This window comes from Candidatus Arsenophonus nilaparvatae (assembly GCF_045346035.1).
Classification (GTDB): domain Bacteria; phylum Pseudomonadota; class Gammaproteobacteria; order Enterobacterales; family Enterobacteriaceae; genus Arsenophonus; species Arsenophonus nilaparvatae.
In genome coordinates this window covers 173,014-230,684 of sequence record NZ_CP158508.1, presented here as the reverse complement: position 1 = coordinate 230,684, position 57,671 = coordinate 173,014, and the positions used below count along the sequence as shown (strand labels likewise).

Genomic DNA, 57,671 nt, shown 5'->3' with positions numbered 1-57,671 from the left:
AATATGTTTATAAACATTTAATAAAATTAAAATAAGCATATATTTAATATTTATTCTTTATTAACAATTAGTTAAATAAATATTCTTATAATCATTTTAAAATATGTTTATTAGCATTTGTTTTTTGTGATTAAAAAATATTCATATTAAATATAACTAACTGAAATTAAATATAAAATTATGCAAAATTAATTTTGCAAGTGATGTGTGTGTGTGTGTGTGTGTGTGTGTGTGTGTGTGTAAGTTAGTAGTAGAAAAAGTGAATTTGGTGAGGTAATATTGATAGTCTTTATTGGAATTTCTTTAAAAAACTTTTTGCTTTATAGGGGCGACAATATGCCGAATTGTTCTTGATTTTGAATAAAGAGCTACGTGATGAAAATTAAAAATTTAATGTGGCTATTTTTTCTTTTTATCTCAAAGTTATCGCTTGCCGATTGCTTTGATAAAGCCGGAAGTTATTATCAAATAGACCCCGATTATTTAAGAGCGATTGCCAGACAAGAATCAAACTTTAATCCACATGCAAAAAACAAAAATAAAGATGGCTCGTTTGATTTAGGCGTGATGCAAATTAATAGCAAAACCTTTAACGCCATAAAAAAGAATATCCTAAATTATCTGAAAATGACTTAATCAATCATCCTTGTTTAAATATTCATATCGGGGCAATGATTTTAAGTCGTAACTTTGCTCTCTACGGCAAAAATTGGTTAGCAGTTGGTATGTATAACGCAGGAATGCGAAATACCAATACATCAATTAAAAATCGTTTCCACTATGCAAATAAAATTTACCAATACTATAATCAGATTAAAGAAGGAGAAATGATCAGTAAACACCTACAATAAAAAATATATTCTCCTATAACATTTTCTTAAATCAAAAAAATAAACTATCAATACAACAACTATCATGAGCAGGAAGAGAACGAAGAAATTTTTTAAGTCTCTTGATAGAATCAATTTTTTAATTTCCTTATCTACATTACTCGTCTCGATTTTAATCTCTTCGATATATTCACTCATTTTTTCTTTGATTTTCTTTTTACTCGATGCAGAAAAATTTTTCCAAACATAACTCTTGACACCTTGCCGGTTAAAAATGTCCTGATGCGTTAAATTTAATTCCCGTAAACGCATTTCTAGAAGATGACTAATATGCAAAAGGGTCTCACTATCAAACTCATACGCTTCATCACTCACGTATTGACTATACATACTAATGAGGGTAACAACGTCACCTTTCTTTTTAGCAATGGAAAGTGATTGCATAATCTGATGTTTTTCTGCCTTTTTAGCTAAATCTGTTTCTTTATCGGGATGAATAACATTAGCAATCTTTTTGTAAATTTTATTTAGCTCACTCCCTCTAAAAATCTCAGTGATTTTAGTGCCTTGTTCTTCGCCTTCCTGATAATAATTAAACTCAAAATCTGCCCAATCCCGCTCTGAATTTTCCCAATCTTCTTTCTCTTCAGGATGTTTTTCTAAATAAGCATCCTTAATGCCTTCAATCAAATTGACTAAATCATTTTCATTTCCCGATCTGAAGGTATCTCTAATTTCATTATGGGGTAATTCAATATCATTACCAAGCGTGGCTTTTAACATTTTTTAAAATCATTACAGGCTTTATCCAAAATTTTTTGATTCTCTTTGGCAAAATATTTTTCAGCATAATTGTCGAGATCTTCGGCAAGTGAACTGAGGGTCTCAGGATTACAGAAAAACGGGAAATCATATAAGAAATATAACTGACTTTCTAAGTACTCAAAAAGACTCTCACGATCTTTCGAATTCAGATCGCACTTATTACTCAAAAAAGACATAAAATGCTTGACACGTAAACAGCGAATATCTGCGAGTGTTTTTTCATGAGGCAAAACAATCTGTTCATATTCTTGATATAAACTATCGACTTTCAATTCCGCTTTTTGATTACGTTGCTCGTATTGTTTTATTTTATTCCATAAAAAACGGATAGTATCAGCCTGAGACTCGGTATGTTCTTTATGCGAAAAATTTCTTTTTAAGAGAATTTGATTCATATGAAATATTAGTGTTATTTAAGTAAAATAAAAGCATAACATGAAGACATTATTGATAATAATTCTTTATCATCTTTCCAGTGTTCGTTTCAAATTAAGATAAAGCACCTCTGCCATGTCGTGCAAATCTTCGCACTCATCTGCACAATCATCCAGATTAAGCTGATTGAGCTTATCTAAGAGGATTAAGATTTGGCTTTTGATAAAACCTGCCATATTCAGGGCGGTTAGTTCTTGTTTTGTCATTGATTGTTAAAAACGTTCAGTAAAATTAAAAAGGAAATAGATATTAGGTTATTCTACCCGATGATAAGGATTTTTCTTTTCCGGCGCTGTCTGTCAATGGCATGGAGCTGTGAAACTCCGGTAAGTAAATCAGAAACGATTTTCATATTTTGCCCATTAAGTCGATTACCCAATCCGCCCCAACGCTGAATAAGCAATAAATCACCAAATAAATCATAACAGAGTTCCGCTTCATACCAGCGAGAATCATTTTCCCAACGCCAAATCATAGGTTGATGGGATGACTTATTTCGTCGTGCCAAACGTTGCAAATTATCTTCAACATCCGCTTGGGTGACCTCTCCGGCTATCTGACCTTCTTTGTCATAACGAAACGCGCCTAACTGGATAAGGGCTCAATAATCAGCGTGATGACCAATACTCCCTAAACAGGCTCTCAAACGCTTTCTAGCTATCGGTAATGATTTTTCCTTCACCTCCTGCCACATATCCTGCTGGATACCAATTTTCATTGGGCGCAACTTGCCATCAGGGAAAAGATAAGGCCAAAAAGTGGTTATCTGGGAAATAGCTTCCTCTAACGGCAGTCTCTTTTTGGGCGGAGTAGGTGGTTTTGGAATTTTAACCTTCACTGCCTGTTTAGATTTAACGACTGATTTCTTGGGCTGCTGTTTTGCTACTTTGGGAGGATGAGGCTTTTTTGCCTGTTTTTTGGGCGTAGCGTTTACCCAGACCTTTTTACCGTAAACGGGGTTACTTGAGGTCTGTTCTTCCTGTGAAGCTTTTCTTGGGCGATTGAGGCTTAATTTTTGTCGTTCCGTCATCATTTAATCTTTAAACAGGGTGCTCATTTCAGTATCAGTCAAGCCGGTAAATTTCATCACAGATTGTCTGTCCATGCCACTTTCAAGCATTTGGCGCGCTATCTTTATGGATGCCTGTTTTTCGCCCTCTTGAATTCCTTCAAGTTTGCCCTTTTGCATCCCATTTTGTTCACCAATTTGAATACCTTTTTGAATACCTTCTTGAACACCATCATTTTTACCTAGCTGATAGCCTTCTTGTTTTAATGTTTGAGCAATAGTCATAAGTGCCCCTTCGTTTTTCTCTGATTGTTTAGCTATCTCGGTGATAAATTCCATTGGCTTTTGTGAATTCCCTTCTTGGATGAGATAATTAAACAGGGTAATGACTTGATTATCAGTATAATAATTATACGATAACAGTTTAACAATACTATCCAGTAATTCTGTCATATCCCTTCTGCGGATGTGTTTCTGTATCAATTCCAGTAAAGCCATTCGCTTATGCTTCATAATCTCACCATCGTCAAGCGTGGTGACATCGACTAGCTTAAATGGTTTTGTGTATATTTTTTCAGCAATATCACGCCCACTAAAACAGTCTAGCCAATCTGTACTATACGGATGAGGACTCTTTTCACCGCAATAAAACAGGATGGGAAAAACGAGTGGTAGCTCCTTGTGCACTGCTTCCAGATGCTTTTGCATCGTAGCCATACAATAACGCATGAGTCGCCATGCCATCAGTTTATCCGGTGTGGATTGGTGCTCAATCAGCAGATAAATATAACCTTGCTCTTGTTGGGTATTAACAGAATAGAGAATATCGCTCTGGTAGTTTCTCATTTCACTATCAACGAATGAGCCAGATTCCACTTTAATACTATCCAATTCACACAGCGCTTTAATCTCATCTGGTAGCCAGATAGCAAAGAAATCTTTAGCCGTCTCTTTTTCACTTAAAAACTGCTTGAATATCGCGTCATGTGGCGTTGGGGTAAATTTTTTACTCATCCGATATCTTCAATAATTGCTCGCTTCAGATTGAATTATGGCAAACAAACCCGCTATATTAAATACGCTATTTATTCATTACATATTAGATATCATAATCCAGCCACACAAAAACGCACCCTATCTTCTCAGGTGCGTTTATTTTTTGCTATTGGCAACTTTTCATGACTAATCACAGGAAAACGGCTCAAAATCGATTACAGGCTGTTTTACAGGTATTCCTGAGTTAAGTTTGTGCCGTTTTTTCATTCTCAGCAACGTTGGCCAGAATATTTACCAACAATTTGTTGATGATAAGTGTCTTCTTCGCTCGGGTCGCTGAGACATACAGCAAATTGATTTCATCTCTAAAGGCTGCTTTGTCCATATTAGGGTCAAAGAGATTATTCGGAAAGTCATTATTGATTTCGACAATGTCCCATTCCAATCCCTTTGCTCGGTGGGCAGTGGTAACGGTAATACTGGCTTCATCTTCAGTATCTACCGTTCGTTTCCGTAAAACATCCACTTTTTTTGGTAATGGCGTGAATTTTTCGATGATTTTGATAGATTGCAACATTTCCTGGTCGCCACTGGCATGCGCTATGCGCTTATAATTGGAATAATTGCGATATTCGGTGTAAAGCCGCTGGTTGCTCATCTTCTTTCGCTTACCGAGTGAAAACCAGTGAAGGTTAATTAATTCATCGATACGATAAGCATGTATCCCGTTGACCCAATAGATAGTTGCTTTTTTGCTACTGGCTTCGAGCGCTGAACCAATTACGCCTGCTACCGTTCGACTGAGGATGGCGCGGTGAGGAAAACCTTGCTTAGGCATATCAATGAGAATGTCATCTTTTTCCCTCTGCCAACCACTTGATGCGTTTCACCGTTCATGGCCAGTAATGCATTAGCCATATCTGCGATACAAGTACCAAAGCGAAAGCTATGCGTTAACCAGAGACGGTCAGCATCACTAAGCAAAGGCGCCTTTAATGCATCGACCGCCCCTCGAAAACGATAAATCTGTTGATGAGCATCACCCACCATCGCTAATTTCGTCGTTTGACGAAAAACAATATCGTGAGTAACCGGATTAGCGTCTTGCGCTTCATCAAACAAAATAACGTCAAAACGAGGGGAAAGGTTAGGTTGAGAGAGTTGGTACAGCTTCAAATACATATCATGAATAACGGGGAAATTATCAGCAAGGTCAATCATTCGACGCCAGAGTCGTTCACTCTGGATGACAACCTCATTAGCCGTAAACGATTTTTTGACTTCCCCCATCAATATTGAGGGACAGTGGCGTAACATAATCTGATTATCGACACTGCACATAAAGTTCTTTAAGGTGTCCTGAATGGCTTTTACGTATAGCCAGTCATCGCTCTGAGTAGCATTGGCAATATCAAAAAGACGCAGAGAATGGGTTAATCGATTAGCGTAATTTCTACCAAAGCCAGGCCATGCTAGTTGATGGGATGTTTTACAAAGCACATTAGCCGGAAATTTCTCATCCGCCTCTTCCCTCACTGAGCGATTAAACGCAATGTAGAGCATCCGGAGTTCCGGATGCTTTTCGGCATATTTCACTAACGTTGAGGTTTTCCCTGTTCCGGCAAAAGCATTAACCACAAGCTTCTCGCCCTGCCAGTCAATGACAGCTTGTTGTTCTGGCGTTGGATTTATCAAAATTTTTTCCTGCATAACTTAATGCTATAAGTTTACCAGAGAATCCAATAAATAGTTTTGTAGATAAAACGTCTACATTTGCCGAAACGCATAGCCTGTAAAATTAGTTGGCAAAATATAACAATTTGGATGGGTTTGATTGTGAAATACGGAGTTGAAAATCTTTGTTGAAAGTTTATGATTGAGTTGCCATGAGTCGATATTTGATTATTAGAAATAAAAAATTTCCATCAACATAATTAGCCAACTTCAAAAGTTGGCTTTTTCTTTCTTTGAAATCCGAAAATGAAAAATTCGCTAAACGCATTTTGAGACCCAATGAATTTTTTGCTGTACAGAATTTACGTTTTTATCGAGAAAATAGCTCAGAATGGATTACAGGCGGTTTTAGGGGTGGTTATGACGGGTATTTCTGTTTTAATTTTCAAAAATGATTAGATTTAACGATTTTTAGTTTCTGATAGGTGATTCTTGCTGTTCAAAATCGTTCGGTTTCGGACTCTATACAAAACACCTGTACAAAAATAGTCAAATTGTGTTTTGTACAGGCGTTTTAATTCGTACATCGTTTTCGGTCATGTTATTTGACCGCTTCTTTCAAACTTTTACCCGCTTTAAAACTCGGTACGTTTGCAGCAGCAATTTTAAGTGTCTCACCCGTTTTGGGGTTGCGTCCATCTCTGGCTGCGCGTTGCTTAACCTGAAAACTACCAAAGCCAACTAGCTGTACGTCATCTCCCGCCTTTAGTGCTTCTGTCACCGTTTCGATGAATGCGTTAAGTGTTTTCTCTGAATCTTTTTTGGTTAAGTCAGCTTTTTCAGCGATTTGATTGATGAGTTCTGTTTTGTTCATGTTGTGCCTGAATGAGTGGATACTTTAATTCTAGTGATGCTAGCTGTAGCAACTGAATAGTGCAATGTTTCAGTGTAATTAACCAAAAAAAAACAAAAAAATCTTTTTAATTAAAACTCCTCCGCTCGCCGCAAGTCTGTGACCGAGCGGAGCGAGTGAGCAGACGAGGAAGCGGAATATCACAATTGCAAAAAAGAAATACGGTCACTCAGTAGTAATATATTTTTCGGTTAGAGTTTTATTGGATGAAAAGTTATCCACAGAAAAACCTCGCGTGCGCGAAGTTATATTTAGTTATGTATAAGTTAAAAGAGTTAAAAGACAAAAAAAGAGTAGTAAGGTTATGTTTTTACTATATAAAAAAATATAATATTTTCCTAAATTACGATACTTTTTTCCTAAATTACGATACTTTTTTCCTAAATTACGATACTTTTTTCCTAAATTACGAATGACTTGAGAGTTTGTCCACAGTTTTTTTTGCAGTTTTTGATTAATTAACGCTCTGATTTTATCATTAGTTCCTAAATTACGATATGTATGCTATAATTTTCTTAAATTACGATGAATTTCGCAATTCCTAAATTACGAAAAGATCATTTAAAAAAATAAACAAGCTCATTCGGTGCTATCAACACTGAATGAGCTCTAACCAACAATCCTAATCAATCTAGGAGAGAGGCTGTGGTTGATCATACAAAGAAAACAGGAAAACGCAATTTGAAGACGTTACGCCCACGTAAACATAAGCAATTAGAGTTTTTCATTGCCGACGAGGTTGATGTTTCAACTTTTCGCGATGAAATTGCCAGTATGGAGCATCCTTTTTTTGCCTTGAAAGGCGGTGATACAAAAATTAGACAATATAAAAATGGTAGTGTAATCGTTACTGTTAGGCCAGCGGTTGAAATTGGATTAGCAACAATTTTTGATAAGGATATTTGGATTTATGCTATATCTAAATTACAAGAAGCCATTAATAACGGGCGCCCAATTAGTCGTATTATAACTTTTACCCCATATGACTTTTTTGTTACGACTAATCGTAGTTCAAGTGGTGTCGGTTATCGAGAATTAAAAAAAGCACTATCTCGATTAAAAGGTACTACCATTGAAACGAATATCGTATATTCGGAAGATAAGGAAGAAACCGCCATTTTTGGTTTAATTGATAAAGCTAGAATTTTGGAAGATAAAAAGGGTCAACTTGAAATTGGTATGGTTGAACTTACATTACCTGAATGGCTTTATCAGGCAATCACAAAAACTAAGGTATTACAAATTAGTCCTGATTATTTTCGTATCAGGAAAGCAATCGATAGACGATTATATGAAATAGCGCGTAAACACTGTGGCAATCAGCATGAATTTATTATTTCACTCGATAAATTATATGCTAAAACAGGTAGTACAGCAGCTTTATCTAAGTTCAAATTTAATATTAAGCAATTAGCTAAAACGAATGATCTTCCTGATTATGAAATTCTTTTAATTCCACCACTGATAAAATAATTTTTAAAAATCGCAATCAAAATACTCCTCAGGCAGAAGCTTCACGTAAGAGAGAAAAAGGTAAACGTGAAGTTTATAAGATAAAAAAACACTTATTGAATAAGTGAAATTTATATAAATTAGATAGCAGCTACCTTTTTTATATCTTATAGCTAGCTAAAAAAAAGGTAGCTGAAAGCTTGCAAAATAAACCTCATTTATTATTATCTAATGTATATTAACAAGCTATCTGAAAGATAGCTAATATATATCAGATAGCTTGCGGATAGATATATTTTATCTAAAAATGGTGATAACATGACATGTATAATTGCGTTTGTATCACAGAAAGGTGGGGTAGGAAAAAGTACTTTAAGCAGAGCATTAGCTAGAGAAGCAACAATAGAGGGCTTAAGAACTAAAATTGCTGATCTCGATATACAACAATCCACTACGGTTGATTGGCATAGACGTCGATTGCAATTCAATATACAACCCTTAATTTCAACGTCTAAGAATTTCAAAAATAATTTAACAAAAAGTTAACATACATTATTAAGCAGAATAACGGGGATAAAACGTAATTTTTTCTTTTTTGAGGTGAGAGAAAGATTTATCAATAAGCGGGTAGTTTGCGGAAAAGTGCAGGGAACTACGTTAAGGTTTTATGGGTCTGTAAAATTTTTTGTGTAAATGGCTCCTCCGTTAGCAGGTGATCCGATCACCGTACATCAACATAAATTGACTCATGGCGGGTTTCCAATCTTTGATAGGCATCGTCCATTTTATTGAAATATCTTGCAAGCCTCGATTCTTGAGTTCTGTTATCACCGATAGCCAGAATTTAGCTTCTTCGCTTTTTGCTATCCACAAGCCCAACAATTCCTTCTCTCCATGGATATTTATGCCCAAAGCGAGGTAAACGGATTTGTTGATGACTACGCCGGAATCCTGACTTTTAACAACAATACAATCAAGATAAACGATAGGATACAGCCCCTCCAGCGGTCTCTTCTGCCAGCCTTTAACTCTTCCATCACCTCATTGGTTACCTGAGAAATGAAGGTTCCGGACACACTTCAACTCCATAGACTTCTTGAAAATGTGCCTGAATATCTCGAACCGTTAACCCTCTCGAATACAAAGAAATTATACGTTATATTTAATGTGGTTAATTTTTATTTAAACCAGAAATTTAATCCCCATACTCTTTTTCTTTAATTTTTTGTTTTTCTTCGTGATGTAAAATATTCACTTCATCGTTATCTAATCGTTTAGATTCTTTATCGGAGTCTGCCTCGTCTATCGATAGATTGTTTTCGGTTGGTAATGACAACTCCTCGTCATTCATCAATTTTTCGCTATCCTCACTCTCAAGGAGTTTACTCTCCACATCTTTTAACAATGTCTCACTGATGTCAAGGTTTAACGCTTTATCTATATCGATGGAAAGACTTTCTTCTACTGTAGTTGCTAATTCGTTGAGCTTCTCTTTTTCCTGCGTAATTTCTATCACGATGGTAGTATCCGTTTCTATTTGTTTTAGTGCGCCTGGTAACTGGTCAGTCTGATAGGTTTTGGGTTCCACACTTTCATCGCCCTTCTGAAGAATGATGTACTTACCTTCTTTCGCACCCTGATAACTGGCGCTTTCAAAATCAATATTGCCCGTATAAATCCCTACTGGCAAATGGTAGTTGCCACGGTGGATACCGTTTTCATTGACAACGGGCAATAAGATTTCAGGGGATTTATTTAGGGAACTTAATCTTCCTGCCTCGGCGATGACTGGGTCTACTTTTTTCGCTAATGCGGTTTGGGTGATAACTTTGCTTTGCTCCCACAAAGTTTTTTCACTCACTGCCAATTGGTCATCCTGACGTTTGATAAAATCATGGGCTGAAAAACGCTCACCGCTATGGGTTTCAATGTGCTTTATCCATTTCTCGGTATCGTCGAGGTAGACCTGAACATGGGTTTTACTGCGTGAGAATTCGACATAAGTATTATCCAGCGCGGCCAGTTTCGCTTTGTTGTCACTCGCACCATCATAAACAATCACATAAGGCACGGATGCACCCTGTGAAGCATAAGCGGTAACGGCATAGGTATAATCAAGATGCCGGTCGCTCATTTCCTGATTGGGTTGATAGGTTAATGTCTTACCATTAAAATCAATTAACAAGGTATCCCCTTCAATTTTTTCACTATCCCTATCTCATTATTTGCCGCCATACGTTCTTTATCGGTGACGGTCAGCCTAATTTTTTCGCCTGGACTGACGGTTATCTTATGCGCCTGATACAATGTGACGGCATCGGGATTTAGCGTCATTACTGAAAGATAACGCTCTTGGTGATTGTCAGACTGATGCAGTGAGAGGGTGCCATCTGCTGACGTTTCATTAATGTGATAATAGGTATATTTTGTTTAATCAGGGGTAACTGGGTGTTTTTGCCTTTGAACGAATCAGCCTACGGCTGCAAATCGATAACCAGTAAGTACAGACATAAAAAAAACCGCCTGTAATTGATTTTAAGGCTATCAAATAAAAAACCTATCATTCCCTATTACCCATCGTATATCTCTTCATAAAAAGTGATACAGGACGTTTTATAGCGTGTTTTGTCGGTTAGTTAAATAAGATTTGGTTAAATAATCCTGCAACGTTAAAATTGATTATTTTTTCACCCTAAAACATGACAGTTATTAATCGTTAAATGGCTAATTTCGTTTCTTTTTTCCGTGAGTTAACTTCCCGATGAGAGCTGATTTTCAACCCAAACCGTTAAAATTGCTTTTTGAGCGGAATAATGCATGGGCGGCGATCATGGAAACTACCCAACTGAGAGATATTGAAATCGAGGTGGTAACAAAAATGTTAGCCTGTGGCACAACGATGATGGGGTTCCGTCAATACTGTTGTGAAAATGAAGATTGTGCTCATCAGAAGTTAGTTTGTTTTACCTGCAAGGGACGAGGTTGTCCATCCTGTGGAACAAAAGCCACGGATACTTGGATAGACACAAATATAATGCGTTTACCGGATGTCGAATGGCAACATGGTACGTTTACGATGCCGGATAGTCTTTGGCTTCTCTTTGAATTGAATCGATGGTTACTAGGGAAACTGTTCCCGTTTGCTGCGGACAATTTACTTTATGCAGCAAAAAAACGGGGATTAACAATGGGTATTTTTGGTGCGCTACATACCTATGGGAGAAAACTAAACTGGAACACGCATATTCATCTCTCATGGACAATGGGCGGCATCAATCAAAATGAAAAATGGAAGTCGATGCAATTTGACCTCGCTAAAGTCAGAAAACGTTGGATGTGGAATATTCGACAATATCTTCTTTCTGTCTGGGGGAAAATTTACCTACCTGAAAGTTTACAGCACATAAGAGATTATGATGAGTGGAAGCGGTTTATTCTGAATGCAGGGAAAAATGCTGAAGGTAAAGATTATTGGCATGTTTATTTTGCCGACCCGACATCCAATGCCCAAAAAACAGCAAAGTATATTGGGCGTTACCTGAAGAAACCGCCAGTCTCTGGCGCAAGGCTAGCGCATTATGATGGAGGAAGTCGCATTACGTTGCGGTTTTTCGACCATAATACCGGTCATTATAAAAATTTAGATTTAACCCAGAAAGAATTAATTTTACGGCTTATCAAACAGATCCCCGAGAAACATTTTCGGATGATCCGTTATTTTGGTTTTTTGGCAAATCGAGTGGTGGGAAAATTACTCGATATTGTTAGAAAAGCAGTGGGACAATCGGCATTCAAAAGAAAACGTTCGATGACTTTTACCCTGCTAAGCCAGCGGTTTTTAGGAGTCGATCCGTTTAGTTGCATTCTTTGTGGTGGCAGGATGAAATTTTCTCGTTTTATCGAAGGATTGAGGATAGCTCAATTAGTCGATCATGCTTTAGAGATTGCTCGAATGCGTTACGTCCCCTTTTTGGGGTAAGGGGAGATCTACTTAAAATCCACTCAATTGTACAAAGTTAACTCATATTGTTCATAAAAACATCATTACCGCTTATTGACAAATCTTTCTCTCGCCTCAAAAAGAAAAAAATCACGTTTGATACCCGTTATGCTGCTTAATAATTAATGTTAATTTTTCGTTAAATTATTTTTGAAATTCTTATACATTTATTTTGAACGAATATAAGTTATTGTATTTATTTATTTTTTATTTTTATAACTGCTTTTAGTTAAAGCTATTTACATGTCAATTTTTTTTAGTAATTGTTCCACCCTACCTGCTATCCCGTGCCACCCTACCTGCTATCCCGTGCTTTATTGGGAAATATATATCTGAAAAAATGTTGACAGGAATTATTGGTCACTATATAAGTGTAAGTGTAAGTGTAAGTTTTGCATTATGGGGGAAAATTGAAAAGAATAAAATATGCAGATTATGAAAACGATATAGTTAGGTTGAGAAATGAAGGAGTTAGCTATGCAAACATTGCTCTTTGGCTTGCAGAAAACAAAAAAGAAATGGCCTCTGTTAATGGTGTCAGAAATTTTTTGCTGAAATTGGAGATAAAAGAAAAATCAAGTAAATAAGTGTTGCCCTTATCCAGACAAGAACGCAGGGCAACACTAGGCATCTACATCAATAGAGGAATATTGATATGTCTGCAAAGAACATGATAAGTGTTTATAAAAGGTTATGTAAAGAAGTTACTCTGCGTTTTTTTACAATGCGTGGGGATGCGTTTGCATTATTGTTGTACATACTGACGACATTACGAGCGGAGGTTATGTGAGCAAAAACGTGAAATCTCGTTGGGATGACATTGGTAAACGCATTATGGAGAGAAAAAATAAGTCTCCTGATAGGGTTGCTGATAAAATTAATGCGATCCTTAACCGTGAAGATGAGTTATCAGCATCACCAATACCAAATACAACAATGAATTCTCAATCTCTTAATACTATTTCTAAGGAAGAAAATAAAAAAAAATACTTACCCATTAGTAAAAAAACACAGATACCTGCACCGAATGTGGTATTACGCAGTGCTTTGTTTGGTGTTGTAAAAAGAGGTTCTAGGAAATATGAAAAAAATGTTCTGAAAACTACACTAAATGGCTACACCGTAAAATTTACAGGTGAACAATTAGATCAGTCGGATTTGGATGTATGGCTAGAATGTTTACAACGTTGTCAGGATTCTCCTCTAGGGTATACGGTTCGGTTTGCAGCTCATAATTTTTTGCTTTCAATACAGCGGAATACAGGTAAATCAGATCATGAATGGCTGAAGAATAGCCTCCTACGTTTAAAAGCCAATGCGGTTGAAATTTCTGACGGTAAATATACTTATATCGGTAGTATTATTGATTTAATCTACCGAGATGAGAAAACAGGGGAAAATTGCTTGGCGCTAAATCCTAAAATATCAGCCTGTTTTGGTGATGCAGGTTGGACAGGAATAACTAAAGAAATAAGACTCAAACTTAAAGGTAAACCTTTGACTCAGTGGTTATATGGTTTTTACAGCAGTCATGCTAAGCCGTTTCCCGTAAAAGTAGCGACACTGAAAGAATTGTGTAGTAGCGAAATAAAAGAATTATATAAATTTAGGCAGATATTACAAAAATCTTTGAACGAATTATCTGCTGTTACTTGTTGGTTATATGAAATTGATAACACAGATAAGGTAATACTTAAGAAACATTGAAATAAAAATAACGCTCTTTATACGTGTAACTAGCACGCACAAAGAGCTAACCCAAACCCTAATAACGCTAGGAGTCGGACTATGCGAAATAGTACGCATATTGCACGCATAATGAAAGCGTGCGGCATATCAATCGAGCAGCTTTTGAGCTTTGCTCTCACATCGAAATACCTTACAACCCGTCAGTGTAATGGTCAACAAATTCTGTAGAAGATCTAAGCGGCATTCTTTAGTTCATGATATTTTTGATGTGGCGTTAAATAACCAATCGTTGAATGGCGTCGATAATAATTATAAAACTGAATGTAATTTTCAACTTCATAGACAACAGATTGATGATTCATAAACGATAAATGGTTAAGCTTTTCTGTCTTTAAACTCCTAAAAAATCTTTCCATCACGGCATTATCGAGGCAATTACCTCGCCGACTCATGCTTTGAGTTATTTTCCGTTCAAAGAGGTGCGCCCTAAACTCCTCCGATGAATATTGGCAACCTTGATCTGAATGGAACATCAAACTTGTCGTATCCGGTAATTGCCGTTCAATGGCGTTATCTAAGGCTTCTTTCACTAATTTCGTATCCGGTTTTGTTGATAAGGCATAACCAATAACTTCTTTGGTGGCTAAATCTAACACGCAAGCTAAATAGCTCCACCCATAGTGATATCTAATATACGTGATATCACCGACATAATAGTGATTATGCTGTTGAGGGGAAAATTGTCGTTTAAGCAAATTAGGGGCATATCGATGTTCGTTACCCGATGAGGGATAGTAATGCTTTTTCGTTGGTCTAATTGCAACTAATTGATTTAATTTCATGATGTTTGATATTTTATAAGTGCCAATCTGGCACCTAAACCCTTTAACTCAGCTTGGATACGTCTTTTGCCATAAGTTTGGCCCGATGTATAAAAAATACGTTTGATTTCGCCACACAGCCTTTCATTTTCAACTGTCGGTATTTTCGTTTCATAATAAAAACTACTACTGCTTACTTCAAAAAGATGGCATAACTCAGTGACCGTAAAATTGGGGTACATAATTTTCATTTGCTTCACGATTTTGAGTTTTGATTGTCGAGGATGAAGTAAGCCGCGGCTTTTTTAATATGTCATTATCCCTCTGAGCACGCTTAAGTTTTGCTTCTAATTCTTGTATGCGCTGTTGCTCGGGCGTTAACGCTTTTGATTTTACAGGCGTATTCCCATTCAACTCGGCAAGATATTGTTGCTTCCAGCGCGATACGGCAGATTTACCCGCACCGGATATTTTTTCAACTTGGATATTGCTATATCCACCTTCAACCATGAGTTTTGCATATTCCAGTTTTTGCTTTGCGCTAAAGGTCACTTTTACTTTTCGTGGCATGTTTATACCTATAAGATTTTGCTTAATTATAAGCTATAAATCTCTACAGTTTTATTAGACCACTACAGGTGTGAACAAGTCGAATTTGACAGAGGATATTCCGATTCTGCGGCAGGGTTGTTCGGTGCTCGCTCCGCTTCAGCCCTGCAAGAGAAACGTTGCCATAAAAAATGGGAGTCAAACTTAACAATCCTATCACAACAACACCTTGTTAATTATTAGCATGATTCATCAAGTAGCCGGAATCGCTGTCCACTTTCACCGGAATACGCAAGAGAAAGATATATTTATTCAACAACAAACTAACATCTAAATTATTATATTATCGAGCATTTTTAATTTCGTCACAAAAACAAGGAGGAAGTTGCCCTGGCGCTTTATTGATAACTTCATCATTATCCAGCCCTTCATTTTTCATGGAAACAATTTTTGCAAATTCAGAAATAATTACGTAAGGATAAGCAGGACCTTCGTCACGGAATCGGAGCATGTCATCAATAAATTCATTTTGATAACAGATAGTTTTTTCAGGATGTTGCCCTTCACCAGCAATCCATTGAGGGAAAAATATTGTTCCGTGTACTAATTCCCGCTTTAAATCAAACAAAAGGCTTACGGATGTACCAGTAGGTTCATGCCAGTCGACTTTATAAACATGTGATGCAAATTTAATCGCATGCATCTTTTGGTGTGTGACCCAACGCCCTCCAACAAGACCATAATAGATTCGGTAATCACATGTAGTATGATTACGAGCATACCATTCATATTTCCATCCATTGTCGTACGCATATAGAAAATCGGTGCCTATAAATCCAGATAGATCCTCTGTTTGTTTTTTTAATGACTCATGCTTCATTGAAGTTGACCTCTATTTTTATCAAAACGTGATTAATGCTTTAAGATGAAGTTTAAACTGTAAAAAGTGGCAACCAGTAAAGGTGTGGTGCGGATATTTAACATCGATTACTCAGATTGTGCTCATTACTAAGGAGTAGGGGCAATCCTATAGCAAATAATGGACTAAGTATAATTCTATTTCACTTAGTGAAATAGAATCCAGACTTCATTCATTACACAAATGTTCTTCAAATATCGCAAAGCGCATCAAAATACCCGAACGGGTCAAAGCGACCGCGACGAAAAATAACAATGTAATTGGTTCTGTCGCATTAAGAATATCTATTTGATAAAATGAAAAGTTAGCTATTTTTATACCGATATGAGATGCCACTATGAATATAGTTAAACAAACTTTTAAACGTCTCCACTATCCCGTCGAAGTTATTTTAGTTTGTCTACATTGGTATTTAGCTTATTCATTAAGTCTGCGTAATCTCGAAGAGATGATGCAAGAAAGGGGTATATTTGTTGATCACTCTACGATCCATCGTTGGATATTACGATTAACACCAAAGCTGGCCAGTGTTGCCCGAAAGAAACGAAAAATCTATGGTGGCAGCTGGTATCTGGATGAGACCTATATAAAAATAAAAGGGAAATGGCATTATCTTTATCGAGCGGTAAATGGTCATGGCGAAACCATTGATTTCATGTTAAGTAAAAAGCGCAATAAGAAATCCGCCTATCGGTTTTTAAGAAAAGCTATTGTTCAAAATACTTATCCAACGGTGATTAATATCGATAGAAGCAAAGCAAACAGAGCAGCCATTCAATTAGTTAATAAACCCGATCTCATGATAAAAAGCCGGCAGTGCCGTTATCAAAATAACATCGTGGAGCAAGATCACCGTTTTATTAAAAAACGCTATCGATCGAGGTTAGGATTTAAAACGTATCAAACGGCAAAAGTGTTATTGGAAGGAATAGAAATACTGCATATGCTTCATAAACAACAAATCCCTATCAATGGACAAACGCTCTCTCCGGTAGATGCCTTTTATGCTTTAGCTGCCTAACAATTCCTTTAAATACCACAAATCAAACTTTTCACATTAATGCGACAGAGCCTTCTTTTTTCAACCCCGTTGAAAAATTACCGGCGTAATAGCAACTAAGTGCTCTTTTCAAAGTGCCACCGCGCTGATAGCAATCGGTCATGATTTTTTCAAAAATGGCAAGATTGGTGCAGGGTTCGAAGAGTTGTTCATCATTAACATTGTAGGTTTTAAAATTGGTACTGGTGATTTGCATCAGGCCCAGCGAGTAACGTTTTCCTTGTGTTTTTAATTGATTAATATGTGAAAGTGCCTGGTTTTTGCTCTCAGGAAACAGTCCTTTTTTTACGCCTACAATGCCGATGGCATAAGGATTAAAACCGGACTCCACTCTGGCAACCGCCAAGGCCGTATCAGGATGGACAGAAGGCGCACACTGCATGGCTAAGGCAAGAAACGCCGTGGTGGATAACATGAATTTACCTCCTTTTTTTATCAGGCTGTGTTCTTTCCTCCTCGGTGCCTAAAATGCGCTTTAAATTATCCCTTGCTTCATCGCCATGTCGTTCAACCACATAGTTAATAAATTCAGAGATAGTGACGGGACGCCCAATATAATGACCGATATCGAGCACGATTTTATCGAGGCGGTCACGTAATGCCGCGCCAACATAAATATTTTTCCCCGGACGCGAAAGTTGTTTAAACATTATCTTTTTCCTTGATAAAGAGGACTAGCGGCGGCGGCGATTTACCGCATAGAGGCAAGTTCTGGGTAAACAGCAGTTAGTAAAACTGGCTTCTTCTTTTTTATTCCTCATCTGTAATCCTGTTTTTAACGTATAAAGAAAATCGGCCAGCATATCGGTATTATCTCGTTTTTTATTTAATATTTTTCTCCATATTGAATCAATAATCTCTTCGGTTGAACGGGACATTTTTTCATATCCCCTAATAATACTGAGTCTTAATAGCCGTATTTCATCGTTTTCTTTGCACTGTTCACGATAGCGCATTTGACGACGCTCACGGCAGCGTTGACGAGCGTTCATTCATTTATCCCCCTAAAAGAAGATTTATGGTAAGTACACCAGAAAATACTTACTACAAATCCACCTATTGGTGATTTGTGTACACCTGTGTCGGCATACATCCAGCCAGAAAGCGTTATAAGCTCCGCCTTGAGCGTAAAAATCAAGGCTACCGGCGATCAACCCGTTATTCCGTCGCTAATTTTTTAGCAGCGAAATAACGAGCCATGCAGCATGACTACATCGTTTTCCGCCATACTGCGGATCGCCGATACCGATTTGTTAAAGAGCAGGCGCAACTATTCAGATAACAGGCACCTCTACCAACACTGGATGTTTTCAGAATCAGGTCACCCGGAAAACGTGGGCGAGGGAAGATGATGCATTAAAAAATCAGGTCGGGGTATGGAGGGAACCTCCGTTTTCCATAAAAATAAAAACATAAAAATCAATAACTTAAAAACAAAAATAAATAAAATGCATATTTATCAATGAGATAAAACAAATGTTATTTAAAATAACACTCCACAAATTTTGTGGATAAATTGCAGAGTGTTTTCTCATTAAAGTCACGTAGAGGCGATTAATTTAATAAAGGCATCTTGAATAATAAAATTAAATAACGCCTTTAATTCAGAAGAGGAATTAAGTTCGTACTTATGCATTGCGCTGTTCAAATGATTATCTATCGTACTTACACTAATATTAATTTTTAAAGCGATTTCACTCCTCGTTAATCCAACCCTAAAAAGTGATAAAATTTCGATTTCTCTTTTAGAGAGTTTTGGAAAAAGTTCTGAGTAAGGCGTAAAATCTTCAATCCGAAAATACTTCATTATCCCCCCTGTTCAGTTAGCGTAACCGTCAGAGCACATCACTCTGACGACGAGTCTTAAACGCTAATGACTTGACTACCAGAAGGTAGAAATTCAGGAGGAAGGTATTGATTTATACCGTTAGTGCGGCAATAGCTTCTAAATTGCCTACAGTTATGCACACCCGATTTCTGATAAATCGATTGCAAGTTGTTTTCTATCGTCCGATGGGACAAATTAAGTTTTCTGCCAACTTCTTTGCTACTTAATCGCTGTAGTGTAAAAAATACAATTTGGCGCTCTCGCTGACTAAATCTGCAATCTGACTGAATCAGATTAATGGTATAAGGTGACTCACCTTCGATATATTCAAGCAGCGATAAAAACAAGAAGGGTTGAGCATAAAAAAATGCTCCTTGATAAACGTTCTTTTCATCGAAGCGCGGAAAAAAATCAAACCGCAACGGTTGAGGCGGTTTTTTGTAACCAGCGGGTAACGTACTCAGCAGCGATAACGGCAATCTTTTATTACGCGTGATCTCTTCGCGTGCATGAAAAACATCCAATACTTGAGAAGATTCTACCGTCATCCCCAGAATATCGGTCATCGCGGCATTGGTATAAACCTCTGATTCAGCGTCAGTAAAGCCGCAGGGGATCGTGAGACTTTGGCAAAATTGCTTGATGGGGCTGTTCATGCGGCACCCCCTATCTTCAGAAGGGATGCACGTTGGCGCGGCGTCAAATGACGTGAAATACGCGCAAATTCAGCGAGTATGGCGGGTCTGGCGTTATAGACACGCTGGCAAAAAATGGAATGCAGACTTTTAGGGCGAGTTTTAAGTAGGATAGTAGCCATAATAGCAACCTCAGTAAGTAGCTGGTTTTCGCTACCACTGGAGTTCCTACACTCATGGGTGGTAGCCCAGACGGGGGTAGGAATACCGGCCTTACTGATACCGGCCACCACAAAGGATGCCCCACCTGAGCCACCATAATTTACAGGTATGCCTAGGCGTTTTTGCGACGTAAAAAAAGACGCATGGCGCGTCTGGTGTCGCCAGTAAGATACACAGGTTCCTACACCCGGTTAACCATTGAGAGTTAACGTCTAAATTATAGCGCCTGAGAGGAAAATCGGCAAGGATATCTTAATAGAAGTAGGTGTATATTGAGGGTCACTCTTAACCGTGTTTACATTGACTTAAAACGCCATAATTTGTCAGTGCCAACTTTTATGCCGATTCTTGGTGTGGCAATGTATTCTGGTCTGGCTGTGGTATCGTAAACACAAAAATTATGCGATTGTGTTAAATCAATCTGGTTATTATTTTTCGTGATAGTTAATTTTTTGCACAGTTTACCCGGCCCATCCAAAGCAATAACTGTGGGTTTGTATAAATCGATTCCCCGAATTAAAACTGCCGCTGGAAATCCTTCACGTTCGGTCACAATATTCAGGCAATGGTACATGCCGTAAATAAGATAAACATAGGAAAACCCGGCAGCACCAAACATGACGGCTGTTCGTGGCGTACAGCCTCGCGCGGCATGACAGGCCGGATCATCCTGCCCGATGTAGGCTTCTACTTCGTTGATAACACCATAATAATCAGCAAACTTTAAAATTTTTCCCAACAAATCCTTTGCCACACAAAGCGTATCACGCTCATAAAATGAGCGAGGTAAATAGTATTACTCGACATCGATTAATCCATCAGTGCATTAATCTCAGCATCAGAAAGCCCCGTCGACATTTTGACAATTGCCCGATCAATACCATTGGCTAAAAGCTGGCGCGCTATGGTTCTGGCAGATTCTTGCCTACCTTTTTCTATGCCTTTTTCAATGCCTTTTTCTATGCCACGCTGCTCACCCAGATGAATGCCTTTTTCTATGCCACGCTGTTCACCAAGTTTCTCGCCTTCTTGCCGTAGCTGCTCTGCAATAGTCATCACCACCTCCCGATAATCAGTTGCTCTTTCCGCAATCTGGTGCAAAAATTGCTTTGCATCAGAAGTATTTCCTCGTTCTACAATATAACAGATTAATCCTCGAAATAGCTCAGGCTGCAATACCCACTGATTGAGCAAGGATGCTATATCCTGACTTAATTCTAGCATATCGCGGGTGCGAATATGCTTCATCACCAGCTCCATCAGGGCAACATGTCGATGTGTGACAATCTCCTCATCCGGGATGGCCGTCACGTCAACCAGAGGAAACGCCTGCATATAGACAGACTTTGCCAGTTCCGGATCAGCAAAACAATCCAGACAATGGGTACTGTAGGGATACGGCGAAGTGTTACCTTGATAAAACAGCAGCGGGATCACCACTGGCAACTGATCGTTGCCCTGCTCAAGATGCCGTTGCATCGCCGCCACCGCATAGCGCATCAAACGAAATGCCATCAGCTTTTCTGGGCTGCTCTGGTGCTCGATAAGGCAATAGACGTAACTATCATGACCCGCTGTGGTCTTCATCGAATAGAGCATATCCGAACACTGGCTACGCAGGTCTGGCTCAATAAAGCTTCCGGACTCCATCGCCAGCGTACTAAAATCACACAATTGACGAAGTTTTTCCGGTAAATGAATTTGCAGAAAATCCCTTGCGATGGTGATATCACCAAGGAATTTCTTAAACAGACTGTCATGGTGGGAAAGTGTCTTTTTCATTAATGCATTATACCTATGAGGGATAACCCTCGCCATTCTTTCACATTAAAATTTGAATATCCCGACGCGAATACCCAGCTTTTGTTTCTCCTGAAGTTTAACTGTTGCTTCCTGATTTTGTTTAAACAGCGAAAAACCGCGCTGTTGCTTCAACAACTGCTCTGAGGTATCCAATGGTTTCAATTTATCAAACGGCGCGGGCTTGATGCCCATTGCACCCTGATTTTCGATGCGCCAGTTATTGCGCTTGTGATTTGCCCATCCCTGCTGATTGCCCTTCCCATCAGTCAGCGGCACTTTTACTGTGGTTTCTCCCTCCTTGCGCATTTTTATCACACTGCCAACTTTTACCCCTTCACGCTTGATTTCATCAGCAATATTGCTACCCCATCGTGTCATCTCTGTTTTGTTTTTCAGGGTGCGCAGCGTGATATAGTTTTGCTGCTTGTTTTTTGGATCAAACAGGTAATTTGTCCGACCGAACTCAACCACTTCAAACAGATTTCGTAGGCGATCAGGCTCACGTTTAAGCTGCTCTTTCTTCCCGAACTCATATTTATGGGTACATTTGACGTTATAGCCCATTTTTTGCAGGTTTCCGGCAAACTTCTCGCGTAACTCGCGCAGGTCTTTTTTACGAATATTAATCCGCTTACCGCCATTATCAGGAATGCGAAGCAATGCATGAACATGTGGATGATGTTCTTTATCAGTATGGTATGCCATCAGAACGCGGTTTTCAGGATATTTTTCTTTTAGTGTCTCCTCTGCCGCTTTAAGCATATCTTTTTCCGATACCTCCGCTATCTTCGGTGATGAAAACACCATATTATGCACCAGATTAGGTGAGCGGTCATGGGTGTACTGCTTTTTATCTTCATCATCGATAAGCGATTCATACGCTTCTTTTCGTTGTTCCCGGTCAGCAATGTGATATTCCACGCCATTGTTATCACGTAAAGTTATTTCCCCTTCTCGTGCAATATAGTTTATTTCATTTTTAACCCCGCGAGGCCGGTTAGCGCTGCCGGTGATTTTTACCATTACTTCACGACTCGCTCCTTTCTGTAACATCCGGCTTTGAATGTTCTTTTCATATTTTGCGCCACCGTTACGCATTTTAAAGTTATACGGTGTCCTTCTGGCCTGCTCCTGTTGCCCCCGTAATTTACGGGATTTATATTCATCATCCGAATTTTTACCTATTCTTTTTGACATAAAATTCCCTTATCATTTTGGCGCATTACGGATTTTTACACTACGCACATTCACAGCAGCATTAGTCAATTGCCGCACGGATTTTTTCACGTCCTCAACGTCCTTATTGAGTTTTTTCACCGCTTCCCACAATTCTGTTTGTTTTACATCATGATACTGACGTTGACGAATAATCGTAGCCAGATTACGCCCCACGGTATTGACGGCATTTCTTGCCCGGCGTAACTCTTCTACTTCCTCATCCAGAAGAACAGGCTCCGTCGTCATGGCAAGGTTTAACAAAATGTATAAGAATTTCACAAAATGTATAAGAATTTCAAAAATAATTTAACGAAAAATTAACATTAATTATTAAGCAGCATAACGGGTATCAAACGTGATTTTTTTCTTTTTGAGGCGAGAGAAAGATTTGTCAATAAGCGGTAATGATGTTTTTATGAACAATATGAGTTAACTTTGTACAATTGAGTGGATTTTAAGTAGATCTCCCCTTACCCCAAAAAGGGGACGTAACGCATTCGAGCAATCTCTAAAGCATGATCGACTAATTGAGCTATCCTCAATCCTTCGATAAAACGAGAAAATTTCATCCTGCCACCACAAAGAATGCAACTAAACGGATCGACTCCTAAAAACCGCTGGCTTAGCAGGGTAAAAGTCATCGAACGTTTTCTTTTGAATGCCGATTGTCCCACTGCTTTTCTAACAATATCGAGTAATTTTCCCACCACTCGATTTGCCAAAAACCAAAATAACGGATCATCCGAAAATGTTTCTCGGGGATCTGTTTGATAAGCCGTAAAATTAATTCTTTCTGGGTTAAATCTAAATTTTTATAATGACCGGTATTATGGTCGAAAAACCGCAACGTAATGCGACTTCCTCCATCATAATGCGCTAGCCTTGCGCCAGAGACTGGCGGTTTCTTCAGGTAACGCCCAATATACTTTGCTGTTTTTTGGGCATTGGATGTCGGGTCGGCAAAATAAACATGCCAATAATCTTTACCTTCAGCATTTTTCCCTGCATTCAGAATAAACCGCTTCCACTCATCATAATCTCTTATGTGCTGTAAACTTTCAGGTAGGTAAATTTTCCCCAGACAGAAAGAAGATATTGTCGAATATTCCACATCCAACGTTTTCTGACTTTAGCGAGGTCAAATTGCATCGACTTCCATTTTTCATTTTGATTGATGCCGCCCATTGTCCATGAGAGATGAATATGCGTGTTCCAGTTTAGTTTTCTCCCATAGGTATGTAGCGCACCAAAAATACCCATTGTTAATCCCCGTTTTTTGCTGCATAAAGTAAATTGTCCGCAGCAAACGGGAACAGTTTCCCTAGTAACCATCGATTCAATTCAAAGAGAAGCCAAAGACTATCCGGCATCGTAAACGTACCATGTTGCCATTCGACATCCGGTAAACGCATTATATTTGTGTCTATCCAAGTATCCGTGGCTTTTGTTCCACAGGATGGACAACCTCGTCCCTTGCAGGTAAAACAAACTAACTTCTGATGAGCACAATCTTCATTTTCACAACAGTATTGACGGAACCCCATCATCGTTGTGCCACAGGCTAACATTTTTGTTACCACCTCGATTTCAATATCTCTCAGTTGGGTAGTTTCCATGATCGCCGCCCATGCATTATTCCGCTCAAAAAGCAATTTTAACGGTTTGGGTTGAAAATCAGCTCTCATCGGGAAGTTAACTCACGGAAAAAAGAAACGAAATTAGCCATTTAACGATTAATAACTGTCATGTTTTAGGGTGAAAAAATAATCAATTTTAACGTTGCAGGATTATTTAACCAAATCTTATTTAACTAACCGACAAAACACGCTATAAAACGTCCTGTATCACTTTTTATGAAGAGATATACGATGGGTAATAGGGAATGATAGGTTTTTTTATTTGATAGCCTTAAAATCAATTACAGGCGGTTTTTTTTATGTCTGTACTTACTGGTTATCGATTTGCAGCCGTAGGCTGATTCGTTCAAAGGCAAAAACACCCAGTTACCCCTGATTAAACAAAATATACCTATTATCACATTAATGAAACGTCAGCAGATGGCACCCTCTCACTGCATCAGTCTGACAATCACCAAGAGCGTTATCTTTCAGTAATGACGCTAAATCCCGATGCCGTCACATTGTATCAGGCGCATAAGATAACCGTCAGTCCAGGCGAAAAAATTAGGCTGACCGTCACCGATAAAGAACGTATGGCGGCAAATAATGAGATAGGGATAGTGAAAAAAATTGAAGGGGATACCTTGTTAATTGATTTTAATGGTAAGACATTAACCTATCAACCCAATCAGGAAATGAGCGACCGGCATCTTGATTATACCTATGCCGTTACCGCTTATGCTTCACAGGGTGCATCCGTGCCTTATGTGATTGTTTATGATGGTGCGAGTGACAACAAAGCGAAACTGGCCGCGCTGGATAATACTTATGTCGAATTCTCACGCAGTAAAACCCATGTTCAGGTCTACCTCGACGATACCGAGAAATGGATAAAGCACATTGAAACCCATAGCGGTGAGCGTTTTTCAGCCCATGATTTTATCAAACGTCAGGATGACCAATTGGCAGTGAGTGAAAAAACTTTGTGGGAGCAAAGCAAAGTTATCACCCAAACCGCATTAGCGAAAAAAGTAGACCCAGTCATCGCCGAGGCAGGAAGATTAAGTTCCCTAAATAAATCCCCTGAAATCTTATTGCCCGTTGTCAATGAAAACGGTATCCACCGTGGCAACTACCATTTGCCAGTAGGGATTTATACGGGCAATATTGATTTTGAAAGCGCCAGTTATCAGGGTGCGAAAGAAGGTAAGTACATCATTCTTCAGAAGGGCGATGAAAGTGTGGAACCCAAAACCTATCAGACTGACCAGTTACCAGGCGCACTAAAACAAATAGAAACGGATACTACCATCGTGATAGAAATTACGCAGGAAAAAGAGAAGCTCAACGAATTAGCAACTACAGTAGAAGAAAGTCTTTCCATCGATATAGATAAAGCGTTAAACCTTGACATCAGTGAGACATTGTTAAAAGATGTGGAGAGTAAACTCCTTGAGAGTGAGGATAGCGAAAAATTGATGAATGACGAGGAGTTGTCATTACCAACCGAAAACAATCTATCGATAGACGAGGCAGACTCCGATAAAGAATCTAAACGATTAGATAACGATGAAGTGAATATTTTACATCACGAAGAAAAACAAAAAATTAAAGAAAAAGAGTATGGGGATTAAATTTCTGGTTTAAATAAAAATTAACCACATTAAATATAACGTATAATTTCTTTGTATTCGAGAGGGTTAACGGTTCGAGATATTCAGGCACATTTTCAAGAAGTCTATGGAGTTGAAGTGTGTCCGGAACCTTCATTTCTCAGGTAACCAATGAGGTGATGGAAGAGTTAAAGGCTGGCAGAAGAGACCGCTGGAGGGGCTGTATCCTATCGTTTATCTTGATTGTATTGTTGTTAAAAGTCAGGATTCCGGCGTAGTCATCAACAAATCCGTTTACCTCGCTTTGGGCATAAATATCCATGGAGAGAAGGAATTGTTGGGCTTGTGGATAGCAAAAAGCGAAGAAGCTAAATTCTGGCTATCGGTGATAACAGAACTCAAGAATCGAGGCTTGCAAGATATTTCAATAAAATGGACGATGCCTATCAAAGATTGGAAACCCGCCATGAGTCAATTTATGTTGATGTACGGTGATCGGATCACCTGCTAACGGAGGAGCCATTTACACAAAAAATTTTACAGACCCATAAAACCTTAACGTAGTTCCCTGCACTTTTCCGCAAACTACCCGCTTATTGATAAATCTTTCTCTCACCTCAAAAAAGAAAAAATTACGTTTTATCCCCGTTATTCTGCTTAATAATGTATGTTAACTTTTTGTTAAATTATTTTTGAAATTCTTAGACGTTGAAATTAAGGGTTGTATATTGAATTGCAATCGACGTCTATGCCAATCAACCGTAGTGGATTGTTGTATATCGAGATCAGCAATTTTAGTTCTTAAGCCCTCTATTGTTGCTTCTCTAGCTAATGCTCTGCTTAAAGTACTTTTTCCTACCCCACCTTTCTGTGATACAAACGCAATTATACATGTCATGTTATCACCATTTTTAGATAAAATATATCTATCCGCAAGCTATCTGATATATATTAGCTATCTTTCAGATAGCTTGTTAATATACATTAGATAATAATAAATGAGGTTTATTTTGCAAGCTTTCAGCTACCTTTTTTTTAGCTAGCTATAAGATATAAAAAAGGTAGCTGCTATCTAATTTATATAAATTTCACTTATTCAATAAGTGTTTTTTTATCTTATAAACTTCACGTTTACCTTTTTCTCTCTTACGTGAAGCTTCTGCCTGAGGAGTATTTTGATTGCGATTTTTAAAAATTATTTTATCAGTGGTGGAATTAAAAAGAATTTCATAATCAGGAAGATCATTCGTTTTAGCTAATTGCTTAATATTAAATTTGAACTTAGATAAAGCTGCTGTACTACCTGTTTTAGCATATAATTTATCGAGTGAAATAATAAATTCATGCTGATTGCCACAGTGTTTACGCGCTATTTCATATAATCGTCTATCGATTGCTTTCCTGATACGAAAATAATCAGGACTAATTTGTAATACCTTAGTTTTTGTGATTGCCTGATAAAGCCATTCAGGTAATGTAAGTTCAACCATACCAATTTCAAGTTGACCCTTTTTATCTTCCAAAATTCTAGCTTTATCAATTAAACCAAAAATGGCGGTTTCTTCCTTATCTTCCGAATATACGATATTCGTTTCAATGGTAGTACCTTTTAATCGAGATAGTGCTTTTTTTAATTCTCGATAACCGACACCACTTGAACTACGATTAGTCGTAACAAAAAAGTCATATGGGGTAAAAGTTATAATACGACTAATTGGGCGCCCGTTATTAATGGCTTCTTGTAATTTAGATATAGCATAAATCCAAATATCCTTATCAAAAATTGTTGCTAATCCAATTTCAACCGCTGGCCTAACAGTAACGATTACACTACCATTTTTATATTGTCTAATTTTTGTATCACCGCCTTTCAAGGCAAAAAAAGGATGCTCCATACTGGCAATTTCATCGCGAAAAGTTGAAACATCAACCTCGTCGGCAATGAAAAACTCTAATTGCTTATGTTTACGTGGGCGTAACGTCTTCAAATTGCGTTTTCCTGTTTTCTTTGTATGATCAACCACAGCCTCTCTCCTAGATTGATTAGGATTGTTGGTTAGAGCTCATTCAGTGTTGATAGCACCGAATGAGCTTGTTTATTTTTTTAAATGATCTTTTCGTAATTTAGGAATTGCGAAATTCATCGTAATTTAAGAAAATTATAGCATACATATCGTAATTTAGGAACTAATGATAAAATCAGAGCGTTAATTAATCAAAAACTGCAAAAAAAACTGTGGACAAACTCTCAAGTCATTCGTAATTTAGGAAAAAAGTATCGTAATTTAGGAAAAAAGTATCGTAATTTAGGAAAAAAGTATCGTAATTTAGGAAAATATTATATTTTTTTATATAGTAAAAACATAACCTTACTACTCTTTTTTTGTCTTTTAACTCTTTTAACTTATACATAACTAAATATAACTTCGCGCACGCGAGGTTTTTCTGTGGATAACTTTTCATCCAATAAAACTCTAACCGAAAAATATATTACTACTGAGTGACCGTATTTCTTTTTTGCAATTGTGATATTCCGCTTCCTCGTCTGCTCACTCGCTCCGCTCGGTCACAGACTTGCGGCGAGCGGAGGAGTTTTAATTAAAAAGATTTTTTTGTTTTTTTTTGGTTAATTACACTGAAACATTGCACTATTCAGTTGCTACAGCTAGCATCACTAGAATTAAAGTATCCACTCATTCAGGCACAACATGAACAAAACAGAACTCATCAATCAAATCGCTGAAAAAGCTGACTTAACCAAAAAAGATTCAGAGAAAACACTTAACGCATTCATCGAAACGGTGACAGAAGCACTAAAGGCGGGAGATGACGTACAGCTAGTTGGCTTTGGTAGTTTTCAGGTTAAGCAACGCGCAGCCAGAGATGGACGCAACCCCAAAACGGGTGAGACACTTAAAATTGCTGCTGCAAACGTACCGAGTTTTAAAGCGGGTAAAAGTTTGAAAGAAGCGGTCAAATAACATGACCGAAAACGATGTACGAATTAAAACGCCTGTACAAAACACAATTTGACTATTTTTGTACAGGTGTTTTGTATAGAGTCCGAAACCGAACGATTTTGAACAGCAAGAATCACCTATCAGAAACTAAAAATCGTTAAATCTAATCATTTTTGAAAATTAAAACAGAAATACCCGTCATAACCACCCCTAAAACCGCCTGTAATCCATTCTGAGCTATTTTCTCGATAAAAACGTAAATTCTGTACAGCAAAAAATTCATTGGGTCTCAAAATGCGTTTAGCGAATTTTTCATTTTCGGATTTCAAAGAAAGAAAAAGCCAACTTTTGAAGTTGGCTAATTATGTTGATGGAAATTTTTTATTTCTAATAATCAAATATCGACTCATGGCAACTCAATCATAAACTTTCAACAAAGATTTTCAACTCCGTATTTCACAATCAAACCCATCCAAATTGTTATATTTTGCCAACTAATTTTACAGGCTATGCGTTTCGGCAAATGTAGACGTTTTATCTACAAAACTATTTATTGGATTCTCTGGTAAACTTATAGCATTAAGTTATGCAGGAAAAAATTTTGATAAATCCAACGCCAGAACAACAAGCTGTCATTGACTGGCAGGGCGAGAAGCTTGTGGTTAATGCTTTTGCCGGAACAGGGAAAACCTCAACGTTAGTGAAATATGCCGAAAAGCATCCGGAACTCCGGATGCTCTACATTGCGTTTAATCGCTCAGTGAGGGAAGAGGCGGATGAGAAATTTCCGGCTAATGTGCTTTGTAAAACATCCCATCAACTAGCATGGCCTGGCTTTGGTAGAAATTACGCTAATCGATTAACCCATTCTCTGCGTCTTTTTGATATTGCCAATGCTACTCAGAGCGATGACTGGCTATACGTAAAAGCCATTCAGGACACCTTAAAGAACTTTATGTGCAGTGTCGATAATCAGATTATGTTACGCCACTGTCCCTCAATATTGATGGGGGAAGTCAAAAAATCGTTTACGGCTAATGAGGTTGTCATCCAGAGTGAACGACTCTGGCGTCGAATGATTGACCTTGCTGATAATTTCCCCGTTATTCATGATATGTATTTGAAGCTGTACCAACTCTCTCAACCTAACCTTTCCCCTCGTTTTGACGTTATTTTGTTTGATGAAGCGCAAGACGCTAATCCGGTTACTCACGATATTGTTTTTCGTCAAACGACGAAATTAGCGATGGTGGGTGATGCTCATCAACAGATTTATCGTTTTCGAGGGGCGGTCGATGCATTAAAGGCGCCTTTGCTTAGTGATGCTGACCGTCTCTGGTTAACGCATAGCTTTCGCTTTGGTACTTGTATCGCAGATATGGCTAATGCATTACTGGCCATGAACGGTGAAACGCATCAAGTGGTTGGCAGAGGGGAAAAAGATGACATTCTCATTGATATGCCTAAGCAAGGTTTTCCTCACCGCGCCATCCTCAGTCGAACGGTAGCAGGCGTAATTGGTTCAGCGCTCGAAGCCAGTAGCAAAAAAGCAACTATCTATTGGGTCAACGGGATACATGCTTATCGTATCGATGAATTAATTAACCTTCACTGGTTTTCACTCGGTAAGCGAAAGAAGATGAGCAACCAGCGGCTTTACACCGAATATCGCAATTATTCCAATTATAAGCGCATAGCGCATGCCAGTGGCGACCAGGAAATGTTGCAATCTATCAAAATCATCGAAAAATTCACGCCATTACCAAAAAAAGTGGATGTTTTACGGAAACGAACGGTAGATACTGAAGATGAAGCCAGTATTACCGTTACCACTGCCCACCGAGCAAAGGGATTGGAATGGGACATTGTCGAAATCAATAATGACTTTCCGAATAATCTCTTTGACCCTAATATGGACAAAGCAGCCTTTAGAGATGAAATCAATTTGCTGTATGTCTCAGCGACCCGAGCGAAGAAGACACTTATCATCAACAAATTGTTGGTAAATATTCTGGCCAACGTTGCTGAGAATGAAAAAACGGCACAAACTTAACTCAGGAATACCTGTAAAACAGCCTGTAATCGATTTTGAGCCGTTTTCCTGTGATTAGTCATGAAAAGTTGCCAATAGCAAAAAATAAACGCACCTGAGAAGATAGGGTGCGTTTTTGTGTGGCTGGATTATGATATCTAATATGTAATGAATAAATAGCGTATTTAATATAGCGGGTTTGTTTGCCATAATTCAATCTGAAGCGAGCAATTATTGAAGATATCGGATGAGTAAAAAATTTACCCCAACGCCACATGACGCGATATTCAAGCAGTTTTTAAGTGAAAAAGAGACGGCTAAAGATTTCTTTGCTATCTGGCTACCAGATGAGATTAAAGCGCTGTGTGAATTGGATAGTATTAAAGTGGAATCTGGCTCATTCGTTGATAGTGAAATGAGAAACTACCAGAGCGATATTCTCTATTCTGTTAATACCCAACAAGAGCAAGGTTATATTTATCTGCTGATTGAGCACCAATCCACACCGGATAAACTGATGGCATGGCGACTCATGCGTTATTGTATGGCTACGATGCAAAAGCATCTGGAAGCAGTGCACAAGGAGCTACCACTCGTTTTTCCCATCCTGTTTTATTGCGGTGAAAAGAGTCCTCATCCGTATAGTACAGATTGGCTAGACTGTTTTAGTGGGCGTGATATTGCTGAAAAAATATACACAAAACCATTTAAGCTAGTCGATGTCACCACGCTTGACGATGGTGAGATTATGAAGCATAAGCGAATGGCTTTACTGGAATTGATACAGAAACACATCCGCAGAAGGGATATGACAGAATTACTGGATAGTATTGTTAAACTGTTATCGTATAATTATTATACTGATAATCAAGTCATTACCCTGTTTAATTATCTCATCCAAGAAGGGAATTCACAAAAGCCAATGGAATTTATCACCGAGATAGCTAAACAATCAGAGAAAAACGAAGGGGCACTTATGACTATTGCTCAAACATTAAAACAAGAAGGCTATCAGCTAGGTAAAAATGATGGTGTTCAAGAAGGTATTCAAAAAGGTATTCAAATTGGTGAACAAAATGGGATGCAAAAGGGCAAACTTGAAGGAATTCAAGAGGGCGAAAAACAGGCATCCATAAAGATAGCGCGCCAAATGCTTGAAAGTGGCATGGACAGACAATCTGTGATGAAATTTACCGGCTTGACTGATACTGAAATGAGCACCCTGTTTAAAGATTAAATGATGACGGAACGACAAAAATTAAGCCTCAATCGCCCAAGAAAAGCTTCACAGGAAGAACAGACCTCAAGTAACCCCGTTTACGGTAAAAAGGTCTGGGTAAACGCTACGCCCAAAAAACAGGCAAAAAAGCCTCATCCTCCCAAAGTAGCAAAACAGCAGCCCAAGAAATCAGTCGTTAAATCTAAACAGGCAGTGAAGGTTAAAATTCCAAAACCACCTACTCCGCCCAAAAAGAGACTGCCGTTAGAGGAAGCTATTTCCCAGATAACCACTTTTTGGCCTTATCTTTTCCCTGATGGCAAGTTGCGCCCAATGAAAATTGGTATCCAGCAGGATATGTGGCAGGAGGTGAAGGAAAAATCATTACCGATAGCTAGAAAGCGTTTGAGAGCCTGTTTAGGGAGTATTGGTCATCACGCTGATTATTGAGCCCTTATCCAGTTAGGCGCGTTTCGTTATGACAAAGAAGGTCAGATAGCCGGAGAGGTCACCCAAGCGGATGTTGAAGATAATTTGCAACGTTTGGCACGACGAAATAAGTCATCCCATCAACCTATGATTTGGCGTTGGGAAAATGATTCTCGCTGGTATGAAGCGGAACTCTGTTATGATTTATTTGGTGATTTATTGCTTATTCAGCGTTGGGGCGGATTGGGTAATCGACTTAATGGGCAAAATATGAAAATCGTTTCTGATTTACTTACCGGAGTTTCACAGCTCCATGCCATTGACAGACAGCGCCGGAAAAGAAAAAATCCTTATCATCGGGTAGAATAACCTAATATCTATTTCCTTTTTAATTTTACTGAACGTTTTTAACAATCAATGACAAAACAAGAACTAACCGCCCTGAATATGGCAGGTTTTATCAAAAGCCAAATCTTAATCCTCTTAGATAAGCTCAATCAGCTTAATCTGGATGATTGTGCAGATGAGTGCGAAGATTTGCACGACATGGCAGAGGTGCTTTATCTTAATTTGAAACGAACACTGGAAAGATGATAAAGAATTATTATCAATAATGTCTTCATGTTATGCTTTTATTTTACTTAAATAACACTAATATTTCATATGAATCAAATTCTCTTAAAAAGAAATTTTTCGCATAAAGAACATACCGAGTCTCAGGCTGATACTATCCGTTTTTTATGGAATAAAATAAAACAATACGAGCAACGTAATCAAAAAGCGGAATTGAAAGTCGATAGTTTATATCAAGAATATGAACAGATTGTTTTGCCTCATGAAAAAACACTCGCAGATATTCGCTGTTTACGTGTCAAGCATTTTATGTCTTTTTTGAGTAATAAGTGCGATCTGAATTCGAAAGATCGTGAGAGTCTTTTTGAGTACTTAGAAAGTCAGTTATATTTCTTATATGATTTCCCGTTTTTCTGTAATCCTGAGACCCTCAGTTCACTTGCCGAAGATCTCGACAATTATGCTGAAAAATATTTTGCCAAAGAGAATCAAAAAATTTTGGATAAAGCCTGTAATGATTTTAAAAAAATGTTAAAAGCCACGCTTGGTAATGATATTGAATTACCCCATAATGAAATTAGAGATACCTTCAGATCGGGAAATGAAAATGATTTAGTCAATTTGATTGAAGGCATTAAGGATGCTTATTTAGAAAAACATCCTGAAGAGAAAGAAGATTGGGAAAATTCAGAGCGGGATTGGGCAGATTTTGAGTTTAATTATTATCAGGAAGGCGAAGAACAAGGCACTAAAATCACTGAGATTTTTAGAGGGAGTGAGCTAAATAAAATTTACAAAAAGATTGCTAATGTTATTCATCCCGATAAAGAAACAGATTTAGCTAAAAAGGCAGAAAAACATCAGATTATGCAATCACTTTCCATTGCTAAAAAGAAAGGTGACGTTGTTACCCTCATTAGTATGTATAGTCAATACGTGAGTGATGAAGCGTATGAGTTTGATAGTGAGACCCTTTTGCATATTAGTCATCTTCTAGAAATGCGTTTACGGGAATTAAATTTAACGCATCAGGACATTTTTAACCGGCAAGGTGTCAAGAGTTATGTTTGGAAAAATTTTTCTGCATCGAGTAAAAAGAAAATCAAAGAAAAAATGAGTGAATATATCGAAGAGATTAAAATCGAGACGAGTAATGTAGATAAGGAAATTAAAAAAATTGATTCTATCAAGAGACTTAAAAAATTTCTTCGTTCTCTTCCTGCTCATGATAGTTGTTGTATTGATAGTTTATTTTTTTGATTTAAGAAAATGTTATAGGAGAATATATTTTTTATTGTAGGTGTTTACTGATCATTTCTCCTTCTTTAATCTGATTATAGTATTGGTAAATTTTATTTGCATAGTGGAAACGATTTTTAATTGATGTATTGGTATTTCGCATTCCTGCGTTATACATACCAACTGCTAACCAATTTTTGCCGTAGAGAGCAAAGTTACGACTTAAAATCATTGCCCCGATATGAATATTTAAACAAGGATGATTGATTAAGTCATTTTCAGATAATTTAGGATATTCTTTTTTTATGGCGTTAAAGGTTTTGCTATTAATTTGCATCACGCCTAAATCAAACGAGCCATCTTTATTTTTGTTTTTTGCATGTGGATTAAAGTTTGATTCTTGTCTGGCAATCGCTCTTAAATAATCGGGGTCTATTTGATAATAACTTCCGGCTTTATCAAAGCAATCGGCAAGCGATAACTTTGAGATAAAAAGAAAAAATAGCCACATTAAATTTTTAATTTTCATCACGTAGCTCTTTATTCAAAATCAAGAACAATTCGGCATATTGTCGCCCCTATAAAGCAAAAAGTTTTTTAAAGAAATTCCAATAAAGACTATCAATATTACCTCACCAAATTCACTTTTTCTACTACTAACTTACACACACACACACACACACACACACACACACACACATCACTTGCAAAATTAATTTTGCATAATTTTATATTTAATTTCAGTTAGTTATATTTAATATGAATATTTTTTAATCACAAAAAACAAATGCTAATAAACATATTTTAAAATGATTATAAGAATATTTATTTAACTAATTGTTAATAAAGAATAAATATTAAATATATGCTTATTTTAATTTTATTAAATGTTTATAAACATATTATAAAATGCATTAAATAATGCTTATTTTTAGCGTTTTTCTACATTATATGCTAATAAACATATTATAGCATGTTTTTAGATGTTTTTTAAAGGTTAAAAATTAAACAATAATTAGTCTTATTTTTATAAAATTAGGAAAATTTTTTATGAAAGAACAAAATATTCATCGAATGACATTAACAATCCCTTTCACGATTTTGCATTTAATTGATGAAATAATTGATGAAAAATTAAAAGATGGTGAGAACAAATCGACAGCAAATCGTACTGCTATCGCATTAGATATGTTAAAAATCGGTGCAAGAGTTTTAAAGAAAAAAAGAGAAGAAGGGGGTAATCAAGATATTAGTTTGGATGAAAAACTGGCTCTAATTGCTGATGCTGTCCTTAAAACAGAATTAAGAGTTGATTCTATGTTTGAGTTTGCTAATACTAAACCTCAAGATATCGATCAACGAATGATGAATCAATATGGCTACGATGTAGTGAAGAAAAAATTTAGTGAAGTGGATTACAAAGTTAATTATTTTTTTAAACAGAAATAGGGCAATGTTTTTATTTTAAAGCCCCTGAAATTAGGGGCTTTAAAAGTTATTTTTGTGCTCAATAACTTCTGGTTGAGACGTTTGACCAATAGCGATTTTTTGTGGTTTTTGTTCTTCCGGTATTTCGTAATTAAAGGTTAATGTTAGCAAACCATCGGCTAAGTTGGCATTTTGGATTCTGATGCGATGGTCAAGGTCGAAGCTCATCGAAAAACCTTTTTTCTCAATACCTTTATGTAGCCATTTTTCAGTTTTGCTGTCATTACTCTCTTCCTCTTTCTCCGATTCACTTTTTCCGCTGATGGTCAGTTTATTATTCAGCACCGATATATCTAATTCGTGTTGTTTATAACCAGGAACTGCTACGGTGAGTTCGAGATTTTCTTTATCTTTTTGGTATAAATTATAAGATGGAACATCTGATAAAGGTTTCTCGCCGGTTATTCTGCTAAACAGTTTATCCATTTGCGTAAATCTATCCGATAACAGGTTATCACTTAGCATAGGAATAAGAGAAAAAGAACGATAAGCCATATTGTCCTCCTTTTTGCGCTTATTGATTCGTATATTACCTTGTTCAGTTATAATGCTAAATGGGGGTAACCTTATTTATTTTCAAGGGGATTTTATAGTTTATGAAACCACTAAATATAACAAAATATTAATATCACGCATATTGCAATGGATAATTAGTTTCAGTTTATTATTGTTAGCTGTTATTTTGATTGTTTTTTTGATGAAAGAAACGTTTACTTTAGCTTTACTATTATTCAGGTCAGCCAATCCAGCCCAGACTTATCTTTTGCTTGAAGGGATCGTTAATTATTTTCTTTATTTTGAATTTATCGCATTGATAATTAAATATTTTAATTCTTTGTATCATTTTCCTTTACAATATTTTGTATATATCGGTATTACTGCTATCATTCGATTAATTATCGTAGAACATAAAGATCCATTTTCTGTATTGATTTATACAATATCGATATTATTCATGGTCTTAGCCTTGTATTTAGCTAACGCAAAACGTCTTGTAGAATAAAAAACTATTGATTAAAAAGATAAAGTATGAGTTAATTAAGTCTAGTTTCGGGATTAACAATCTCTTTTTATTAGTAAAATTTTAAGTAATTCAAAATTTAGCGATATCATAATACCTCTTCATTAATGAGTTCCTTCTGATTAAATACCATTAGTAAAATCATGTTAATCTTTGAGATTTTTGATTAATTAACAAAATTAAGGAACTTATATGTCAAGCATCAACACAGGTATTGTTAAGTGGTTTAACGCGGATAAAGGTTTTGGATTTATTTCACCTAAAAACGGCAGTCAGGATGTGTTTGTTCATTATTCTGCGATTCAGGGTAATGATTATAAAACGCTCTATGAAGGGCAAGAAGTAAACTTCTCAGTCGAAAGTGGCCATAAAGGACCTTCGGCAACTAATGTAATAGCCTTATGCTAGTACATTAATTTATATTATCGCATAGATATCTTTATACTATGCGATAATCACATTTAGTACCTATTAAAAATTAATCTCCATACTCTTTTTCTTTGATTTTCTGTTTTTGTTCGTCTTCATGATGATATGAAATATTCATTTCATCGTTTTCTTTTTCCAGTTTCGGTGGTTCTTCTTCGAGTTGAAGATCGGGTATTTTCTCATCATCATGCAGTAGTGCCGATTCTAATGTTATATCCTGCTTATCATTAATTTTTTCTATTTCTCTATCTTGCGGTAAACTTTCGGGTATTTCATTTTTAGCGATATTATCCAGTTCAATCACAATCGAATGGTCTTTTTTATCATTTTTTAAGGCTTCATCAAATTGTGATAGTGAATAGAGGTTAACGCTGTTCTCATCATTACCCTTATTTAGTACGATATAGATACCATCGGATGCACCTTTGTAAGTGGCTTCTTCGATGTCTGTTTTCCCTGTATAAACGCCAACCGGAATATGGAGATTTCCTCGCTGAATGCCGTGTTCGTTGTTGACAGGTAATAATAATTCTGGTCGGTGATGGTGTGAGAATCTGGCGATTTCAACCAGGGTTTGGTCGATTTTTTGCGCTAATTTGGTGTTGCCTACTTCTTTGCTGTTATCCCAAATTCTGATTTCATTTCTAGCCAGTTGGTCTTCCTGTTTGTTCAGGATGTCATGCGCGGTTACTCTGTCACCGGAATTTTTTGTCAGGTTTTTCATCCAGGCGTCGCCATCTGATAAATAAAGCTGAACGTGTTCTTTTGCGCGGGATAATTCCACATAGGTATTATCCATTGCAGCGATGGTACTCGCCACTTCATAGACGATGACATACGGATAAGACGCGCCTTGTGAAGCATAGCTTGTGATGGCATAGGTGTAATCCAGATGTCTGTCGGCATATTCTTTTTGTGGTTGATAGGTGACGAGCTTGCCGTTTAACTCAATATAGAGCTTATCGTCCTCAATCCGTTTTATCATGCCCCTGTCGTTATTGGCAATATTGCGGTCTTTATCGGTCGTGGTGAGCCGGATTTTTTCACCTTCTGAGACTTCAATGGTTTTGTCTTCAAAGAGCGCGACGACGGCAGGATTTACTTCAAGCGGTGACAGGTATTTCTCCTGATTATTTTCCCGATTTACCAGACTAACAATGCCTTCTTTTGAAACTCCTGTTATTTCAAAATAATGTTGATTGATTTTTGCGATGTGCCCCAACTGGTTTTGCCAAAACTGGCTATCTTTTAAATCCGCTTCCTGATGGTTAATGCGTTGTAAAATAGGAACACGGGCTGATTTACCCAGCCTCTGTTGACTTTGCATCACCTCATGAATGTTTTCATTTAACTGATTTCGGTCGGCATTTAACGGGGTGATAATCACCGTATTATCACGCGCTTCTTTCGTTCTACCCACATAGTCATCAATCACCATTTTTATCATTTGATTGTCGTTTTCCTGTGCTTTACCTGATGAAGCGCTCTTCATGATTGCGCTTTCGGGAATAAAAGCACCATTATCCCTTGCTACTCGGTCAGGGGAAACCTGCTGAATAATATCCAGTGATTTTTGCGTGTTTCCGGCAATTATCGCTTCAATAGCGGGTTTTAATTCGGGTGTCTGTCTGACGATTTCGTCCATCACGACTTTATCGGCGGCACTGCGTTGCCAGGCGAGGGCAAAAGGGGCGCCCCGCTCGAAGGCTTTTAGCTGTTTTGCATCCCCTGAGAGGACGACTCTCCCTGCATTATCCGTGATGTTAAGTAGTAATTCTGCCAGGGTTTTATTGCCAATCATCGAGCTTTCATCAATCACAAACAGGGTATTTTTATACGATGTTTTGAGGTTGCTCTGGTGCTTTTCCATCAGAAAGCTGGCGATGGTTTGGGATTTTATGCCCGCTGCCTGTAATTCATTGACCGCTTTGTGGGTGGGTGCGAGGCCGACGATATTCACATCAGGTCGATTATCGTTAAGGGCTTGTGCTACCGTTTTAAACTGGGTGGTTTTCCCGACACCGGCATAGCCTTGTATCATGATTGTCTGGTCTTTTGAGGTTAAAACCAGTTCGGCGGCTTTTTGTTGGCCTTGGGTTAATCCGGTAAAATGCCGTTTTTCTTTATTTTGTATTAACGGTAATTGACTGTTTTTGCCCTGTAAAATCTGCGTGAGGATTTTCACCTCGTTATCAAAATCGTCTTTGCGAATAAAGCGACCATAAAGCTCGTGTGTTGTTTCATCCACGCATTTCACTTCGCCTTTTTTTAGGCGCTGTTTAAAAGCATTTATACAATCATTAAACGAAAAATCACTTGATTTTGCTGCATCGGTAATCACATCCAGACTATTAAAAACCATACTTGATTTTGTCCGACGGTCAATGGCGATGTTTAGCTGTTTTTGGATATCAGGGGTGACATTATGTTTTGCGACATCGGCGGCTTTTATGAATGATTCATTGCCTTGCTGGATATCAGCGAGCACGGTGGTGCTAATTTCAGTTTGCTGTAACCGTTTTTGGATACTATCGCTATCTAAACCGGTAATGCCGATAATGTTTTTTCCACTTCGCCTTATCTGATTGATGGTCGAATTATTGACCTCTTTTTCGTTAAACACCGCAATCACGGTTTGATTTTTATCAAGGCTATTCCCAAACGCTTCACAGTAGTGGTATTCCAGTTTGCTATCGGCTTTTGGGGTAAATGACGCTTTTTTGCCGTGTTCATCTTCCATGATGATTTTATCGGCAAATAAAAAATTGCCTTTTTTTAGCTCGGTAATGGTAAAGGTTTTACCCGCCTGAATATTCTGGCCAAACACACCGGTTGATTTGACTCTATCACCTTCTCGCAGTTCCATCTCCTGTACCTTGAAGAGACGGTAGTGACTATCGATTTTATTAATTGAAAGCGCAGACGTGTTACCTTCACTATCCTGTAACAGGAGTTTATTACTTTGTTTGCTAATACTTTTTATCTGATACTGCTGCCGTTCATTTTCTGTTGTGCGCTCAAGTATCATGCCGATGTTATAGGTGTTACGCTGATTGCGGTTAGCCATATCTAAAAATATCGATTTTTTGGTGGTCACTACCCTCTTGTTTTCAGACAGTAATCCTTTTTCGATTAAAATATTACGGGTTTGTGTGGTTATCGCTTCTTTTGTTGGGTTATTGCCTGCCTGAATGATGACCTCCTTATTTAAGGCATAAAAGTTAGCAAAATGATTAGCAGCGGTCTGTATTCTGTTCGTTTTGTCCTGTTCAGGAATAAAATAGAGGTGTTTATCGGCATTGGATTCAAAGGCATTAATCGGTTCAGCGCCGAGTGCTCGTGCGATTTCATTGGTCAGTCCTTTGTTTTTACGGCTGTCGCTATCTAATGCAATAATCGTGTCACCCTCGGCATAGGAACGACTGAGTAATGACGCGACTTTATTAAGGGGGAGATGTTCAGACTGGTAAATCCCGATTAATTGCCGTTTATTTTTATTTTTCTGTGTGTCATTTAAATAGTCATCAATGCTGATGGTTTTTACTTTTTTATTGACATGCTCTTGCAATTTATCGCTGATTTTTTTATTGGGCGTAATAATAACGGTATTTAACTTATTTTCTTTGGCAAGGGTATGGATTTCGTCGATAACCTGAACTTCATGGGCAAACCCGCCTTTAAGATTAACCAGATTAAATCTAACATTGTTTTGGATAATATTTTTGGCTAATGCGCTTTCCTGTGTTGTTGTTAACTCATGTTTGCTGTACCGCAACTGATGAATGAGTGTGCTAACCTCATTTTCCTGTTTAAGGTGGTTTTCTGTGGTTAACAGCGTGCTTTCTGAATTAAGTGGCACCAGATTTCCCTGTTTAATCGCCTGGTTAATTTCCTCCCGTAATGTTTCTAATGTTTTCGGCTGGCAAGGGATGCGATTAATGACATGGGTTAATAATGCATCATAGGAAAATCGGGTGTTTTTATCTGACAGTACCTTAATGGATTGTGAGATAGCCTCTTTTAGGTTAACCACAGGCGTAGATGGGTTGAGGTTTTCTGCTTTTTTCACTTTATCCGCGCAGTAACCGGTTTTTGCGAGCGCCGCTTGCCATTCTTTATGCAGTGTCTCGACATTAGTAAAAGTTTTTGCCTTACGGGTAGCTAACACGGCAGCACTTTTCTGTTTGGCGGAAGCGTTTTCACCCACTGCTTCAACAACCTCTTTGCGTCTGGATGAAAACGGTTCGGTGGGTACGCCTTCTATTTCCCATAAACCATTTTTCCCCGTTGAAACAAAAGAAAATCCCTGCTTTTGTAAGCTCTCTTTGAGATGCTGGCGATAAATAGCGCCAAAAGTAACCTGTAAATCGTTAATGATTTCGCTAAATCCACTGCGGTTTATCTTATCTGATGACAGCGCTTTCCACCCCTTTTTATCTGACCAGGTGGCATTCATTAATAATGCATGTGTGTGTAAATTAGGGTCGAGATTACGATTAGTGGTGTGAAGAAAAAGCGCAGCAATCGAATTGCCGGTGATTTCGGTTTGCGTGACTCCTTTTGTCATTGAACGGGTCGAGGTTACGCTTTCAATCTCTTTGAGTGCTGACACCACCGCCTGTTTATGTGCATCAAGCACCGCGGTATTACCTTCAACCAACGCTAATACCGACACACTTTTAGGAGCAGAAAAGGTTAAATCATAGCCTGGTCGATGTTTATTTTTACCATTAACATTAAAACTTAAATCGGTGCCGTCCGTTAGTTTCCCTTCCAGCATCTGTTTAAAGGTATTTCTATCCACCGTGCCGGTTAATCCTAACCGTTCAGCGCCTTTACCAAACCACTGTATCCCTTCTTCACCGACAAAGTAATAGTTATCCTTTTCCTCATAATAGTTAGCACTTGTAGCTGCCCCACCACTAGTGAGATTTTTAACCGAGAGCATAGGCTAAATCTCCTTCTCGGTAGCTTGGGTTTTTCTTAAGTTGATATTAGTCTCTTGTATGTTTTGAATAACATCATTGCTTTTAACAACAGAAACGGGTTCAGTCGCCTTGACACCACCATAGTTAACGGTCTCAATGTAATGCGCGGGTTCAGGGGGTGTTATTTCCATCGTCTGCGGGTTGTTGGTCTGGTTTTGATTGCTTTGGTCTGATTGCGTGCGCCGACCGGTGACCAATTTATCCACTTTATTTTCAATTCCCGATTTATTCAGTTCCTGCTCAATCTGATTATCAAAAATGGCGGAGACATCACGCTCAATTTTCCCTGCGGCAATCGTTTTATATGTTTTATGTTCCAAGGTGAGTTTGACAATCGGTACATCGCCCAGAAGCGAGACAAAGCACTGCAAATCATCCAGATTCTGAATATCGGAAAAACTGACAATTTTTTCGCGGGTATCTTCTTTCGAGAAGTTCACACCATCCCGAATAGTATCCACACCATAACTGTACTGGTCACGGAATTTCAGCAAACGGGTTTCGCCTAGTTCTTTTTGTACCCACTCGGCGACACTGCCACTGGGGGCACGGAAATACAAGGTAGTATTAACTAAATCCCAAATCGCACGTGCTTCCTGAGCGCCATAGTTCGCTTCCAGTTGTGAGAAGTTTTGAATGCCGATAAGGGTTGCCCCACCAAACTTACGCGCCTCCGAGAGGTAATCAAGAATAACGGGCAGTTTATGAAGACTGGGTAGCTCATCTAATATCGTCCAGATACGTCGTTCTCTACTCGGGGGTAAGGCTAGCACGGATTGCATGGTGATATTAAGCCAGGTGCTGATTAACGGCTTTAAGGCAGCGTGTAAGCGACCATCGCTGGAGATAAAAATCCAGGCATCTTCATCGGCATTTTGTACCCATTCCCGAATAGAAAATGGCGGCTTGCCTTCTTTTTCCAATCCCTGACAGTAGCGCAGCGCTTTCACATAAGCACTTAACACGGTACGAATGGTCATAGCGGTTTTTTTAATACTGCCATCAACCAGATTAGCCGCATCGGTGCCCTGTACAAAATCATGCAATTCAGCCAGCGAAATCGACAATAACCGCTGCAATAATTTTTTAATCGAGCGGTCAGGATGTGAACGCATATGCTCAGCGGTCGCCACAAACAACAGGCGAGCAGACATCAGCCAGAACGGGTCACCACTTTTTGCATCGGGGAATAAGGGCAGCGCAAAGGTTTCAAAATCAGCGCGGTCTTGGCATTCGCGCCATAAATCCCAGTTAGGGCAACGCGCATCCATCGGATTTAAGATAATATCTTTGCCTTCCCGATAAAAAAGCGGGATAAAGTTATTGCCTTTATCGTAGATAATGGCTCTTTTCCCCTGCTGTCTTACCTGAGTCAATAGGTCATTAATGGCGGTGCTTTTCCCTGTTCCCACGGTGCCATGTAAGCCAAAATTTTGTTGCTCGCTGTTTTCAACCAGGTGCAAATCACCGATTTTAAGCGATGAAAGTTTGCCTTTGGCTTTTAAAAACTGGTTAATTTCTTTTACCGAATTTGCCAGATAGCGACCGCCGATAATCTCATTTTTACGTTGCTGAGCGCCTTTTTTACCTAACCACCAGAACACCGCCACAATCAGGCCAACAAAAGTAAAGGAGGCAACGCCCCACGCCCAGAATGCGGCGTCTTTCAATAACACATAGCAATGAATAAAATACCTGTCGAGGCGTACCTCGCGGGCGGTTTTTTCGAATTCAACCACCTGATCGGTTCGGGGATTTAGCCAGTGAAAGGTAAAAGTGCCGCCTTCGCTGGTGCCAATGGCTTCCTGTAGCGGTATCACCAGTGTATCCATTGCCCAGTAAGCTAACCCGTGTATCATCTTCTCAAGCGGGATTTGAACGGCGATGGTAGCAAAAAAGACAAGAATGGTGGCCAGAATTACCCAGAACGCCACGATATTGGCAATCTGCATAAACATGGCCACCATGTATTTAATCACCTGACCGCCCTGGGTCATGTTTCTGGCATCAAGACTCATAATCAAGTTTCCTTTGAACAGGAAGCCCAATTTTTTATTAAGATGGTGATTTTTATTGGGCTTTTATTTTTTTGAGAAATTAAAGAATATTGGCGATGCTTTTCGCTAGCTGGTTTTCCAGTTCCGGTTTCGCTTCTTCAAATTTCAGATTGACCTTGTTGGCATTGGACACAATGCGCGTCTGGTATTTATGACGGTTGGTGGTTTCGGTGCTGGTCTGCAATTTAGCGCCGGAGGTGCCTTGTTTTAAGCGTGCGGTATCATTTACTGTCACATTGGTACCTTTACTTAATGCGCTAATCTGCAAATCGGTAATCATGGTGTAATTCACGTCCTCCACCATCGCATCGACCGCCGCGCCAACCAGCCCTGCGGCTAATCCCACGCCTAATGCGCCGCCGGTGGAATCGACGTTATAAGCCATGGCGCTTGCGCCTACCGCAGCGCCAAGGGCAGCGCCTTCATAACCTTGTGATAAAAAGCGTTGGGCATCTCTTAAGTCCATCTTATCGGCCTTTAAGACATTGGCCTGTATCCAGTAATAGGCGGCATTCGGATTATTCACCACCGTATAGCCTTTTGCTTCAACCGCTTTTCTAATTAAGCTCGCTAAATCCGACATATTTTTGTCAGAAGTATTTTTAATTTGCAGGTAAACGGTTTTTTGGGAAGCGGGGTCTAACCAAATGGTTTCGCTCATTTGGGTTTTTACTTCAAGATTGCGTTTTTTAACTGCTGTGCTGACCGCACTACAGCCGGTCAAGGCTAGTGAAGTTGAGATGAAGCTGACCAAAATTAAACGCTTAAAAGGGTATGCCATTTTTAAAGACTCCATGTTAAAGGTATAAGGAATTACTTGAACAGAATGCTGTTCAAGTAAAAAGGTGATAAAAAATGGTTATATATTAGGATTAAATATCACGATGACTCCCTGATAAATGGTCATTGTGATCAAACCCACTTGTTGTGCTGAAATCATTGTCAAAACTAGAAGAACTGCTGTATGTGTCGTCAAAGGATGACGAAAAAGATGAAAAATCATGGCTACTTGTGCCATACATATTTCCAGCTGAGTCAATTCCCCCACAACTTAATAAGCCTGTTGCTGGATTTGTTTCTATTCTGCTGCTGAAACTATCGTCATCAGAATACGTATAATAAGTTTCAGCGCTATCATCATTTAAATTTTGATTATTAACGGGAGAAAACTGATGGGATGAATGATGTGAAGATCCATTCCGTTGCCAATCTTGAGGGGCGTAAGAAAAAAGAATGGCGCCTGCAATAAATAATGAAATGATTGCGGATAGTATTATCCCTCCATAGATAACTTCGGAAAACACATATCCATCATTTTTTGCCGATATCTCTAAAAATTCTCTTGAAAGAATTAAAATATTTCCGATAAAAAAGCCACCGAACAGAGGGTATTTGAATACTTTCTCACTTTCACGCCAATTTTTTGAAAAAAAACAAAATACAGCGCTCAGGTTAATGACGCTCATGGCGATCATCGATGAGGCTTGCTTAAAGTAGAACAAAAATAGTGTTTCGAGGATGACTATTGTGATGATAAATGCAATAAATCTCATTGTGATTTTCCTCCTTTATCCTCGTACCTTTTAAGATTAGCGGATTTTTCCTTATTTATCGCCTTCTCATTGGCGGTGATTTTATCCTGTGTGGGTGCCACGTTATGCCCAAACTCGGTTTTTTCTGCCCGTATCGCTTTTGCATATTCACCGGTATTGGCCTCGGCGGATTCAAGTAGGCTGACCTTATTGCTTTCACCCGTTTCTGGGTTAACAATGGTCTGGTGTTGCCGGATTTGGCCTTTATCGGCTTGCTTTTCCAATTGCGCCGCACTTTGATTAAAGCCAGCTGGATTATATTGGCTGGCGTCGTGAGATACCTGCATACCCTGATAATGACTGGCCACTACCTCTTGGGTTGCAAAATGATTATGGCGGATATCGTCGGCTATCCTGTCAATGAACTCGCTGACCAGTGCTTCACGTTGCGCCCTGACCGCTGGTGTTCCCGCATCCGTTAACACATGACTTGCCTCAGCTTCGCCTAAACGTGAATAAGCAAACTGGGTAAATTCCTGCTCCAGACGGTGTGAAGCACTTAGGCGTTCTGTTTCGGTTAAATTGGCTTGCTCCGAGATAGTTTGCTCTTTGGTTTGGCTAGCAGTGAATCCAGCAAAGTTTTCGCTGGTATTTTGCAGTGAGGCTCTTAAATCTCTGACTAAAGATCGCGTTTCCGCGTTGGAAATCCGGCTAACCTCATTATCGGTCATGTTTCTAATTACTGAAGCTGACTGACTCGATGAAAACTCTTTCGCTGTTTGTATATCATCGCTGGTTTTATTGCTTTTTGAAGCGGAGTCTGTATTAGTATCTCGCCATTCATGATTGTACCTTGCGTTAGCATCTAATTCCGCGCTCGCTTTTGCGTTTGATGATCCCTTACTAACACTCATGCTCCCTTTTGCCCCAAATCCAAAACCGGCAATATCAGTACTATCCGTTGAAGTTCTATCTTCTCTCGCTGTACTGCTATTTGATGATAATGAAGATCTCGCCTGTTGTGATTGCCGCTGAATATCTTCTATCGCCTGACGTTGTTCACCCGTTAACCCATTTTCAAATGACCCTTGCTTGTTAAACTGGTTACTGAGCGCCGTTGAGATATTATAGGTGTCCGATATGGCACTTTTTAAGCCCTGATGATAGCTTTCGGTCTCGCGGTGTTGACTGCTCAATGCTTTACTAAAGCTGGTATCGAGCATCGAACTGGTATCCAGACTAAACGGCAGTTTCGAGATGGCTTGGGTGGTATCGACAATATGCTGACCACTTTGAGTGGTGCTAATCATCGCCCCGTTATCGATTTGCTGGCTGGAAAGTCCCGCTTTGTAACTGCGGTTTAAATCGGTTTTAAAGCCGTTGATGTTTTCCACCTGCATATTGGCCATGTTGTAATTGCCGCTCGCTACCGCTGACGCATCGGCGGTCGTTGCCCCAGCCAGGGCGTTACCCAGATAGGAGCCGGCACTGGCAATCTGTTGGCCAAGCGAAGTAAAGAGCTTAAAACTTAAAAACGGAATCGACATCATCATCCAGCCGGCAATCCCTGCCGTGGTGCTGCCGGTCTGGGTGAGTCTGTCCAGATTAGAAAACGTCACATTTTCGCCATTTAGGGTGGTGGCCATCATAAAATTATAAATGTGATTAAAGATAGCAAACATCACTGGCCATAACATGAGGCTGCCCATGATGTTTAAGTAATTAATTATCACTTTGTAGGTTATTTCTCTCACAAAAAGCGCTAAGGCCATAATCGGAAAGAGCGAAATGCACAGCAGCACAGCACGGTATTGAGTTGCGGTAACATTTCACTAGCCAGATGATAACTGGCTTGATGGGATAAACGCATTTTGGCCAGCGACTGTTCGGTGGTAATCAGGTTTAACCCTGCGGGGTCATTCATGGCGGCTGCATAAGCGTTAAAGCCTTTTCTCAAGCCGGCTATCATGATATTCTGTTTTAGAATATCCGCTGCACTTTGGCTTGCTTTCATAAAGTAGTTGTAGCTGCCTTCCAGCATATGCGGTAATACCACGGACGCATCGTGGCGGCCGGGAAATAGTTTACGCGCATAAAACATCAATGTGCTGCCGGTGCCGGTGGTATCGAGATTAAGCAGGTTTTTAAGTTTCACGGTGGCTTGCTGACAGGTCATAAACTGACTCCTTGCCCCCTCGGTGTTTTCAGCCTCCCACCCCTGATAATAAATCCCTCTTAAGGGGCTGGGTTTGGAAAATATCAGGCTATAAATATCCCGAGTATTCAGAAGCTGACTTAAGCTGTATTTGTGGTTTAGCTGGATATCGGGGATGACACGGTTTTTCACGTATTCGCTGAAATTGGCGTTAATTTCAGGGCTATGACTGTGAAAGGTCAGGGATTCCTGCATCAGTTTTTGCCCAAACATCAAACCGGTTTTGCTGTAGGCGACACTGTCTGGCAGATGGAAAAAGTCATCATAAAATGTCGCTACGGAATGGCCGATACCCGTTAATAACCAAAGTGGCGTTGCCAAGCCCACTGGCACATTATCCACCCGATTAATTTTGTCCGGCCTCGTCAGGTCGTTGACCACCACGGTGACTTTGGGTGTGAGCAATAATGCCGTGACACACACAAAGGTAAACCCCCAGGCAAAAAGTCCCTTTAAGTCATGAGTTTTAACGTACGTCATGACGCAGGTTAAAATGCCGAGCGTTTCGGCCAGATAAAGCAGCCCACCCCAGGTGCGGTGATTGACCATGGCTGCCACCGCATTTAAAGTTTGGGTCACCATATCGCCGCCACTGATAAACCAGGTATCTAACACCATCTTTACCCTCCAAACTGATAGTTGCTCATCAATCGGGAAGACAAACCCGATGAGAGTTGCTGGCGCAAATAGTGCAAATTGCGCTCAAGCTCCAGCAGATGACTTTGATTAATGCGCATTTTGGTTAAGCGCTGCGCCATTTTCTCGCGCACGGTTTTAAGGCTGTTTTGAAACTGTTTGTTTTCTTCTTCGGTATTCAGGCTCCCTGCGCCGGCTACCTCCACCAAATCAATCAGACCGTCGATATAGCTCACCACCATGTCGCTGGCGATGTACTCAGCCAGCGACGTGACTATCGATTCATCGAGACTGAGTGAGGCACTGTCAATCACGTAGCGCAGAATTTGGACGCGGGTGCTGCCAATCAAGGCCGTTTCCTTATCGGTTAACGCCGCATCAGTAGTGGATTTTTTAAACAGGCTTGACAACAACTTTTGGATTTGTGCTATCATGCCATGGCTGGCGGTGACTGTGATTTTGCTCTTTGTGGGCTTCAGGCATTGCGTGACATCGTCACAACGATATACCTCCGTTGTGCCCCCTTTTAAAATTGCGTCCATCACACTGTCACTTGCCCCTAGCCCTGGCAACACCGATAACTCTCCCTGATTGCCATAAATCACGGTACCGACCAGCGACATCATCAGCTCCTTCAATTCCCTGTCATTACTTATAAATTGGTTAATTTTCTCAAACGCACTCCAGGTTAAGTTACGATTGCGCGGTATGCGCTTTTTCTCTTCGTCATTGGCGTGATTAAACACCTTATTGGTTTCATTGCCCACGCCACAGCCCTGACGGGACGCTGCCCAATCGGCAAAAACGCTGTGATTACCGGCGATATCCTGACAAATATGTTGGGTGTTGGCCTGATTTTTTGGCCACAGTCCACCGATAATCCCTTGTGCCGCCTGACAGGTGGAGATATTAGTATTGTTAATATCGGTAGCCAGCTTTTGTAGATAATCCTTAACCGCCTTGACTTGCGGTAGTGCGGTTTCCAAGGCCAGGTCAAAGGCGTAACCTGCGGCATTACTTAAAATCTGTTTGGCCATCACTTTTATCTGGTCTGAGTTAATAAAGCTAAATGACCCCAGATAGGCATCAATGCCGCCACAACCGGATTTCACTTCGGGTAACGTCACCGAGATAAGCTGGATTTGCCTGACGGGGTTGCGCAGAAACAGCGACCCACCCGTGAGATAACCCGCGGCCTGTCCCTGCCACGCCGCCGCTTGGGTGACATTCCCCCCACTGCTGCTGTCGAGTTGCTGGAAAAACTTGTTTAAATCTTCATTAATACCGGATTGAGCGGAGGCACAAAAAAGCGTCAGCGCAATTAACGAGTCCCATTTTTTCATTGCAATACCCCCAGTTTTTCAGCAAGTCTAAACGATTGCTCAAGTCGGTTAACGAAGGCCGTTGCACTCAACATGCCTTGCGAAACCGGAATGGCGACCAGCGTTTGGGTGTTAACAATGAAATCCGTTGGGGTCACCTGCGGTAATTCAGGGAAAAACTCACCAATTACATCAAGCGTTACCGGTAATACATTGTTAAAGGTGCTATCACCGAGTCCGTCAAAACTGTAGACAAAAACCGGAATACCCAGTTGCTGTGCGTTGGCATTCAGGATGGGATTAAACTGCTGACAATATTGACAATCGGATTTCATAAAATGCACGATTTGCCAATGGGTGATATTAATCGCCTGTCCGTTTGATAAGCGAAAGGTCTGTGGTTTCGCTTTGGGCACTGTGCGCGGTTGCGTTGGGTTATTCCCCGCCCCTGTCTTGTGTTTTTCAAGTGCGGCGATTTTGTCAATCACGTCCGCGTTAGCGGGTATGACGAAAAGCAGTACAAAAAAAGCAAATAGTGTTTTCATCGTTAATCCCTCGGCTCAAAATCAGTGACGCGGTTTAACAGCCGTTTGGCTAAATCATCCTGACTGATAAAACCATAAGCCAGTGGATGGTAACTACCCGTGCTCGGGTCAACCAAAAAAAGCGCAGGGAAATAGCGAATTTGCATCCTGGCTGCCTGTCCTCGGTCTTTCTGGCTGTTAGGTAATTCAGGGTTGATGACACCATCGACACTGATTGGCATCACCGCCATCTGATATTGCTGGGCAAATTCCCGCACCACTTGGGCTAATTTGTTGTCCAGCGGTACCTTGCCACGATAGAAGAAAAAGACCCCATAGCGTTCATTGACGGCTTTAATGGCAGTGGCCTGGGCTTTGCGTTCGTTCGCGTAAGACAGGGTTGCGGTGGCGTTATAATGGGAATGACGGTTGTTGTAATCGAGTTCCGGTTTGAGGAGTAGCACCTTCTGCCAGGTGGCTGAAAACTGACTGGCGTTATCCGACCAGTAGTTTTGAAATGCTATCCAGCGCGCCACTTTCTCCGGCGATTTCGGGTCGAGCACCGCGGCATTACGCAATTCATCGCCCAGGGCTTTAATTTTTTGCATGGTTTCCACGGCTGACAGCGTTTTTTGCGGTGATGACGGTGCTTCCGGCGTTTCCTGTTGCGGTACCGGTTCGTTATACCAATGCCAACCGACCGCAGGGGAATAGTGATAGCCATCGTCCGGTTTGGCGGTAACCACCGCCGATAACAGCAAGCCACTTAACAGAACGCGTTTCATGATTTGCGCCCCTGTAACTCGTTTTTAATCTGCTGGCTGATTTTTTCAGTGAGCTTCTGACTGTCCGGTAGTTTCGTTTGGCTATTAAGTTCGTCATAGAATTCGGTGAAATCGAGCGTATCAAATTTCACCTGTTGCAACTCGTCAATGGTCATCCCACGACAATCCGGATGTTTAGCACTACCAAATCCGACGCCCAGTTGACCACCCCGACCTTGGGCTTGCACAATTTGCGCGAGCTTACTGTCAAACACACAATAACTGTGCTTTTTACGCAAACACACGCCTAACACGTCTTCAGCACAAAACTCCCCAACATCAACCACCAATCCTTTCGCTTTGGCTTTGCCAATGGCTTTTTCTTCACTGTCACAACTGGCCATCCCTATATCATGTCCCCAACCGCTGCTTTTGCAGCAATTGCTAAAACCAATGGCGGTTTTACGACACGCCATCGGTTTACCGGTAAAGGCACTGATATTCTTGCCATCCCCAATAATGTCTTTACCGGCTTTGGCGAGTGCGGCTAATTGCGATACCGCTTCACCAAAATCATTGTTTTTACCCGAGGCAATGGCGGCACATTTGCCGTCTGAGCAGTAGAACTTAGCGCCACAAAGAAAACCTTCTCCCTGCGTGGTTTGCTGGCACTGGAATTTGACCGACTCTTTAACGCATAAATTGCCGATTTTCTGTAAACACCGGCGTGTCCCTTCAATGCAATTGGGGTCTTTCTCCCAGCGGGTACAGGTATTATCATCGTTTTCTGAGACGACCCAATGCTCGGATTGCTGCCAGCAAGGCAATGTAACCGGATAACGTTTACCTTCCTTAACGACATAACGGGTTTCCCCTTTTTGGCTGCACCAGGCTTTGGTTTTGACGGCATTGGCCTTATCAACGGGGCATTTTTGCGTCCAAACGACTTTCGGGTGCCAGATTGTCTCTTTGGCTTTTACGGTAAAGCGCAAGGTTAATTTGGCAGGCTGATGAAATCGATAGGCGCCAGAGCGGCTTTTATCATTGTGTGAAAACGGAATTGGCTTGCCTTTAATAAATTTTCGGTTAGTTATCTTTAGCTCACCGCTAATAGATTCCTTTCCGCCGAGCCAATAAATAAAACTATTACCCATCCCAGAAATGCCCACGCTGTGGTAGCAACGGTAACAACCTTGATAGGTGTAAGTCACTTTTTCTATCGTGCCATCCACATCCGGCGTGATAACCGCAACAATCCGCCTCCCTTCCTTATGGAACGGTAAGTTTTGTAATTGATAAACGCGGGTGACGGTTTTGGTTTGCGTTTCACTTGTCCACTCAATACTTGCCGTGTTAGTACAGGTGCTGACTATCGTTTTTCCCCGCTCACAAACATGCGCTTTAAAGCTCGACTGGCTAATACTTTTTTTACTACAGTGCTCGGCACTGCCTGCCGTAATGCCTTCGGCATTTTCCTGTATCGTCTGGCTGTTTTTCACCATATCCGATTGCCAGTCGATTTTATCCTTCGGATTGTTGATATAGGTTTCACGGGCGAGCTTGCCTAATTCACTGTCATCTAGGGACTGATTGGCAGCATTACCTATTTTCGATGCATCTTGATAGAAATCCGCCTCATTGGGGCTAGCGGTAAAATTGGGTAATTCCTTTTGTGGCTGAAAATCCTTTAGCGCAGATTCTGTCTGCTTTTGCGTTTGTTCGGCGAGGTCATAGCCTTCTTTCGCGGCACTATCCATGTCATTGGCAAAAGCCGATATCGCAAACATAAAGAGCGGCACGGTCAGTGTTTTATTCATCACGGCACGCTCCATGCTGATGAATCTGTGTTAATCCTTCCTCCAACGCCACTGAGCCATACACAATATCAAAATCCTTACCACAGCGTTTAACCAGCGCAGGAACTTGGGTAATGCCATAATAGTCAAAGCGCAGCGGATCAACCTGGATACCCGCTACCTGATATTTTTGTATCAGATTAAGTAAGTAGCGGGCGGTTTTTTCCATACTGTTGTCAATCAGACCGTTGAAATAGACCGGAATCCCTTTTGCCTGCGCCGATTTTAATAATGGCACTAGCGTTTTTTCTGGAATACTGGAGGATAAAAAATAGGCGGTTTCTTGTGTAATACCTTCTAACGGCATGCTTTCCTCTGCCGTTGTAGTGGTTGAGGCGAGTAAAATTAATAGAGAGAATATTGGTAGTTTTCGCATCGTTATCCTCCTAAAGCACCACACAGTTGCGTTTTTTCCACACCAGATAGCCGTAATTCTTTTTGGTGTTTGGCATTTCTTTACCGGTTTGCCAGCGAATAACACTGCGACCGGTTGGATGGCACTGATTGGCATCCGGCACGGGGTTAACCATTTGATAGCGGTAACGGCTTTTCGGCATAATGACGGTCGGGTATTCCTGACATACCGCCCTGTTTTCGCCAATCGTGTCCCAAATCATGCCCTGGCGATGTAATTTGAAATTCATGCGCTCGGTGAGTAACAATGCGCTATTAATGCCACTGCTTTCCGAATAAATCGTCCCCGTAAACGGATACATTGAGCCGTGAGAACCTGCACACCAAAAGAGCGCATCGAGTGGCAAGCTGGCTTCACTGGCAATCGCATCGGCGGCACAGGCTAACTGCGCGATGCTATTGCCAAATAGCAGCGCCTCTGGATTAGTAAAGAGTGCCAGATTGTCGTCCATCCACATCGGGTCAAGTTCGGAGAGATAGCCAATGTCATATTCACCCCCTTGCATGCATCCGATGGTGGTTAAGATATTAAGCCAGCTAATCAAGGGATATTTGTACCAGTGCACGTGGTACATGCCGCCTGGATTTTCATTCGCGCCTTTGGTGCCTTTTCCCATGCCAATTTGTCCTATCGGAATGGTGAAACCGCCCATATTGACCATACACATCGGTGAGCGCGTCACATCGGTCATGGCAAACGGCTCCCAGAAGCCTATCGCAAGGCCAATACGTTGAAATAACGGCGGTGGTGCAGGGCATAGCTGAATCGGTGAGGAGGGATTACGCGTGTCCGGTAATTCACTGCTATTTAAACTGATATTGCCGAGACTGATTGGGAACAGACAACGCCAGCAGATATCGGTAATGGGATTGACCCAGCGACCCTCACACAATGACGCTTTTGCCGATAACATCGGATTAAATAGCAAAAAAGCGAGCAATAGTTGCAAGAGGCGCATTTTCATTATTCTCCTCGCTTCGCTTTTTCAACAGCAGCTAATAACGTCTTTTCATCCACCACCCCTGTTAATATTGTCGTATTTTCTGCAGCAGGATTAGTAAAATTAACAACAATAAAAGCAGGGAGCTTTTTGATATTTAACTGGTTAGCATAATGAGCCGTTACAAGTGACATAACATCGCTATCAATGGCAACATTAGTTAATTCAGTTTCAATATCTGTAAAAGGATATTTGGATTTTTCTATTGCTTGCTGAACATTCCCACTTTTAAATAATTCAGTAAAATATTTTAAAAATGCCTTGGGACATTTACTCCATACCATCAATTCTGCTTGCGCAGCCAAAACAGATTGATCTGATTTATCGGGTAGATTTTTAAAAACAAACCGGATATCAGGGTGTGTTTTAATCAGATTTAAAATCGTCGGCACCATCTTTGCACAAGACTTACAATGATAGTTATATAGAGCAATAACCCCTACCCGAGACTTTGCATTTAAAACGGGGGTGAATTTCCCAGTGTACATTTCGTAAGCTTCGACCATTCTTTTAATATTTTGTGAAGATAATGATGTTTCAGCCAGTGCAAACATTGGCAGCAAAAATGCACCCAGCAGTAATCCGATAATGAGATGTCTTTTCATGATTTCTTTTTCTCTATTTTGCGTGTTTTGGCGCTTCATTGTACCGCCACCTCAGTTATGCGTAATAATGATTGATTCGACATTTCATCCACTACGCTAGGTAATTTCTCAATACCAAACCTGCTAACCAAAACGCCACCCTGGTCAAAGTAGATACGCTGATTTAAGGTCTCCGCCGTTGTTTTTATATTTCCGTTCACCAAAATGATTTTATGGATGGCGGTAGCAGGTTTTTGCGCGGCAACCCAGGCAAGTTGTTTTTCGTCATCGCCATCGATGAAATAGAGCGTTTCATTAAAGGGGGTAATATCAAATGGATTCACCTTCTGCCCTTTGCGCGCAAAAACGATGCCGTTGTGGTCACGAATATCTTTGGTGACCGTGAAACTGGGGTCAAACGTCCGTGTGGTATTTTTTAGCGCTTTGGTAAGCCTCTGTACAGGTTCAGGTCGCTCGGCATTTTTTGTTACCCGTTCACGCCATTCCTGCTGAATTTTCTCCTCATTGCCTAAAAAGGCACTCTCCACCTGCCCTTCAATTACCGTCAGCAGGTTTTGTTCGGCTATCTCCCACACATCGCCAAACGTGCCGATTTCAGTGGTTAGACTTACCGCACTAAAGCTCATCAGAATACCGATACAAGGCAGCCACTTATTCATGGTTTTTCATCGCCTCAGCAATTTGTTGCTGGATATCAGCCGTTTTATCCACTGCCCCTGCCATCACCGCACCACTGACTAATATCAACGTGTTACCTTTCGCGTTTTTTTCTAAAACGGTCTTTAGGGTGTTGTTATATTTCGCAATGAGTTGGTCTTTTTGCGCCTCCGTTAAGTCCAGTTTGCTGACTTGCACTAAAAAGCGATCAGTGGTCTTTTTCATATCAAAGGTGATAATGTTCGTCGGTGGAAAAAACCAGTGTTGTACGGAAATAATCAGCAGCGCACTTAACAAGCTCCCCGTGATAAAATTGATGATGGCGGTCTTTTTCATGCTTTAGGCCTTTTTGACGGGCTTTTTTAGTGCGGGCAGGTTATCCATTACGCCTAATAGGGCAAGTAAACCTGAAGACACTAACGCCGCCTGACCTAAAGAAAGAAAAAATATCAGCGGTGAGGGCAGATTGACGTTAACGGCGAACAGCTGAATTTGACTGACATCCAGTCCGAGATTGCGAACAGTGAATCCCACCATCAGCAAAATTATCGCTGACCAATACAGCATTTCTACCATCCACTTTAAATAGGCGTTTGGCTTTAACACGGTGTTGACCCAACGAGGTTGGGTTGTTTTTTGACTGAAATATTCAACGATTGCCAAACCCAAACAAAAAATCCCTAAAATCCAGAGTGTCTGGGTCATCCCCCAAAAAAGCGCCAGGATTTCAAGGTTAGGGTTTTGTTTTATTAGTTGGGTGACAGCGTTGAACAATATCCCGCCTGCCCCTACCCCAAGGGTATAAAAACAAGACACCAACAGAATGAAAAACGAAGCGAAAGTGAACGTGATTGTTTTCTTTATTGCATGCGTTTTTGTTAATCCTGTGAGTAATGCCACTATTTTTTGCATTTGTTTTCTCCAAAAAAAAGTTAATTGCAAGGGCTTCATTTTCTGTATCTTTACAATCCCACTCCATGAGGCAAGTAAGAAATTACCTCAAGCTGATTTAAGGCTTTACTTGCTTTAATTTCGCCAATAACGCAGGGTCTTTCTTTTGCGCCATTTCAAAAATAATGTCATTGATGTTTGCGCCTTCCTTTAGGCGTTTTTCCCGATAGGTGAAGTCATCACCTCGGGAGGAAAAGAGTTCATTACTTAACGGGTCGAGCATTAATCGATGAAAGCTGCTGTAACCGCCAACGCTTAAATGCACGGCACTAAATCCGGCACGGCTGGCAGGGGGGAACTTTTGAATTAATGCCCATTCCATCTCGTTAAAGGTGGAAGGTTCTTCTTTTTGAAAGGAGTTAAAGGATTTTGCATCCTGCATCAGTGTGAATTTAAAACTGCTGTTGTCATAAGCGGCCAGTGCTGCCGTACTTAAATTTTTATCGCGGATGCTTTGTGTTACAGTGCCAAAGGAGCCATTATGCCGACGGGCAGTACGGTAACCTTCTTCGATGAAATCGCGGACTTTAGGGCTTTTGGCATCCAGTAGTTTCCAACCTTCATCAATAATGTTCATCTTGCGTAAACTCCGTGGCGTGTTGTACATCAGGTTCTCTGCCCAGAGCATGAGCGTAAATAACACCGCCAT

Annotated in this window: 59 protein-coding genes and 8 pseudogenes (1 of these 67 running past the window's edge); 21 read left to right on the top strand and 46 right to left on the bottom strand. The window is 39.8% G+C overall.

Annotation, left to right across the window (positions count from 1 at the left end; genetic code table 11):
• The first annotated feature begins 375 nt into the window (after positions 1-375).
• Positions 376-851, top strand: a pseudogene (locus WH390_RS15740) (lytic transglycosylase domain-containing protein).
• Here the strand turns inward: WH390_RS15740 and WH390_RS15735 are convergent.
• From WH390_RS15735 to WH390_RS15695, 9 genes are all read right to left on the bottom strand, one after another.
• Positions 843-1,613, bottom strand: coding sequence for a hypothetical protein (locus WH390_RS15735; protein ID WP_395971352.1), 771 nt, complete (start codon positions 1,611-1,613; stop codon positions 843-845). The pseudogene WH390_RS15740 and the gene WH390_RS15735 sit on opposite strands and share 9 nt — an antisense overlap.
• Entirely contained in the window at positions 1,607-2,050 is a 444-nt protein-coding gene (locus WH390_RS15730; RefSeq protein WP_395971350.1) for a hypothetical protein, read from the bottom strand. The genes WH390_RS15735 and WH390_RS15730 overlap by 7 nt, the downstream gene beginning before the upstream one ends.
• A gap of 69 nt (positions 2,051-2,119) precedes the next feature.
• Positions 2,120-2,296, bottom strand: a complete 177-nt coding sequence (locus tag WH390_RS15725) for a Rop family plasmid primer RNA-binding protein (RefSeq protein ID WP_072012878.1) — start codon at positions 2,294-2,296, stop codon at positions 2,120-2,122.
• 53 nt (positions 2,297-2,349) lie between these two features.
• Entirely contained in the window at positions 2,350-2,598 is a 249-nt protein-coding gene (locus WH390_RS15720) for a hypothetical protein (protein WP_406850739.1), read from the bottom strand.
• A 93-nt stretch (positions 2,599-2,691) separates the two neighbouring features.
• Positions 2,692-3,120, bottom strand: coding sequence for a ProQ/FINO family protein (locus WH390_RS15715; protein ID WP_032116542.1), 429 nt, complete (start codon positions 3,118-3,120; stop codon positions 2,692-2,694).
• A 3-nt stretch (positions 3,121-3,123) separates the two neighbouring features.
• The gene (locus tag WH390_RS15710) at positions 3,124-4,113 is read right to left on the bottom strand and encodes an Rpn family recombination-promoting nuclease/putative transposase (protein WP_032116541.1); all 990 of its coding nucleotides are present in this window, start codon (positions 4,111-4,113) and stop codon (positions 3,124-3,126) included.
• 226 nt (positions 4,114-4,339) lie between these two features.
• Complete coding sequence (locus WH390_RS15705; RefSeq protein WP_395971346.1) at positions 4,340-4,933, bottom strand: 3'-5' exonuclease; 594 nt, start codon at positions 4,931-4,933, stop codon at positions 4,340-4,342.
• A complete protein-coding gene (locus WH390_RS15700; RefSeq protein WP_395971344.1) occupies positions 4,885-5,805 on the bottom strand; it encodes a UvrD-helicase domain-containing protein in 921 nt (306 codons plus the stop codon). The genes WH390_RS15705 and WH390_RS15700 overlap by 49 nt, the downstream gene beginning before the upstream one ends.
• A gap of 565 nt (positions 5,806-6,370) precedes the next feature.
• Complete coding sequence (locus WH390_RS15695; protein ID WP_032116538.1) at positions 6,371-6,643, bottom strand: HU family DNA-binding protein; 273 nt, start codon at positions 6,641-6,643, stop codon at positions 6,371-6,373.
• Positions 6,644-7,327: 684 nt separating this feature from the next.
• Between WH390_RS15695 and WH390_RS15690 the strand changes: the two genes are divergently transcribed.
• Both WH390_RS15690 and WH390_RS15685 read left to right on the top strand, forming a co-directional pair.
• Positions 7,328-8,155: a replication initiator protein A gene (locus WH390_RS15690; RefSeq protein ID WP_395971342.1), complete on the top strand. Its 828-nt coding sequence runs from the start codon at positions 7,328-7,330 to the stop codon at positions 8,153-8,155.
• A gap of 297 nt (positions 8,156-8,452) precedes the next feature.
• Positions 8,453-8,641 (top strand): annotated as a pseudogene (locus WH390_RS15685) (ParA family protein); the annotation flags it as partial.
• Positions 8,642-8,881: 240 nt separating this feature from the next.
• Here the strand turns inward: WH390_RS15685 and WH390_RS15680 are convergent.
• From WH390_RS15680 to WH390_RS15670, 3 genes and pseudogenes are all read right to left on the bottom strand, one after another.
• Positions 8,882-9,290 (bottom strand): annotated as a pseudogene (locus tag WH390_RS15680) (transposase); the annotation flags it as partial.
• 39 nt (positions 9,291-9,329) lie between these two features.
• Positions 9,330-10,319, bottom strand: coding sequence for a conjugative transfer relaxase/helicase TraI domain-containing protein (locus WH390_RS15675; protein WP_395971340.1), 990 nt, complete (start codon positions 10,317-10,319; stop codon positions 9,330-9,332).
• Positions 10,313-10,468: a hypothetical protein gene (locus WH390_RS15670; protein ID WP_395971338.1), complete on the bottom strand. Its 156-nt coding sequence runs from the start codon at positions 10,466-10,468 to the stop codon at positions 10,313-10,315. The genes WH390_RS15675 and WH390_RS15670 overlap by 7 nt, the downstream gene beginning before the upstream one ends.
• 427 nt (positions 10,469-10,895) lie before the next feature.
• Between WH390_RS15670 and WH390_RS15665 the strand changes: the two genes are divergently transcribed.
• From WH390_RS15665 to trfA, 3 genes are all read left to right on the top strand, one after another.
• Positions 10,896-12,113 carry an IS91 family transposase gene (locus WH390_RS15665; RefSeq protein WP_032114512.1) on the top strand — a complete coding sequence of 406 codons (1,218 nt, stop codon included), beginning with the start codon at positions 10,896-10,898 and terminating at the stop codon, positions 12,111-12,113.
• A gap of 431 nt (positions 12,114-12,544) precedes the next feature.
• Positions 12,545-12,721, top strand: coding sequence for a hypothetical protein (locus tag WH390_RS15660; RefSeq protein WP_187290943.1), 177 nt, complete (start codon positions 12,545-12,547; stop codon positions 12,719-12,721).
• A gap of 199 nt (positions 12,722-12,920) precedes the next feature.
• The gene (trfA, locus tag WH390_RS15655; RefSeq protein ID WP_052044849.1) at positions 12,921-13,841 is read left to right on the top strand and encodes a plasmid replication initiator TrfA; all 921 of its coding nucleotides are present in this window, start codon (positions 12,921-12,923) and stop codon (positions 13,839-13,841) included.
• Positions 13,842-14,056: 215 nt separating this feature from the next.
• Here trfA and WH390_RS15650 read toward each other — a convergent pair.
• Positions 14,057-15,214: pseudogene (locus tag WH390_RS15650) on the bottom strand (IS3 family transposase).
• 322 nt (positions 15,215-15,536) lie between these two features.
• Entirely contained in the window at positions 15,537-16,073 is a 537-nt protein-coding gene (locus tag WH390_RS15645) for a phenolic acid decarboxylase (protein ID WP_032116586.1), read from the bottom strand.
• 376 nt (positions 16,074-16,449) lie between these two features.
• Between WH390_RS15645 and WH390_RS15640 the strand changes: the two genes are divergently transcribed.
• On the top strand, positions 16,450-17,133 hold the full coding sequence (locus tag WH390_RS15640) for an IS6 family transposase (protein ID WP_395971333.1): 684 nt from the start codon (positions 16,450-16,452) through the stop codon (positions 17,131-17,133).
• A 46-nt stretch (positions 17,134-17,179) separates the two neighbouring features.
• Here WH390_RS15640 and WH390_RS15635 read toward each other — a convergent pair.
• From WH390_RS15635 to WH390_RS15625, 3 genes and pseudogenes are all read right to left on the bottom strand, one after another.
• A pseudogene (locus WH390_RS15635) lies at positions 17,180-17,587 on the bottom strand (lytic transglycosylase domain-containing protein); the annotation flags it as partial.
• A gap of 4 nt (positions 17,588-17,591) precedes the next feature.
• Entirely contained in the window at positions 17,592-17,822 is a 231-nt protein-coding gene (locus tag WH390_RS15630) for a hypothetical protein (RefSeq protein WP_395971331.1), read from the bottom strand.
• A gap of 24 nt (positions 17,823-17,846) precedes the next feature.
• A complete protein-coding gene (locus WH390_RS15625; RefSeq protein ID WP_395971329.1) occupies positions 17,847-18,164 on the bottom strand; it encodes a hypothetical protein in 318 nt (105 codons plus the stop codon).
• Between the two features lie 77 nt (positions 18,165-18,241).
• On the opposite strand from WH390_RS15625, the gene WH390_RS15620 reads away from it, so the two are divergent.
• On the top strand, positions 18,242-18,364 hold the full coding sequence (locus WH390_RS15620; protein ID WP_406850738.1) for a hypothetical protein: 123 nt from the start codon (positions 18,242-18,244) through the stop codon (positions 18,362-18,364).
• 348 nt (positions 18,365-18,712) lie between these two features.
• Here the strand turns inward: WH390_RS15620 and WH390_RS15615 are convergent, their stop codons facing one another.
• The 8 genes and pseudogenes from WH390_RS15615 to WH390_RS15580 form a co-directional block, all read right to left on the bottom strand.
• Positions 18,713-18,979, bottom strand: a complete 267-nt coding sequence (locus tag WH390_RS15615) for a helix-turn-helix transcriptional regulator (RefSeq protein ID WP_395971327.1) — start codon at positions 18,977-18,979, stop codon at positions 18,713-18,715.
• Between the two features lie 56 nt (positions 18,980-19,035).
• Positions 19,036-19,656 (bottom strand): helix-turn-helix transcriptional regulator, encoded by a 621-nt coding sequence (locus WH390_RS15610; protein WP_395971325.1) that lies wholly within the window; start codon positions 19,654-19,656, stop codon positions 19,036-19,038.
• On the bottom strand, positions 19,653-19,925 hold the full coding sequence (locus tag WH390_RS15605; protein ID WP_395971323.1) for an ash family protein: 273 nt from the start codon (positions 19,923-19,925) through the stop codon (positions 19,653-19,655). Before WH390_RS15605 ends, WH390_RS15610 begins: the two co-directional genes overlap by 4 nt.
• Before the next feature lie 227 nt (positions 19,926-20,152).
• Positions 20,153-20,611: a DNA-3-methyladenine glycosylase gene (locus WH390_RS15600; RefSeq protein ID WP_395971321.1), complete on the bottom strand. Its 459-nt coding sequence runs from the start codon at positions 20,609-20,611 to the stop codon at positions 20,153-20,155.
• 56 nt (positions 20,612-20,667) lie between these two features.
• Positions 20,668-21,639 (bottom strand): Rpn family recombination-promoting nuclease/putative transposase, encoded by a 972-nt coding sequence (locus WH390_RS15595; RefSeq protein ID WP_395971319.1) that lies wholly within the window; start codon positions 21,637-21,639, stop codon positions 20,668-20,670.
• A 45-nt stretch (positions 21,640-21,684) separates the two neighbouring features.
• Complete coding sequence (gene mobP1 / locus WH390_RS15590) at positions 21,685-22,857, bottom strand: MobP1 family relaxase (protein ID WP_395971317.1); 1,173 nt, start codon at positions 22,855-22,857, stop codon at positions 21,685-21,687.
• A 12-nt stretch (positions 22,858-22,869) separates the two neighbouring features.
• Entirely contained in the window at positions 22,870-23,124 is a 255-nt protein-coding gene (locus WH390_RS15585) for a hypothetical protein (RefSeq protein ID WP_395971315.1), read from the bottom strand.
• 224 nt (positions 23,125-23,348) lie between these two features.
• A pseudogene (locus tag WH390_RS15580) lies at positions 23,349-24,563 on the bottom strand (IS91 family transposase).
• Positions 24,564-24,991: 428 nt separating this feature from the next.
• Between WH390_RS15580 and WH390_RS15575 the strand changes: the two are divergent.
• Both WH390_RS15575 and WH390_RS15570 read left to right on the top strand, forming a co-directional pair.
• Complete coding sequence (locus WH390_RS15575) at positions 24,992-26,131, top strand: conjugative transfer relaxase/helicase TraI domain-containing protein (protein ID WP_032116535.1); 1,140 nt, start codon at positions 24,992-24,994, stop codon at positions 26,129-26,131.
• 39 nt (positions 26,132-26,170) lie between these two features.
• A pseudogene (locus tag WH390_RS15570) lies at positions 26,171-26,579 on the top strand (transposase); the annotation flags it as partial.
• A 240-nt stretch (positions 26,580-26,819) separates the two neighbouring features.
• Here WH390_RS15570 and WH390_RS15565 read toward each other — a convergent pair.
• Together WH390_RS15565 and WH390_RS15560 are read right to left on the bottom strand one after the other, a co-directional pair.
• Positions 26,820-27,008 (bottom strand): annotated as a pseudogene (locus WH390_RS15565) (ParA family protein); the annotation flags it as partial.
• A gap of 190 nt (positions 27,009-27,198) precedes the next feature.
• Positions 27,199-28,134: a replication initiator protein A gene (locus tag WH390_RS15560; protein WP_032116537.1), complete on the bottom strand. Its 936-nt coding sequence runs from the start codon at positions 28,132-28,134 to the stop codon at positions 27,199-27,201.
• Between the two features lie 684 nt (positions 28,135-28,818).
• Here WH390_RS15560 and WH390_RS15555 point away from each other — a divergent pair.
• From WH390_RS15555 to WH390_RS15525, 7 genes are all read left to right on the top strand, one after another.
• Positions 28,819-29,091 (top strand): HU family DNA-binding protein, encoded by a 273-nt coding sequence (locus WH390_RS15555; RefSeq protein WP_032116538.1) that lies wholly within the window; start codon positions 28,819-28,821, stop codon positions 29,089-29,091.
• 565 nt (positions 29,092-29,656) lie between these two features.
• A complete protein-coding gene (locus tag WH390_RS15550) occupies positions 29,657-31,123 on the top strand; it encodes a UvrD-helicase domain-containing protein (RefSeq protein WP_032116539.1) in 1,467 nt (488 codons plus the stop codon).
• Between the two features lie 226 nt (positions 31,124-31,349).
• The gene (locus tag WH390_RS15545) at positions 31,350-32,339 is read left to right on the top strand and encodes an Rpn family recombination-promoting nuclease/putative transposase (protein ID WP_032116541.1); all 990 of its coding nucleotides are present in this window, start codon (positions 31,350-31,352) and stop codon (positions 32,337-32,339) included.
• A gap of 3 nt (positions 32,340-32,342) precedes the next feature.
• Positions 32,343-32,771: a ProQ/FINO family protein gene (locus WH390_RS15540; protein ID WP_032116542.1), complete on the top strand. Its 429-nt coding sequence runs from the start codon at positions 32,343-32,345 to the stop codon at positions 32,769-32,771.
• A gap of 93 nt (positions 32,772-32,864) precedes the next feature.
• The gene (locus WH390_RS15535; RefSeq protein ID WP_406850737.1) at positions 32,865-33,119 is read left to right on the top strand and encodes a hypothetical protein; all 255 of its coding nucleotides are present in this window, start codon (positions 32,865-32,867) and stop codon (positions 33,117-33,119) included.
• A gap of 48 nt (positions 33,120-33,167) precedes the next feature.
• A complete protein-coding gene (locus WH390_RS15530; RefSeq protein ID WP_072012878.1) occupies positions 33,168-33,344 on the top strand; it encodes a Rop family plasmid primer RNA-binding protein in 177 nt (58 codons plus the stop codon).
• Between the two features lie 69 nt (positions 33,345-33,413).
• Positions 33,414-34,583, top strand: coding sequence for a hypothetical protein (locus tag WH390_RS15525; RefSeq protein ID WP_052044979.1), 1,170 nt, complete (start codon positions 33,414-33,416; stop codon positions 34,581-34,583).
• 31 nt (positions 34,584-34,614) lie between these two features.
• Here WH390_RS15525 and WH390_RS15520 read toward each other — a convergent pair whose 3' ends face one another.
• Positions 34,615-35,091, bottom strand: coding sequence for a lytic transglycosylase domain-containing protein (locus WH390_RS15520; RefSeq protein ID WP_395971309.1), 477 nt, complete (start codon positions 35,089-35,091; stop codon positions 34,615-34,617).
• A gap of 521 nt (positions 35,092-35,612) precedes the next feature.
• Here WH390_RS15520 and WH390_RS15515 point away from each other — a divergent pair.
• Complete coding sequence (locus WH390_RS15515; RefSeq protein ID WP_032116543.1) at positions 35,613-36,011, top strand: hypothetical protein; 399 nt, start codon at positions 35,613-35,615, stop codon at positions 36,009-36,011.
• 39 nt (positions 36,012-36,050) lie between these two features.
• Here the strand turns inward: WH390_RS15515 and WH390_RS15510 are convergent, their stop codons facing one another.
• Entirely contained in the window at positions 36,051-36,545 is a 495-nt protein-coding gene (locus tag WH390_RS15510; protein WP_395971307.1) for an Hsp20 family protein, read from the bottom strand.
• 124 nt (positions 36,546-36,669) lie between these two features.
• Here WH390_RS15510 and psiE point away from each other — a divergent pair, with 124 nt between their 5' ends.
• Positions 36,670-37,053 carry a phosphate-starvation-inducible protein PsiE gene (psiE, locus tag WH390_RS15505; protein WP_032116562.1) on the top strand — a complete coding sequence of 128 codons (384 nt, stop codon included), beginning with the start codon at positions 36,670-36,672 and terminating at the stop codon, positions 37,051-37,053.
• A 210-nt stretch (positions 37,054-37,263) separates the two neighbouring features.
• Positions 37,264-37,479 (top strand): cold-shock protein, encoded by a 216-nt coding sequence (locus WH390_RS15500; protein ID WP_026824204.1) that lies wholly within the window; start codon positions 37,264-37,266, stop codon positions 37,477-37,479.
• Positions 37,480-37,549: 70 nt separating this feature from the next.
• On the opposite strand, the gene mobF is transcribed toward WH390_RS15500, so the two are convergent.
• Together mobF and traD are read right to left on the bottom strand one after the other, a co-directional pair.
• The gene (gene mobF / locus WH390_RS15495; RefSeq protein ID WP_032116545.1) at positions 37,550-42,448 is read right to left on the bottom strand and encodes a MobF family relaxase; all 4,899 of its coding nucleotides are present in this window, start codon (positions 42,446-42,448) and stop codon (positions 37,550-37,552) included.
• A 3-nt stretch (positions 42,449-42,451) separates the two neighbouring features.
• Entirely contained in the window at positions 42,452-44,440 is a 1,989-nt protein-coding gene (gene traD, locus WH390_RS15490) for a type IV conjugative transfer system coupling protein TraD (RefSeq protein ID WP_406850763.1), read from the bottom strand.
• Here traD and WH390_RS15485 point away from each other — a divergent pair.
• Positions 44,339-44,581, top strand: a complete 243-nt coding sequence (locus WH390_RS15485) for a hypothetical protein (protein WP_406850764.1) — start codon at positions 44,339-44,341, stop codon at positions 44,579-44,581. The two genes, traD and WH390_RS15485, sit on opposite strands and share 102 nt — an antisense overlap.
• Positions 44,582-44,585: 4 nt before the next feature.
• On the opposite strand, the gene traT is transcribed toward WH390_RS15485, so the two are convergent.
• From traT to traC, 15 genes are all read right to left on the bottom strand, one after another.
• Complete coding sequence (gene traT, locus WH390_RS15480; RefSeq protein ID WP_081932928.1) at positions 44,586-45,326, bottom strand: complement resistance protein TraT; 741 nt, start codon at positions 45,324-45,326, stop codon at positions 44,586-44,588.
• A gap of 91 nt (positions 45,327-45,417) precedes the next feature.
• The gene (locus WH390_RS15475) at positions 45,418-46,098 is read right to left on the bottom strand and encodes a hypothetical protein (protein WP_032116547.1); all 681 of its coding nucleotides are present in this window, start codon (positions 46,096-46,098) and stop codon (positions 45,418-45,420) included.
• Positions 46,095-47,774, bottom strand: a complete 1,680-nt coding sequence (locus WH390_RS15470; protein ID WP_187290970.1) for a hypothetical protein — start codon at positions 47,772-47,774, stop codon at positions 46,095-46,097. The genes WH390_RS15475 and WH390_RS15470 overlap by 4 nt, the downstream gene beginning before the upstream one ends.
• Positions 47,775-47,839: 65 nt before the next feature.
• A complete protein-coding gene (locus WH390_RS15465; protein ID WP_032116549.1) occupies positions 47,840-48,910 on the bottom strand; it encodes a conjugal transfer protein TraG N-terminal domain-containing protein in 1,071 nt (356 codons plus the stop codon).
• A 2-nt stretch (positions 48,911-48,912) separates the two neighbouring features.
• Positions 48,913-50,271 carry a conjugal transfer protein TraH gene (locus WH390_RS15460; RefSeq protein ID WP_032116550.1) on the bottom strand — a complete coding sequence of 453 codons (1,359 nt, stop codon included), beginning with the start codon at positions 50,269-50,271 and terminating at the stop codon, positions 48,913-48,915.
• On the bottom strand, positions 50,268-50,795 hold the full coding sequence (traF, locus tag WH390_RS15455; RefSeq protein ID WP_052044984.1) for a conjugal transfer protein TraF: 528 nt from the start codon (positions 50,793-50,795) through the stop codon (positions 50,268-50,270). Before traF (WH390_RS15455) ends, WH390_RS15460 begins: the two co-directional genes overlap by 4 nt.
• Before the next feature lie 2 nt (positions 50,796-50,797).
• The gene (traF, locus tag WH390_RS15450; RefSeq protein ID WP_032116551.1) at positions 50,798-51,559 is read right to left on the bottom strand and encodes a type-F conjugative transfer system pilin assembly protein TraF; all 762 of its coding nucleotides are present in this window, start codon (positions 51,557-51,559) and stop codon (positions 50,798-50,800) included.
• A complete protein-coding gene (gene traN, locus WH390_RS15445) occupies positions 51,556-53,355 on the bottom strand; it encodes a type-F conjugative transfer system mating-pair stabilization protein TraN (RefSeq protein WP_052044986.1) in 1,800 nt (599 codons plus the stop codon). Before traN ends, traF (WH390_RS15450) begins: the two co-directional genes overlap by 4 nt.
• Positions 53,348-53,770 (bottom strand): type-F conjugative transfer system pilin assembly protein TrbC, encoded by a 423-nt coding sequence (gene trbC / locus WH390_RS15440; protein ID WP_052044988.1) that lies wholly within the window; start codon positions 53,768-53,770, stop codon positions 53,348-53,350. The genes traN and trbC overlap by 8 nt, the downstream gene beginning before the upstream one ends.
• A gap of 10 nt (positions 53,771-53,780) precedes the next feature.
• Entirely contained in the window at positions 53,781-54,767 is a 987-nt protein-coding gene (gene traU / locus WH390_RS15435; protein WP_395971595.1) for a conjugal transfer pilus assembly protein TraU, read from the bottom strand.
• 5 nt (positions 54,768-54,772) lie between these two features.
• Entirely contained in the window at positions 54,773-55,453 is a 681-nt protein-coding gene (locus WH390_RS15430) for a thioredoxin domain-containing protein (protein WP_032116554.1), read from the bottom strand.
• On the bottom strand, positions 55,450-56,073 hold the full coding sequence (traW, locus tag WH390_RS15425) for a type-F conjugative transfer system protein TraW (protein WP_395971300.1): 624 nt from the start codon (positions 56,071-56,073) through the stop codon (positions 55,450-55,452). Before traW ends, WH390_RS15430 begins: the two co-directional genes overlap by 4 nt.
• The gene (locus WH390_RS15420; protein ID WP_052044991.1) at positions 56,066-56,407 is read right to left on the bottom strand and encodes a TrbI F-type domain-containing protein; all 342 of its coding nucleotides are present in this window, start codon (positions 56,405-56,407) and stop codon (positions 56,066-56,068) included. The genes traW and WH390_RS15420 overlap by 8 nt, the downstream gene beginning before the upstream one ends.
• Positions 56,408-56,410: 3 nt before the next feature.
• Entirely contained in the window at positions 56,411-56,983 is a 573-nt protein-coding gene (locus WH390_RS15415) for a hypothetical protein (protein ID WP_032116555.1), read from the bottom strand.
• 97 nt (positions 56,984-57,080) lie between these two features.
• On the bottom strand, positions 57,081-57,671 hold the final stretch of the coding sequence (gene traC / locus WH390_RS15410) for a type IV secretion system protein TraC (RefSeq protein WP_032116556.1). Its footprint extends 1,995 nt past the window's final position; 591 of the gene's 2,586 nt are visible here — the last part of the coding sequence; its start codon lies beyond the right edge, outside the window — the gene reads right to left on this strand; its stop codon occupies positions 57,081-57,083.

Coding starts and splice junctions, on each gene's coding strand:
- WH390_RS15670 (WP_395971338.1), bottom strand. CDS start 10,468: ATGACGCTAAATCCCGATGCCGTCACATTGTATCAGGCGCATAAGATA.
- traF (WP_052044984.1), bottom strand. CDS start 50,795: ATGAAAACACTATTTGCTTTTTTTGTACTGCTTTTCGTCATACCCGCT.
- WH390_RS15705 (WP_395971346.1), bottom strand. CDS start 4,933: ATGCCTAAGCAAGGTTTTCCTCACCGCGCCATCCTCAGTCGAACGGTA.
- WH390_RS15700 (WP_395971344.1), bottom strand. CDS start 5,805: ATGCAGGAAAAAATTTTGATAAATCCAACGCCAGAACAACAAGCTGTC.
- mobF (WP_032116545.1), bottom strand. CDS start 42,448: ATGCTCTCGGTTAAAAATCTCACTAGTGGTGGGGCAGCTACAAGTGCT.
- WH390_RS15630 (WP_395971331.1), bottom strand. CDS start 17,822: ATGTTTAAACAACTTTCGCGTCCGGGGAAAAATATTTATGTTGGCGCG.
- WH390_RS15615 (WP_395971327.1), bottom strand. CDS start 18,979: ATGAAGTATTTTCGGATTGAAGATTTTACGCCTTACTCAGAACTTTTT.
- WH390_RS15575 (WP_032116535.1), top strand. CDS start 24,992: ATGACGCTAAATCCCGATGCCGTCACATTGTATCAGGCGCATAAGATA.
- traT (WP_081932928.1), bottom strand. CDS start 45,326: ATGGCATACCCTTTTAAGCGTTTAATTTTGGTCAGCTTCATCTCAACT.
- WH390_RS15530 (WP_072012878.1), top strand. CDS start 33,168: ATGACAAAACAAGAACTAACCGCCCTGAATATGGCAGGTTTTATCAAA.
- WH390_RS15520 (WP_395971309.1), bottom strand. CDS start 35,091: ATGAAAATTAAAAATTTAATGTGGCTATTTTTTCTTTTTATCTCAAAG.
- traN (WP_052044986.1), bottom strand. CDS start 53,355: ATGAATAAAACACTGACCGTGCCGCTCTTTATGTTTGCGATATCGGCT.
- WH390_RS15550 (WP_032116539.1), top strand. CDS start 29,657: ATGCAGGAAAAAATTTTGATAAATCCAACGCCAGAACAACAAGCTGTC.
- traD (WP_406850763.1), bottom strand. CDS start 44,440: ATGCAGATTGCCAATATCGTGGCGTTCTGGGTAATTCTGGCCACCATT.
- WH390_RS15540 (WP_032116542.1), top strand. CDS start 32,343: ATGACGGAACGACAAAAATTAAGCCTCAATCGCCCAAGAAAAGCTTCA.
- WH390_RS15710 (WP_032116541.1), bottom strand. CDS start 4,113: ATGAGTAAAAAATTTACCCCAACGCCACATGACGCGATATTCAAGCAG.
- WH390_RS15545 (WP_032116541.1), top strand. CDS start 31,350: ATGAGTAAAAAATTTACCCCAACGCCACATGACGCGATATTCAAGCAG.
- WH390_RS15525 (WP_052044979.1), top strand. CDS start 33,414: ATGAATCAAATTCTCTTAAAAAGAAATTTTTCGCATAAAGAACATACC.
- WH390_RS15555 (WP_032116538.1), top strand. CDS start 28,819: ATGAACAAAACAGAACTCATCAATCAAATCGCTGAAAAAGCTGACTTA.
- WH390_RS15465 (WP_032116549.1), bottom strand. CDS start 48,910: ATGGTGTTAGATACCTGGTTTATCAGTGGCGGCGATATGGTGACCCAA.
- WH390_RS15610 (WP_395971325.1), bottom strand. CDS start 19,656: ATGAACAGCCCCATCAAGCAATTTTGCCAAAGTCTCACGATCCCCTGC.
- WH390_RS15460 (WP_032116550.1), bottom strand. CDS start 50,271: ATGAAAAAATGGGACTCGTTAATTGCGCTGACGCTTTTTTGTGCCTCC.
- WH390_RS15585 (WP_395971315.1), bottom strand. CDS start 23,124: ATGACGACGGAGCCTGTTCTTCTGGATGAGGAAGTAGAAGAGTTACGC.
- WH390_RS15735 (WP_395971352.1), bottom strand. CDS start 1,613: ATGTTAAAAGCCACGCTTGGTAATGATATTGAATTACCCCATAATGAA.
- trbC (WP_052044988.1), bottom strand. CDS start 53,770: ATGCGAAAACTACCAATATTCTCTCTATTAATTTTACTCGCCTCAACC.
- WH390_RS15510 (WP_395971307.1), bottom strand. CDS start 36,545: ATGGCTTATCGTTCTTTTTCTCTTATTCCTATGCTAAGTGATAACCTG.
- traW (WP_395971300.1), bottom strand. CDS start 56,073: ATGAATAAGTGGCTGCCTTGTATCGGTATTCTGATGAGCTTTAGTGCG.
- WH390_RS15475 (WP_032116547.1), bottom strand. CDS start 46,098: ATGAGATTTATTGCATTTATCATCACAATAGTCATCCTCGAAACACTA.
- traU (WP_395971595.1), bottom strand. CDS start 54,767: ATGCGCCTCTTGCAACTATTGCTCGCTTTTTTGCTATTTAATCCGATG.
- WH390_RS15715 (WP_032116542.1), bottom strand. CDS start 3,120: ATGACGGAACGACAAAAATTAAGCCTCAATCGCCCAAGAAAAGCTTCA.
- WH390_RS15625 (WP_395971329.1), bottom strand. CDS start 18,164: ATGAACGCTCGTCAACGCTGCCGTGAGCGTCGTCAAATGCGCTATCGT.
- WH390_RS15730 (WP_395971350.1), bottom strand. CDS start 2,050: ATGAATCAAATTCTCTTAAAAAGAAATTTTTCGCATAAAGAACATACC.
- WH390_RS15500 (WP_026824204.1), top strand. CDS start 37,264: ATGTCAAGCATCAACACAGGTATTGTTAAGTGGTTTAACGCGGATAAA.
- WH390_RS15640 (WP_395971333.1), top strand. CDS start 16,450: ATGAATATAGTTAAACAAACTTTTAAACGTCTCCACTATCCCGTCGAA.
- WH390_RS15695 (WP_032116538.1), bottom strand. CDS start 6,643: ATGAACAAAACAGAACTCATCAATCAAATCGCTGAAAAAGCTGACTTA.
- WH390_RS15415 (WP_032116555.1), bottom strand. CDS start 56,983: ATGCAAAAAATAGTGGCATTACTCACAGGATTAACAAAAACGCATGCA.
- WH390_RS15665 (WP_032114512.1), top strand. CDS start 10,896: ATGAGAGCTGATTTTCAACCCAAACCGTTAAAATTGCTTTTTGAGCGG.
- traF (WP_032116551.1), bottom strand. CDS start 51,559: ATGAAACGCGTTCTGTTAAGTGGCTTGCTGTTATCGGCGGTGGTTACC.
- WH390_RS15420 (WP_052044991.1), bottom strand. CDS start 56,407: ATGAAAAAGACCGCCATCATCAATTTTATCACGGGGAGCTTGTTAAGT.
- mobP1 (WP_395971317.1), bottom strand. CDS start 22,857: ATGTCAAAAAGAATAGGTAAAAATTCGGATGATGAATATAAATCCCGT.
- WH390_RS15645 (WP_032116586.1), bottom strand. CDS start 16,073: ATGAAGCATGAGTCATTAAAAAAACAAACAGAGGATCTATCTGGATTT.
- WH390_RS15515 (WP_032116543.1), top strand. CDS start 35,613: ATGAAAGAACAAAATATTCATCGAATGACATTAACAATCCCTTTCACG.
- WH390_RS15725 (WP_072012878.1), bottom strand. CDS start 2,296: ATGACAAAACAAGAACTAACCGCCCTGAATATGGCAGGTTTTATCAAA.
- WH390_RS15430 (WP_032116554.1), bottom strand. CDS start 55,453: ATGAAGCGCCAAAACACGCAAAATAGAGAAAAAGAAATCATGAAAAGA.
- WH390_RS15595 (WP_395971319.1), bottom strand. CDS start 21,639: ATGAAAAAGACACTTTCCCACCATGACAGTCTGTTTAAGAAATTCCTT.
- WH390_RS15470 (WP_187290970.1), bottom strand. CDS start 47,774: ATGTTATGGCCAGTGATGTTTGCTATCTTTAATCACATTTATAATTTT.